44 protein-coding genes, 6 tRNA genes and 2 pseudogenes are annotated in these 53,746 nt (G+C 33.0%); 22 read left to right on the top strand and 30 right to left on the bottom strand.

The window, feature by feature from the left end:
• A pseudogene (locus CF599_RS19930) lies at nt 1–91 on the top strand (transposase); the annotation flags it as partial.
• A gap of 27 nt (nt 92–118) precedes the next feature.
• Here the strand turns inward: CF599_RS19930 and CF599_RS14385 are convergent.
• From CF599_RS14385 to CF599_RS14350, 8 genes are all read right to left on the bottom strand, one after another.
• Nucleotides 119–207 (bottom strand) — tRNA-Leu (locus CF599_RS14385).
• A gap of 148 nt (nt 208–355) precedes the next feature.
• Nucleotides 356–727, bottom strand: a complete 372-nt coding sequence (locus tag CF599_RS14380) for a hypothetical protein (RefSeq protein ID WP_121966701.1) — start codon at nt 725–727, stop codon at nt 356–358.
• A gap of 616 nt (nt 728–1,343) precedes the next feature.
• Complete coding sequence (locus CF599_RS14375) at nt 1,344–1,817, bottom strand: hypothetical protein (RefSeq protein ID WP_121966700.1); 474 nt, start codon at nt 1,815–1,817, stop codon at nt 1,344–1,346.
• Complete coding sequence (locus tag CF599_RS14370; RefSeq protein ID WP_121966699.1) at nt 1,817–6,250, bottom strand: DUF6443 domain-containing protein; 4,434 nt, start codon at nt 6,248–6,250, stop codon at nt 1,817–1,819. The genes CF599_RS14375 and CF599_RS14370 overlap by 1 nt, the downstream gene beginning before the upstream one ends.
• 11 nt (nt 6,251–6,261) lie before the next feature.
• Entirely contained in the window at nt 6,262–9,489 is a 3,228-nt protein-coding gene (locus CF599_RS14365) for an RHS repeat domain-containing protein (protein ID WP_121966698.1), read from the bottom strand.
• 3 nt (nt 9,490–9,492) lie between these two features.
• Nucleotides 9,493–11,082: a T9SS type A sorting domain-containing protein gene (locus CF599_RS14360; RefSeq protein ID WP_121966697.1), complete on the bottom strand. Its 1,590-nt coding sequence runs from the start codon at nt 11,080–11,082 to the stop codon at nt 9,493–9,495.
• Nucleotides 11,083–11,356: 274 nt separating this feature from the next.
• Nucleotides 11,357–12,307, bottom strand: a complete 951-nt coding sequence (locus tag CF599_RS14355; protein WP_121966696.1) for a DUF5712 family protein — start codon at nt 12,305–12,307, stop codon at nt 11,357–11,359.
• A gap of 2 nt (nt 12,308–12,309) precedes the next feature.
• On the bottom strand, nt 12,310–12,858 hold the full coding sequence (locus CF599_RS14350) for a BfmA/BtgA family mobilization protein (RefSeq protein WP_121966695.1): 549 nt from the start codon (nt 12,856–12,858) through the stop codon (nt 12,310–12,312).
• 485 nt (nt 12,859–13,343) lie between these two features.
• Between CF599_RS14350 and CF599_RS14345 the strand changes: the two genes are divergently transcribed.
• On the top strand, nt 13,344–13,778 hold the full coding sequence (locus CF599_RS14345; RefSeq protein ID WP_121966694.1) for a DUF3408 domain-containing protein: 435 nt from the start codon (nt 13,344–13,346) through the stop codon (nt 13,776–13,778).
• An 80-nt stretch (nt 13,779–13,858) separates the two neighbouring features.
• Here the strand turns inward: CF599_RS14345 and CF599_RS14340 are convergent, their stop codons facing one another.
• Together CF599_RS14340 and CF599_RS14335 are read right to left on the bottom strand one after the other, a co-directional pair.
• Nucleotides 13,859–14,329: a RadC family protein gene (locus CF599_RS14340; RefSeq protein ID WP_121966693.1), complete on the bottom strand. Its 471-nt coding sequence runs from the start codon at nt 14,327–14,329 to the stop codon at nt 13,859–13,861.
• Nucleotides 14,330–14,513: 184 nt separating this feature from the next.
• Complete coding sequence (locus CF599_RS14335; protein WP_121966692.1) at nt 14,514–16,184, bottom strand: hypothetical protein; 1,671 nt, start codon at nt 16,182–16,184, stop codon at nt 14,514–14,516.
• Nucleotides 16,185–16,326: 142 nt separating this feature from the next.
• On the opposite strand from CF599_RS14335, the gene CF599_RS14330 reads away from it, so the two are divergent.
• From CF599_RS14330 to CF599_RS14320, 3 genes are all read left to right on the top strand, one after another.
• On the top strand, nt 16,327–16,986 hold the full coding sequence (locus CF599_RS14330; protein ID WP_121966691.1) for a hypothetical protein: 660 nt from the start codon (nt 16,327–16,329) through the stop codon (nt 16,984–16,986).
• A gap of 79 nt (nt 16,987–17,065) precedes the next feature.
• Nucleotides 17,066–17,593 (top strand): hypothetical protein, encoded by a 528-nt coding sequence (locus CF599_RS14325; protein ID WP_121966690.1) that lies wholly within the window; start codon nt 17,066–17,068, stop codon nt 17,591–17,593.
• Between the two features lie 2 nt (nt 17,594–17,595).
• Complete coding sequence (locus tag CF599_RS14320) at nt 17,596–18,138, top strand: hypothetical protein (RefSeq protein ID WP_121966689.1); 543 nt, start codon at nt 17,596–17,598, stop codon at nt 18,136–18,138.
• A 62-nt stretch (nt 18,139–18,200) separates the two neighbouring features.
• Here the strand turns inward: CF599_RS14320 and CF599_RS14315 are convergent, their stop codons facing one another.
• A complete protein-coding gene (locus tag CF599_RS14315) occupies nt 18,201–18,518 on the bottom strand; it encodes a hypothetical protein (protein WP_121966688.1) in 318 nt (105 codons plus the stop codon).
• 84 nt (nt 18,519–18,602) lie between these two features.
• On the bottom strand, nt 18,603–19,019 hold the full coding sequence (locus tag CF599_RS14310) for a helix-turn-helix domain-containing protein (protein ID WP_121966687.1): 417 nt from the start codon (nt 19,017–19,019) through the stop codon (nt 18,603–18,605).
• A gap of 206 nt (nt 19,020–19,225) precedes the next feature.
• Between CF599_RS14310 and CF599_RS19665 the strand changes: the two genes are divergently transcribed.
• Complete coding sequence (locus CF599_RS19665; RefSeq protein ID WP_173835559.1) at nt 19,226–19,387, top strand: hypothetical protein; 162 nt, start codon at nt 19,226–19,228, stop codon at nt 19,385–19,387.
• Nucleotides 19,388–19,448: 61 nt separating this feature from the next.
• Nucleotides 19,449–20,231, top strand: a pseudogene (locus tag CF599_RS19925) (recombinase family protein); the annotation flags it as partial.
• A gap of 742 nt (nt 20,232–20,973) precedes the next feature.
• Here CF599_RS19925 and CF599_RS14300 read toward each other — a convergent pair.
• The 5 genes from CF599_RS14300 to CF599_RS14280 all read right to left on the bottom strand — a co-directional run bounded on the left by CF599_RS14300 (nt 20,974) and on the right by CF599_RS14280 (nt 24,934).
• Nucleotides 20,974–21,059, bottom strand: a tRNA-Leu gene (locus CF599_RS14300).
• A 9-nt stretch (nt 21,060–21,068) separates the two neighbouring features.
• Nucleotides 21,069–21,141, bottom strand: a tRNA-Gly gene (locus CF599_RS14295).
• A 208-nt stretch (nt 21,142–21,349) separates the two neighbouring features.
• Nucleotides 21,350–23,950, bottom strand: a complete 2,601-nt coding sequence (mutS, locus tag CF599_RS14290) for a DNA mismatch repair protein MutS (RefSeq protein ID WP_121966686.1) — start codon at nt 23,948–23,950, stop codon at nt 21,350–21,352.
• 59 nt (nt 23,951–24,009) lie between these two features.
• Complete coding sequence (locus CF599_RS14285) at nt 24,010–24,528, bottom strand: FUSC family protein (RefSeq protein WP_121966685.1); 519 nt, start codon at nt 24,526–24,528, stop codon at nt 24,010–24,012.
• A 118-nt stretch (nt 24,529–24,646) separates the two neighbouring features.
• Nucleotides 24,647–24,934, bottom strand: a complete 288-nt coding sequence (locus CF599_RS14280) for a hypothetical protein (RefSeq protein ID WP_121966684.1) — start codon at nt 24,932–24,934, stop codon at nt 24,647–24,649.
• Nucleotides 24,935–25,156: 222 nt separating this feature from the next.
• Between CF599_RS14280 and CF599_RS14275 the strand changes: the two genes are divergently transcribed.
• The 5 genes from CF599_RS14275 to CF599_RS14255 all read left to right on the top strand — a co-directional run bounded on the left by CF599_RS14275 (nt 25,157) and on the right by CF599_RS14255 (nt 29,120).
• Nucleotides 25,157–25,681, top strand: a complete 525-nt coding sequence (locus CF599_RS14275; RefSeq protein ID WP_121966683.1) for an RNA methyltransferase — start codon at nt 25,157–25,159, stop codon at nt 25,679–25,681.
• A 336-nt stretch (nt 25,682–26,017) separates the two neighbouring features.
• The gene (locus CF599_RS14270) at nt 26,018–26,896 is read left to right on the top strand and encodes a DUF3806 domain-containing protein (RefSeq protein ID WP_121966682.1); all 879 of its coding nucleotides are present in this window, start codon (nt 26,018–26,020) and stop codon (nt 26,894–26,896) included.
• An 81-nt stretch (nt 26,897–26,977) separates the two neighbouring features.
• The gene (locus tag CF599_RS14265) at nt 26,978–27,478 is read left to right on the top strand and encodes a hypothetical protein (protein WP_121966681.1); all 501 of its coding nucleotides are present in this window, start codon (nt 26,978–26,980) and stop codon (nt 27,476–27,478) included.
• Nucleotides 27,479–27,598: 120 nt separating this feature from the next.
• A complete protein-coding gene (locus CF599_RS14260; protein ID WP_121966680.1) occupies nt 27,599–28,450 on the top strand; it encodes a DUF3806 domain-containing protein in 852 nt (283 codons plus the stop codon).
• A gap of 139 nt (nt 28,451–28,589) precedes the next feature.
• A complete protein-coding gene (locus tag CF599_RS14255; protein ID WP_121966679.1) occupies nt 28,590–29,120 on the top strand; it encodes a YceI family protein in 531 nt (176 codons plus the stop codon).
• 71 nt (nt 29,121–29,191) lie between these two features.
• On the opposite strand, the gene CF599_RS14250 is transcribed toward CF599_RS14255, so the two are convergent.
• Together CF599_RS14250 and folK are read right to left on the bottom strand one after the other, a co-directional pair.
• Complete coding sequence (locus CF599_RS14250; protein WP_121966678.1) at nt 29,192–29,749, bottom strand: DUF1543 domain-containing protein; 558 nt, start codon at nt 29,747–29,749, stop codon at nt 29,192–29,194.
• A gap of 2 nt (nt 29,750–29,751) precedes the next feature.
• A complete protein-coding gene (gene folK, locus CF599_RS14245) occupies nt 29,752–30,891 on the bottom strand; it encodes a 2-amino-4-hydroxy-6-hydroxymethyldihydropteridine diphosphokinase (protein ID WP_121966677.1) in 1,140 nt (379 codons plus the stop codon).
• A gap of 127 nt (nt 30,892–31,018) precedes the next feature.
• On the opposite strand from folK, the gene sppA reads away from it, so the two are divergent.
• Nucleotides 31,019–32,785 (top strand): signal peptide peptidase SppA, encoded by a 1,767-nt coding sequence (sppA, locus tag CF599_RS14240; protein ID WP_121966676.1) that lies wholly within the window; start codon nt 31,019–31,021, stop codon nt 32,783–32,785.
• Nucleotides 32,786–32,920: 135 nt separating this feature from the next.
• Nucleotides 32,921–35,536, top strand: coding sequence for an AsmA-like C-terminal region-containing protein (locus CF599_RS14235; RefSeq protein WP_121966675.1), 2,616 nt, complete (start codon nt 32,921–32,923; stop codon nt 35,534–35,536).
• 72 nt (nt 35,537–35,608) lie between these two features.
• Here CF599_RS14235 and CF599_RS14230 read toward each other — a convergent pair whose 3' ends face one another.
• Nucleotides 35,609–36,406 carry a DUF2797 domain-containing protein gene (locus CF599_RS14230; protein WP_121966674.1) on the bottom strand — a complete coding sequence of 266 codons (798 nt, stop codon included), beginning with the start codon at nt 36,404–36,406 and terminating at the stop codon, nt 35,609–35,611.
• A gap of 110 nt (nt 36,407–36,516) precedes the next feature.
• On the opposite strand from CF599_RS14230, the gene CF599_RS14225 reads away from it, so the two are divergent.
• A complete protein-coding gene (locus CF599_RS14225) occupies nt 36,517–38,040 on the top strand; it encodes a GH3 auxin-responsive promoter family protein (RefSeq protein ID WP_121966673.1) in 1,524 nt (507 codons plus the stop codon).
• A gap of 256 nt (nt 38,041–38,296) precedes the next feature.
• Here the strand turns inward: CF599_RS14225 and CF599_RS14220 are convergent, their stop codons facing one another.
• Both CF599_RS14220 and CF599_RS14215 read right to left on the bottom strand, forming a co-directional pair.
• Nucleotides 38,297–38,530 (bottom strand): hypothetical protein, encoded by a 234-nt coding sequence (locus CF599_RS14220; RefSeq protein ID WP_121966672.1) that lies wholly within the window; start codon nt 38,528–38,530, stop codon nt 38,297–38,299.
• Nucleotides 38,531–38,650: 120 nt separating this feature from the next.
• Nucleotides 38,651–40,804 carry a S46 family peptidase gene (locus tag CF599_RS14215; RefSeq protein ID WP_121966671.1) on the bottom strand — a complete coding sequence of 718 codons (2,154 nt, stop codon included), beginning with the start codon at nt 40,802–40,804 and terminating at the stop codon, nt 38,651–38,653.
• A 439-nt stretch (nt 40,805–41,243) separates the two neighbouring features.
• Here CF599_RS14215 and CF599_RS14210 point away from each other — a divergent pair, with 439 nt between their 5' ends.
• Nucleotides 41,244–42,083, top strand: coding sequence for an aldo/keto reductase (locus tag CF599_RS14210; protein WP_121966670.1), 840 nt, complete (start codon nt 41,244–41,246; stop codon nt 42,081–42,083).
• Nucleotides 42,084–42,163: 80 nt separating this feature from the next.
• Here CF599_RS14210 and CF599_RS14205 read toward each other — a convergent pair whose 3' ends face one another.
• Nucleotides 42,164–43,399: a 3-deoxy-D-manno-octulosonic acid transferase gene (locus tag CF599_RS14205; RefSeq protein WP_121966669.1), complete on the bottom strand. Its 1,236-nt coding sequence runs from the start codon at nt 43,397–43,399 to the stop codon at nt 42,164–42,166.
• 170 nt (nt 43,400–43,569) lie between these two features.
• On the opposite strand from CF599_RS14205, the gene CF599_RS14200 reads away from it, so the two are divergent.
• The 3 genes from CF599_RS14200 to CF599_RS14190 all read left to right on the top strand — a co-directional run bounded on the left by CF599_RS14200 (nt 43,570) and on the right by CF599_RS14190 (nt 45,621).
• Nucleotides 43,570–44,700, top strand: coding sequence for a DegT/DnrJ/EryC1/StrS aminotransferase family protein (locus CF599_RS14200; RefSeq protein ID WP_121966668.1), 1,131 nt, complete (start codon nt 43,570–43,572; stop codon nt 44,698–44,700).
• A 218-nt stretch (nt 44,701–44,918) separates the two neighbouring features.
• Complete coding sequence (locus tag CF599_RS14195; protein ID WP_121966667.1) at nt 44,919–45,245, top strand: type II toxin-antitoxin system RelE/ParE family toxin; 327 nt, start codon at nt 44,919–44,921, stop codon at nt 45,243–45,245.
• A gap of 67 nt (nt 45,246–45,312) precedes the next feature.
• On the top strand, nt 45,313–45,621 hold the full coding sequence (locus tag CF599_RS14190; RefSeq protein ID WP_216821876.1) for a helix-turn-helix domain-containing protein: 309 nt from the start codon (nt 45,313–45,315) through the stop codon (nt 45,619–45,621).
• An 84-nt stretch (nt 45,622–45,705) separates the two neighbouring features.
• Here the strand turns inward: CF599_RS14190 and CF599_RS14185 are convergent, their stop codons facing one another.
• From CF599_RS14185 to CF599_RS14155, 7 genes are all read right to left on the bottom strand, one after another.
• A complete protein-coding gene (locus CF599_RS14185) occupies nt 45,706–46,884 on the bottom strand; it encodes a multidrug effflux MFS transporter (protein WP_121966666.1) in 1,179 nt (392 codons plus the stop codon).
• 77 nt (nt 46,885–46,961) lie between these two features.
• Entirely contained in the window at nt 46,962–47,834 is an 873-nt protein-coding gene (gene fabD / locus CF599_RS14180) for an ACP S-malonyltransferase (RefSeq protein WP_121966665.1), read from the bottom strand.
• A 116-nt stretch (nt 47,835–47,950) separates the two neighbouring features.
• Nucleotides 47,951–50,053 carry a peptidylprolyl isomerase gene (locus CF599_RS14175; protein WP_121966664.1) on the bottom strand — a complete coding sequence of 701 codons (2,103 nt, stop codon included), beginning with the start codon at nt 50,051–50,053 and terminating at the stop codon, nt 47,951–47,953.
• Nucleotides 50,054–50,282: 229 nt separating this feature from the next.
• Nucleotides 50,283–50,483 carry a hypothetical protein gene (locus CF599_RS14170; protein ID WP_121966663.1) on the bottom strand — a complete coding sequence of 67 codons (201 nt, stop codon included), beginning with the start codon at nt 50,481–50,483 and terminating at the stop codon, nt 50,283–50,285.
• Between the two features lie 3 nt (nt 50,484–50,486).
• Entirely contained in the window at nt 50,487–51,044 is a 558-nt protein-coding gene (gene lptC / locus CF599_RS14165; RefSeq protein ID WP_121966662.1) for an LPS export ABC transporter periplasmic protein LptC, read from the bottom strand.
• 23 nt (nt 51,045–51,067) lie between these two features.
• Nucleotides 51,068–52,333: a hypothetical protein gene (locus CF599_RS14160; protein WP_121966661.1), complete on the bottom strand. Its 1,266-nt coding sequence runs from the start codon at nt 52,331–52,333 to the stop codon at nt 51,068–51,070.
• Complete coding sequence (locus CF599_RS14155; RefSeq protein ID WP_121966660.1) at nt 52,311–53,060, bottom strand: type III pantothenate kinase; 750 nt, start codon at nt 53,058–53,060, stop codon at nt 52,311–52,313. The genes CF599_RS14160 and CF599_RS14155 overlap by 23 nt, the downstream gene beginning before the upstream one ends.
• Nucleotides 53,061–53,188: 128 nt before the next feature.
• Between CF599_RS14155 and CF599_RS14150 the strand changes: the two genes are divergently transcribed.
• From CF599_RS14150 to CF599_RS14140, 3 genes are all read left to right on the top strand, one after another.
• Nucleotides 53,189–53,261, top strand: a tRNA-Phe gene (locus CF599_RS14150).
• Between the two features lie 33 nt (nt 53,262–53,294).
• A tRNA-Phe gene (locus CF599_RS14145) sits at nt 53,295–53,367 on the top strand.
• A gap of 30 nt (nt 53,368–53,397) precedes the next feature.
• Nucleotides 53,398–53,470 (top strand) — tRNA-Phe (locus CF599_RS14140).
• Nucleotides 53,471–53,746: the final 276 nt, after the last annotated feature.

Below are 53,746 nucleotides of genomic sequence, written 5' to 3'. Positions count from 1 at the left end.
TAATGCCAAAATTAAAGCATTCAGGGCTCAATTTAGAGGAGTAAGAGATATTGACTTCTTCTTATACAGATTGACTAAACTTTATGCATAAACACAACTTTTGAGATTGATCCCTTTTTGGTACTCGAGGCGGGACTTGAACCCGCACGGGCATTACTACCCACTGGATTTTAAGTCCAGCGTGTCTACCACTTCCACCACTCGAGCTCAATTGGCATTGACCGCACACTTATCGTGATTGCGTGTGCAAATATAGCGTCTTTTTTATTTATTAGGCAAGTGTTTTGTTGCTTTTTTTTGAATAAAAATGACTAGCTGTTGTTAATCAGTTTCTTAGTGTTTATAAGACTTAGACCTATTCTGCGTTAAAGATATCATCTGAGGGAAAATCCCCGAATATATCAAACGAAAGATCTAGTATTTCGGCATTAGAAAAGTTAGAAGAAATCTCTCCTATGGCTTTTTCAAATCTTAATTCAGTAGTGAATCTTCTGCTGTTAGCATATATTTTTTTATCTATAGCTAATCTAAAGAAATGTTTGCCTGCAGGTGTTTTAAATTTGATGAAGTTTAAAGAATCGAAGTTGGTTCTGAGGAATTGAATATTTGCTTGTACAGCTTCTACACTAGGGTATTCTACACTAGTCATAAGAGTCTTACCTCTTCTGTGCTCAAAAGTGTACTTATACTTTCCGTTATCTTTTAAACTAATTACGAATGCACTCATATCATTTAAGAAACAAAAATTACACTCGAACTGCGCAATAGACATATAAGTATGTTAAACCATGTGATGTGTGCACTATGTGAACCTAAAACAGATTTAAATTACGCTATATGACTAATGCGTTTTCCGAGTTAAAGAAATTTACTTGTAACAGAACTATCTAAGGGGGGGATAGTTCTATAGGGGCAAAAAAAAATCCCAAGAGTTAACTTAGGATTTTCTGTACTCCCAAAGAGACAAATATCGAACAATTTTATTAAAGATGTTGAATGTTTTCAAGAATTATTTCAGGAATAAGTTTAAATGTAAAACCTACATCTAAATTAAGGTGTAGGTTTTTCTTTTTTAAAGAGGGTTAGCCACTTTTATTCCGTATGCTTTATAAATAGGGATGTTCGCTTTTTTTAAATTGAAATGAGTACCTAATTACGAAATCTTTAAACTATGATTAGAATCGTTTTAATATAATGAATATACAAATTTACTCCTGTATCTAGTTAAAAGTATCATGATAAATTTTCATCAGTCTTAGGAGATGACTCGCTCCACATAATACAAAACAGTATCTCTATACTATTCTTAGGTATAATACCTCCCTTTTGACTATCTTTAAGAATTACATTAAAAAATCAAAATTTAGTTCTTCGCTTTTACCTATCAAAATAGTATCTTCTTCTATTCCTTTAAATAACACATATGATTTATAACGCTCTGTAATTTCATACCAACTATTTCTTTTTAAATTAATTTCATTTATATCATCTAGTAAGAAACAAATCATCACATGCTCATATGCAAACCAAAATCTCCATAAAACAGATATTAACTCACTGTTTATATTAACTCCACTTATTATAGTTTCAAAATCAGAATATTGTAATATTTTTCCATTTTTTAGAGTTTTTTCTATTTGACATTTTATCACACTAGTGTCATATTCATACGTCTCTCTACTTCCTTCTATATAAAAAGCTCCATGAGCTTCTTTATGAAAAAGCTCTAAGATCTCAATAAAAGTACTACTATTAAGTAAAATATTATCCGATTTTACTGATAATAAATTTTCTTTATGCATTTTAATATATTTCATTATTTTAAGGTTTTAAAAAAAGGAGCTTGAAAAGAAGAAGGGTACCATGTTCTTTGGGCTGTATTACCATATTTAACACCTCCCCAATAAAATCTAATTGTTGAATGTAGCCCCATATTACTTGTATTATGCAATATACCATAATCTAAACGAAATAATGCTCCTCCATTCTTCATTTGCTTTAATGAAAATATAGTTCCTGATCCAAATCCAGCAGAAGGATTAGAATACATTAATTCCATTTTGTAGTTTCCAATTTTTAACCCCTTTTTCCCAAATAATCCATACCCTCCTCGAGATCCAAAATAATTTATAGACCCCATCTTAGCTGTAGTATGTTTTATAACTAAAGCTTCTAGTATTTTTTCAGATGTGTATCCAACTCCATATCCCCAATCATATGCAGTAAATTGGTCTAAATTATTAAACGTCTCTTTTGCTGAGTTATATATTTGTTTTCTTTCTTCTTTTAAATATGAATCCCCATTAGAATTTGTTGCAGGGCTAAACATTAATTCTTGAGATCTAACAAGATTTAGCCATCCATCTTCAGTCCCTAAACTCCTAACAAAATTTTTTGTACTATTCCAACCTCCTTTGAATCCATCACTTGCCCCATTAGTAAATTCAGAAACTTTACCTACAACATTTATTACAATCTCATTTAAAGTTCCTCCATCAACTGCTACTTCACTTTTCCCTTCTGGTGGATCTTGAGGGCCTTGCGCACTCATCCCTGTCGGGTCAACCAAATTAATCGGATTGTTGTGTACATAATGATATGGTGTCCATTCATCAAATTCCTCCGCCAGCGGGTCCACATTCATCCATCTACCGATAGCAGCATCATAGTTACGAGCTCCATAGTCATAGAAGTTTAGCCCTAATTCCTCTTGTTTCTCTTTGCCATTGTATTGATACTTATAATCCTTCATCAGAGCATCATTCTTCTGATTATAGCCCGTATGAGCAAGTCCAAAAGGATAATAGTTCGTCTCTTCTATAATTTCATTAGACTGTATCGCATTATCCCCATCTTTATCACTATAAGACAGTCTTACGTTACCTAGGTGGTCTTTATAGTGATACACATAAGCATTAGTCTCTGCATTAAAGAATCCTTCTGCTGTAGGCAAAAAACTAAGTTTACTATTTACATACTGAAATCCTCCTAAGTAATCCGTTAGTGTAACTACTCCTCTCTCAGTTACTTTCTTCTGTGTTTTCTCTCCTGATGCTGTATAAAGATACTCTATTTTATCTGTTCCAAAGTTAATCTCTACAGGTAAATTTAAGTGATTATACTTGATCTTAGTTATTTTCTTGTGTTTATCACTAGTAAGATTTCCTAGATCATCATAAGCGTAATCCACCCCAGTAGTATTCCCTTGTTTAAATCCTTCTAGGTTACCACTGGCATCCCTTACTGTAGATAACCTATTACTATCTGCTTCATACCCATAGCTAAGTTTATCGATAGCTGTTGTTACTCCTGCTAGAGAAGCTCCATTTCTGTCTAGTTTTAAAATGTTCCCATTTTTGTCATATTCTAGTTTTTCATCATATAGATTAGCTTTAGAGACTGTGTTTAAATCAGGATCTTTAAAAGAACCCAAGATTAATCTATTTACACCATCATACACATAACCATAACCTCTTTTTTTATTGTCTATACCACTTGTCCAGATTTGCTCTGAGATATTACCATTGTAAAGCGGTTTTATTCCTGTAAGACCTTGCTCTGGTTTATTATAATTAAGCTTTAAAGCAAACAAAGAGCTTTTACCATTGTTTACTTGATTTATATTACTGGCGTTATTGACCTCTGTAAGCCATCCTCTTATGTTATATTTATACTGCAATTCTTGTAAGAATGTACTCGCTGTTGGAGTGGTATTAGAGCGTTTTCCTCCAATGCGTTTTTTCTCTAAAGCTCCTAGTTCATCATACACATTTTCAAAAACAACTACTTCAGCTAGACTATTAACTTTATGAGTTTGATATAGTAGTCTTTCTGCATGATCATAAACATACTCTTCTAATACAGTAACTAAAGGAGTTGAATTATCTTTTTGATGTTTAGTAGTAACCTTTAAAGGCAGACCTGTAAAAGAATATTTAGTGTCTACTTCTGTGTACCCTGTTAAGTAATTCTTTGTATAACTTTTAAGGGGTCTACTGTTGTAATCATATAAGATATAACTTAAATCACCTAAACGCTCTGATGCTTTTGTAATTACTCTTGTCCAAACTCCTGTAGGTAGTCCTTTAACATTTTGTATAACAGCTTGCTCCTCTACAGTTGTAACGCGAGTAGATGGAGCACCTGGATAAGAGTAATCATCATAATAATTCACAGATAATAACGTTAAACCATCTTTTGGAAATACTGTATTTGTGTAAGCTATAGAAACTCCATCAACAGAAGTAGCTCCAGCTCTTTTCTCAAAAGATACAGTGCTCGTATTTACATTGTCCTGAAAAGTCTTTCGTCCAGTTTCATTAACAGCTGTAGCAGAGTAAAAACCACTGTAAACTACTCTAGAAAGCGCATCATATTTAGTTATTATCCAACCTTTAGTTTCTGTTCCAAATGGATCATACACAGGTCCAGAGGCCACAAGTTTATCGCCTTTATCATAGACCATATACTCCCATGATTTTCCTGGTAATTTTTTAGCAACTAGTCGATTCTTTGTATCGTATTTATATTGATAACCTAGTTTTTCTACATTCGCTAAAGTAACATCACCGTTTAACAGCGGAGAAGTGACTACAGATAAATTCCCATACTGATCGTAGATGTAGTAAGTGTCTAGTGTCTCTTCTGTACCTGTGGTTGCACCAGAAGATTTAAAAGTGTTATTAGGTAAGTTCTTAGCTGTATCTGTTGCCTTATTAATTTCCTTATCAGCATTCTTCTCTAGGTTATCAACAATTTTATCAAGGTTATCTATGACATCTTGTACTGACTTTCCTTTTAATTCATCACCAAGTATATTACTTACACTAGGAAGTGGATTTGACACAGGAGTATTAGAGCCTGCATTAAAGAGTTTTGGAAGTCCTTGAATATTGTTATAGACTCTTTTTAAGACTACTTTTCCTTCTTGATCTTTAAACTCCTCTGTTACATTGCCGTTTTCATCAGATACAGAGGTTACATAAAGAGAGTTTGCGGGGTAAAAACCATTACCAACATTACTTACAGTATTGTAATCATAAAATCCTTTACTTGTATTAAAAGAAGCATTTACACTTCTGTATTTTACTTCATTTTCTGTGTTAAAACGATACGAAAAATCAACTGTATGCTTACCACTTATCTTCCAATCTTCTCCAGGAGCACCTGTTTTTAATACTCTTTTAAGTGGTGACTTCTCATATAGCGTCTCACTGTAAGGATTAGTTGTGTTCTGATACTTAGGAGTCTTATAGTAGTCAATAGTTTTATTTTCTGCATTTTGTAAAAAATGACCTGAGTTTCTATTTAATCTTTCTAAAATATCAGGTGGTAAAGTAATAGGAGGTAATTTTGAAAAGCCATCATAGAAACCAAGAATTAATTGCGAGGGATCTGAAATCATTTCAGTTTCTTCATCTCCTAATTGTGCAAAAGAACTACTTAGATCAATATTATAAATTTTACCAAAAAGTAGTGCTTTATTAATGTCTAAAACGTAATTACTATTATTCTTATAAATTACATCCCCATCTTTATTTTCTTTATCAAATGGTCCTAAGATTGGATTTAATAATACACCACGAAGGCTAGCATTATAAATTGTAATATTAAAAATGTTATCAACTTTTTGTTGTATCCATCTATTTGAGACAACACTTTCTATTACACCATCTTTTAAATGGGCATTAGTTATTTTTGCATTAATTACTGTATAAGTATTTACTACATAATAACGTTCCGTAATTAATCCTACATCTTTATATATTCTAGCTGTACCATCAACAATTTTTTCGTCATAGCTTATTATTGTACCAGAAGTAATATCGCCACTATAAACTTTGTAACTTGTATCATTAGTTGGTTTTGTTATTCCATTACTATCTCTTTTAATATAATATTGATCACTTCCTAATTTAGGTTCAGTTAGAGTTGTATTACTATTATCAATTCCTGGTTCTTTTGAAATAGACATGAATTGCTTAGATTCTAAGTTATTTAAATTATACTCTAAATGTTGGACAATATCGTTTCTATTATTACTTTGATGTGCTGCAACTTTTTGTATTGGTCTGCCTAATCCATCATAATAAGTTACAAACGCATTTAATTGTGTATCAAATTCATTTTCCTTTACAGGTTCAAGATATTTGATAGACTTGATATAGTTTTTTGAGGTTGTTTGAGCTAGTCCTATGCTACTAATCAAGAAACTGCATAGAAATATTATTATGTTCTTTAATGCTTTCATATTTTATTATTTTAATAAATAACATTATAATCATAATCAGATATAATAAACCCTTTCCCGTCAGTAACACGAGTAAGTCTATTAAATGTATCATATGTATAAGTAAAAACTAAACTTCCATTAGAGTATCTGCTCTTTAATAAACCTTTATCATTATAGAAAACCGTCTCAAACAAAATATCTGTGCCAAGAGATAATAACTTAGTATTAAACTCAATTTCTTGAGCCTCTGTCCAAGAGATTCTATTTGAGATGTTTATTAAATATTGTTCGCCTAATCGACTAACTAAAGAATTGTAATCAATATTTTTTAATTCAGCTACTATTTTATTTTTATTATAACTCCATAAATACAGAATATTAGTACCATCATTATTAGTTTGACTTAAGATATTACCAATATTGTCATATTTATCATAGTAAAAAGTATTATCTAAAGTATTGTTTTTTCCATATTCTTCAACTTGTATTGGAACGTACATCTTATTATTTGAAGAATTGATAGTATAAGAATTAATGGTTCTGTTAAATAGAAAATCATTAATAAAACTTTCTTTCTCAATAACTGGAGATATGTAATTTTTTTGAATCATATTCTTATAGCTAACTTCGTTATAATCAAAAGGATACTTGTATTTTTCCCTTAGTTTTATATCATTAAATAATACTGTTCTCTGAGTTATTAGATTATATTTATAATGATATTCTAAGCTTTCTAACTTTTTCTGAGCACTATTGTTGTCATACACTATCTCTTCTTTATTTGCTAATAAAGGAGTTCCAACATAAATTTTTGAGGCAATAAACAACCATCCTTCAAGATCTCCTGACGCTGAGTTATATAATTTTTCATTCCTTTTTGTTATTTTTCGAATGAAATTAGATTCATCATATTTATACTTGTAATTTATTTCCTTAACTAATTTGGAAGAGGTATCATACATTTTTGTATTAATTAGCAATCCCCTTAAAATAGCTTTTGATATAACATCATAATTTTTCCAACTACTGTTTTGATTATTATTTTCATCACGTAAATATTGATTAAAAGTAGATACATAGTTTATTATTGGTAAATCGTGTACACCATTATCAAAATTGGAATAGTTATAAATTGTATAGCTATTGTCAAAATCATCAATTTCTACTATTTCACTATACGTTAAATGATTTCCTCTTAAATAATTGGCAGGAAAAATATCTTTGCTTGACCAATTCCAATAATCCAGATTATTAATAGTTGGCATATTAGTGCAAGAACCATTTAAATTTTGGTTACTCTTAATATATTCAAAATAAGTTGGTTTGTGATTTAAAACACCAGAAGAAACTGTTGTTTGTTTATTACTATTGTAATTGTTAACATATTTATAGCTTATTGAAGTTAGTAAAGTACCATCTGAATCATATTCACTTCTGTTCTTAACTCTTACACCTCCTCCATTGAAGTTTAAACTATAGTTCTTTATATCAAAAGGATAATTTATAGCTTCTTTACTATAATTATTAGCTTCATATGTGAATTCTAAATATCCTTTAGTAGGATAGATTACCTTTTTTAATATTTCTGGATATTTACTAATATTTTCAGGTTCCCTATTTTTAATATATTCATTTCTCTTGTTAATATCATTTTTAAATTCAAAATTCATATTAGAATTACGAGAAATGGTTTCTTCATCATCAGAATTTGAAAATACATTTCCTCTTATAATTGAAGGGTTAGAGTTTAGTTTAGCATAACCATAATAGTCTTCTTTAAAACTATCATAATTTGGTAACATGGTTTTTTCATATTCAAATTGATAATTTTGGTTGTTGTTTTGTCTGTTTACAGATAGAAGTTTTAGCCTTTCGATATTGTTTTTTGTATATTCGAAACTTATTTTGTCTGTAATGATATTATTATTCGATATTTTTATAGTACTTAATTGAAGTGGATTTAAATCAACATTTCTAAAATCAGTACCTCGTATATCATTATAGAGAAAGAAAAAAATACTTTTGTTATGACTTACTTTTTTATCAATTAATGTACTTAAATTTCTCAATAACTGCTTACTTTTTGAATATTCAAATTGTATATTATAATCTTTATAGTTTATAGAATTTAAATAAGATGGATTTATAATAGAGCCATTAATAGAAACTCCTTGAAAATATCTGTGACCATGTATTAGTGTTGATGCATTATTTACATAATAATGTCCTTCTTTAAAATCAATAAAACTTTCTGATTTATAAATAACATCCCCTCTATTATAACTATAATTAATTTGTTCTCCATTACTTAATATAACTTTGGTGAGATTCCATTTAATTGGTTTAACGGATATTTTATGAATAGTTAACTCATTTGTCATTAAATTATGACCGCGCCTACTTAATTCTATTGAATTTGCTGTTCCTCCAAAAATAAATTGATTTCCTTGGCAATCATAGAAAGTAATGCGTCCTACTTCAATATCTTTTACCTTTACAAAATCATCTGCTAGTTCAGGGTAATGACCTATGTTATAGTGTTTTGAATAAAGATCATTGTTTTTATACCCCTTTAGACTGTTAATTTTAAACTTTATTTTGTTGTAGTCTACTTTTTCTCCTATTTGATTTTCTGGTAAATCAGAAATAAATTCAAATTTTACATCTAAGCATTGATTATTATTAGATTGAAGTTTCGGAACGTTATTTTCATCAAAAAAAATATTTCCTGAATAACCAAAGAAATTAAATGAAAAAACATTACTTATCAAAGACTTTGAGTCATTATATAAACTTTTAGAATTTTTTATAGCGCAAGGATTGCTAGATGGTGTAAAATTTAAAAGTGATGATAAATAATCTACGGTACTCCAATTTGCAGGTTGTAGATAATCCAAAATTGGGTATAATACTTGTGTTTCTTCACTTTCACTAGGCATATAATAACCTTCAGTTAACTGAACATATCCTGCTGAATTAATCGACCATCCAAGTCCCACTTCTGAAGGAGAATCTTCCACCTTACTTCCATTTCCATTAATATACTGTAAATCGATACTGAAATTCATATTATGAAATTTGTTATTAACTAAATTAAGGCTAAAAGAGTTACTCCCTAAGTTAGTTTGCATACTAGAATTTACTGATCCACTACTAAATAATGTTAATTCAGGATTTGTTTTTTTTATTTGTCCGTGGGTATTTAGAGTCACTAAATTTAAGGTAATTAAGGCACCTAAAAGTATTTTTTTTATCATAATCTATTCTTTTACAACATTAACACCACCTTCTATAGCATCTGTCTTTACAGATATAATGTAGGTTCCTTTTGGATAACCACTTAGATTAAGTGGTTCTGTTTGATTTTTAATCGTCTTGTGATACAGCATTCTACCTGTTATATCATAGAGTTTTAAAACACCTGCTTTGTATTCTATAGGAATAACCACATTAGTATAAGTAACAACAGGATTAGGAAAGGCCTCTATCTTTAATTTTTCTTTGTTTGTTTCCTTATTTGTTTCTTCTGTATCCTTATCCTTATCAGAAGTTTTTCCCTTAACTTTAACAAGCCAAAAATCATTCATTCCTCTTTGAGTACTTTTTTCTCTATCTGGTTTTGAATCTGAGGTTCCTGCAAATACATAAGCACCATCTCTAGTCTCTATCAGTTTAGACAGCACATTCTCTCCCTTACCAGAAATACTTTTCTCCCAGATAACATCTCCTTCTTTATTAAGAAGCGTCCCTAAAAAGTTTACTTTAGTTCCTTGCTTTGTTTTTTCTAGTGTTGTTCCTCCAAGTAAGATTGTACCATTGTCTTTAACTAGACCATTACTTATAAAATTGCGAGAACCATAACCATAAGCGAGCTCTTGTTTAGCCTCTCCTTGACCATCTATATCTAATGACCAATAATCTACCTCTGATTGCAATCCGCTATTTTTAGCTGTTCCTACACCTGAATCTGATATTCCATAAAGTCTGTAACTATCTTCTGAGACTTCTTGTAGTTGCTTTAATTGATCATTTCCTTCTGCTCCATATGACTTTTGCCATAGTTCCTTTCCATCAGCACTAATTTTAATCACCCAATAGTCATTATTACCAAATGCTTCACTTGTCTTATTACCACTAATACCAGAGTTGCTATATCCTCCAATTAAAAAACCTTTATCACTTGTCTGTATTACATCTGAGGCGATATCGTCATATTCTCCTCCAAAACTCATCTGCCATTTGATAGTCCCTTCTGAGTTTATTCGAACAACCCAGATATCTTCACCTCCGTAATAAGAAACAGACTTATTTCCTCCAGTTGAAGAATTACTATTAATAAGAAGTAAGTAATCTCCACCAACAATCGGAAGGACTTTTATTAAATCTTCTTTTTCTACGCCTCCAAAGCTCTTTTGCCATAAAACATTACGAGCTGCATCTAGTTTTATAATCCAAGCATCGCTTTGACCAATTAACTCTTCTGTTTTATATAGGTCTTTTGTGCTACTTGAGGTAAGACCTAAGATAAAACCTCCATCTTTAAAAGTATGAGCAATGCTTTTAAGATAGTTATCTCCGTTGCCTCCTATGCGCAGATCCCATTCTTTCTTGCCTTTAGAATTCATTTTCCAAAGCCAAGCGTCATAATTGCTACTGCGGTCTTTACTCAAATCGCCTCCTTTATGAGATTGAGTTGCTCCTGCAAGTAAAAAACCGTTATCAGCTGTTGGAATCATATCGAGTAGATATTCAGAGTTGTTTCCTCCTAGTGTTTGTTCCCATAATATTTTCTGGGAGTAACTAGCTATAGAAACACTTAATAAAAAAGTATAGAGTAATTGTTTTTTCATGTTATTTATGTAAGGTTAATTATGTTAAATTTAATATAACATTAACTTTAAATTACATGATTAAAGAAATCTATTAAAAAATAATATTTTTGTGTTTATTATAATAAATAAATAGGAATTGATGTGTTTTAATTTGTACTGTATTTGTTTATTTGTGAAATAATAAGAATTATTTTTTGTGCCTAAAAACAGCAATATTATTAGACTATAGATAAAAAATACAATAAGTGAAGATTACAAGTAAGGTCTAATAATAAGAACTTTTAAAAAGGCCTTAGCGCTTTCTTCTTTTTAACTTGTTCTTATACAGTGGTATATTTTGATAGTGCTGATTGTAATCTGTTAGTAATAGACTTGTAAATAATCCCAATCCTTTGAATTCCATTGTATTAATAAAGCTTTCAAAATCGAATGAAGAATCTAGTGAAATATTATTTACAATTTGAAAGTATTCTTCTTTACTAGATTCATCCAAATTACCTTCGATATTTTCTAATACATTAAGTACTTTTTTGTCATTAATACCTCCCTTATCCATGGTAAGAGAATACACAAGTTTCTCTTTAATTTCTCTTTGATACCCAAACATCTGATCAAAAAGCTTCTCACTACTTTCTTTAAAAGCAAGGTTGTCAAACTGACCAAACTTAGCGGAGTGTTCTTGGTTTTTACCCCTTGAATTATTCTTAGGGCTTAGCTTTATCTTATTGGTTATATCCTTGCGACTTACAATAATCTGTAAGTGAATTTGTTCACCTTCTTTTATATCTCCAACACTCACTTCTGTATTTTTTACCTTTTCATCCGTATTGGCGTAATATCTAAAGTGTTCAAGCTTTCCAAACCAAAGAAGGTCTTTATTACTTTTGATACCATCCTTCTTAAAATTTAAAGCATAAGCATCCATAACAGCAGTAGCGTACTCTTTTAGCTTCTGCTGTAACAAATCCTCTCCATACTTTTGTTTTAAAAAGAGAATCTCTTTCTCACTGGGATTAATATTTACTAAGAAGAACTTATCATCTGTTTTACAAAGCTTGGCTACATTATTGTCCAATTTTACTCTGACTTCTTGATGGGTTACATCAAATCTATCACTGGTAAACCAAAGCTTTTTCTCTGTGTTATCAGCCTTTAGTTTGTTTTCCTTTTCTAAATACCTAACAAGTCTTGCGGAGCTGCCTTTGTTGTTCCCCGTTTCTGAATCTGTGATATTAATAAACATAGCTACATATTATTTAAAGATTGCCTTACATGCTCTACAAGTTGTTCTTTTTTTACATTAGTAGTTGTCCAACCCATTTCCTCACGAGAGAGGATATAATACTCTAAAAGCTCACTAAACTGCTTTTTAAGTTCTTCTTTTTGTTTTTGATAACCTATTAGCATTTTAATAGCTGTTAGCAGGTTTTGACTATTCTTTAGGTTAGTAGAGCTTATCTCAGTCTCTTTCACTAAATGACTATCAATCTTACTAAGCTTATCATTATTATGAGCGATAGCAACTTTTATAAGACCCACATCAGTAAAGCTTGGCAATAGGAAATCTTTCTCTTGTTGCCTTATAAAAGAGATGATCCTACTTATACCTGAGGATAATTCTCTTTTTAAAACTTCGTCACCAAAGTCTGATGGATCCTTCTTGCTTCGATAGAAGTAATCAACCATCTGGGTAAACAACTCTTTCTTACTTCGCTTAAATCCAAAAGCGAGCTTATCAAGCTTTTCATTGACTGCCTTAGAAAAGCGAATACTATTTGTGTCTACTTGTTTCATACTAAATCTTTTTTAGTTCATTAATCTTAAAAAGAGTATACCCCTAAGTATACCCAAATTACATCTCTAACAAGGCTGAAAGCCCCAGAGTATACCCTAAGTATACTCTAACCCTTTGCAACGTCAGTAAAAAGGCAAGCGACTAGGGCTCTGCCCAAGTCCCGCTTGCTTTTTTCAAAACATATTGATAGAGTTGTAAAATTCAATAATAATATCTGAATAACAGCTATTTATAAGCAAGGCAATGAACGCCAAGTACATCGCTTAAATACCTTTAATAAGACTGATAGTCTATATCTCTGGTTATTTGTCTAATCAATGTTTTGGTTGGACAAACGCAATATCGTAGCTATGACTTTACATAGCTCCCAACGATTAAACACATAAATAGACTATTGATAAAACCTTTATACAGTTTGATGTCTGATACAAAGGAGTTATAACTAAAAGGACAGAATTATAAACAGATATAAAAACAAGAAATTATGGAAGAAGAATTCAAAAAGAAACCTAGAATTGATGAGGAAGCCATGATGGCACTAATGGTGGATGGACTGAGACCTAATGGATTTACAGAGGCTGAACTCAATGCTCCTGGTATAAGAGATGAAGAGGAAAATACTGTGGATGAACCAAAGAAACAAAGACGTGTAAAAAAAGAACAGAACTCTACTAAAGAATTCGAATCAACGAATTATGAAGAACTCTTTTTTAAAGATGTTAAAAGCACAGCACGTCATGGAAAATCGGTGTATATAGATCCTGAGCATCATAAGATACTTTCTCGTATTGTTCTGGTCATCGCAGAAGATAAACTTACTATCTATGCTTATTTATATAATCTATTAGAGCATCATTTCAATGAGTTCGAACAGCAGATAACTACAAGCTTTAATGAAAAGAACAAACCTATCTTTTAAGCATTTCACTAAAAAAAATAAAGAAGTAAAACTGTAAAGGTGCATTTACAGTTTTACATCTTTAAAAAAACAAAGGCACCTTATAAGATGCCTTCATCTGCAAAAGAATAGTAACTCTCTGCTGTTATAATTAAATGATCTAAAAGATTAATATCAAGTATTTTACTTGCTTCTTTAATCTTTCTTGTGATTTGTCTATCAGCATCACTTGGAGCTAATTTTCCTGACGGATGGTTGTGTATAATCAAAAATCCCACTGCATGCGCTTTTAAAAGAGCGGAGAAAATGATTCTTAAATCTACTATTGTACCTGTTATTCCACCTGAGGAAACTTCTAATACTCCAAGTACTTTATTGTTGTTTGAAAGCATAAGTACCTTAAACTGTTCTAATAATTCAATCTTATTACTATCCCAAGCTTTTAATGCTATTTGATAGGCACTGTAAGAAGATGTAATCTGAGGTCTCTGTGAAGCCTTTACTTTTGATTTGTAAATCAATTCTACTTCTGCGGCGATAAGCCATTCTTCGTTTAAAACTGTAGTTTCCATAATATTAAATTTTTAAATTAATTATGGAGCCACAATTGGTAATGACTTAGCGAGCGCAAGAAGCAACGCAATAAAGCGAAGACTTTAGTCAAGCATTTATGGGGGAATTTCTTGTTAGCGAACCGCTAGGCATTGCCTAACTTTGTGCAATTATTAATAAAAATAAAACTATAATCAATGTATTTCAATCCTTAATCTGATAACATTCTTTAGTAAAATCATAAAGCTTACCAATGAAATAATAAACTCTGTTCATCTGTTCATCTGTGTATTTAACCGTTGGGTATTTGATATTAGGATAATTTCTAAGACATGTATAATTCTCAAATAACATTTCTTTTATCTCCTTATTACAGTCAATTACAAGACCTAATTCAGGAGCATACCATTGAATTAAACGCCATAAATAACTTGTAGTGTGTACTTGTGGCATATAATCCATTTTAGCAAAGAGTATAGCCATTAAAAGTTGTTGTAAGGTATACTTATAAAAAATCACATCTGCATCGCTCTGACAGCCTTCTATTTGGTAACTAAGTCTTTTCACAATAGGTTTAAGCATTGATTTGCACTCTGCCCAAAACTTTAGTTTAAGTTCACTTAGTGGAAACGTTTCTAAATCTGGATTCTCAGCTATTAAAGGCTTTCCAATCCAAAGTTTCTCCTTTGTGAGATTCTGTTTAAAGAAAGAATGATAAACAGGTATATGCAAATACCAATTTGATTTTTTAATCAGGATTACGGTTACATCAACTAAATCCTCAGTATGAAAAGAAACGTATTGTCTTATATTACCCTCTTCATTAATATGCAACGTCTCAATATTTGCTAGTAATAGTAAATGTAACTTATGAGAAGTAGAATCATCAGAGTTTAAGAGTACCTGATCGTTAGTTCGTCTTTTTATTAGATAAAATGACTCTACCTTCTTATACTTCAAAAGTATTTTTCTTGTCCGCTCTTCAAGTTCTTCTTGTATTTCCGTTATCTGTTTGGGATTATTTAAAGAGAGTAGCTTTTGCTTGTTTACCATGAGCTTATATTTAGTGAGGATTCTATGTGGTATTTCTACGTACATCGCTTCTAAAAAATCCTGAGCTATCTTAAGTAAATATCCTACTAATGGTTTTTCATAGGGTTCTATCTGTTCAGCATTTTTCTTTGGTTTTAGCTCTTCTCTGTATAATGAAGTCATATCTCTCGCATAAAAATCAAAGTCTTGTTTAAAAACATCTTGAACAGTAGAGCAATGGCTAAATACGAAATTTAGAAAAGAAGCAGTATTACACTGAATGCTCCCTGATAATATAGGTTGAACTCTTTCTTTAGTATCTTGAATTACTTGCTTTATACCAAGCATAGCAGATTGTTCATCTATGTGATTAGCTTTCAACTCCTTTTTTAAAGACTTTAAAAACTTAGTGTGTCTTTTGTAATGCTTAGCAAACCATTTAGTAACAAAGCTTTCAAAATCATTTTCTTTCTGTTTAGATTGGTGCAAACTAAATAATGGTTCACTATCGTGTAAAGAACCATAAACGAGATTTTCTTTTTGGCAATTTAATGTTGAATACATTATATTCTGAAAAGAATCAGATTGATAAAAGTCCTTGATACACAAACAGTAAATATTTGCTTGGTAGTGATTAATCCCTTTAGTAATCCATTTGCTTCTACGGATATTATTTAGTTCAACAGTATCATAAAAACAAAGAGTAATAATAGGGTGATTGAGCAAGTTCTTCTGCGAATAAAAAATAAACCCTACTAAATTTTTTTCGATTAAATCTTCAAGTTCATGTCTTAATTCGCTTGAAAGTTTCAAGCTTGAAAGGTTGTTAATGATTGATTTCATAATTACAGTATTTAAGGTTAACTACTGCAAGGTCTTACCTTGATTTACGGTAATCTATTCGAATAAAGGATATTATAGTTCCTAAACGAATAGTTTATCCTGTGTAAAGAGATCAAATTTATGAACCTAAAATTATATTATTATGACTAATAAAGAGAATATTAAAAGGCTTATAATCAATCGAGAGCAAGTTGTTAATGTGGTGACTATTATAAGTGAAGATGAAATGGTTTTATTGCAAATGATAGATAATATCTTACTTGTATTAAATAATCCAATTGTAATGGAGCATTACAATAACTATCCTAAATATATTGAAGAATACGGGATTGAAAAACTCTTAAAACGGGAAGTTGAATTAGAAGATACTGGTAAGTTTGAGTTTGAAGTTGTAAATACACTAATGGCTTTACAATTACTTATATGTTGTGCTTTTGAACTAATCAAAGAGGGTAAGTTAGTTGATTATAAAAAACATGAAAAAGAAGTATTAGAGAAAAATAGCTTTAGAATATATGCCATAGAAAAGATTATAAACATAATGGGTTTCGAGTATTTTATGGATCACATTTACAATCTTGTTATTCTTGTTGTAGGTAAAGAGAATTACAAGACAATAACTGACTTGTTTTCCAGTCAAGATATATCTGTGTTAGAAAAGGAGAATGTACTTGATGATAATCCTACTATGCAATATAATAAGGAAGTTATTATTTGGTTTGGAATGATACGCATATTTATTGATTTAATGACTTGTATTGTTGAATTAAATACAGACCAAGATAATACTCAGGTTGATTAAATGCATATTTTATCCGTGATATAGAATAGTTTACCAACACAAGGGGAGGTATTTTTATATAAACCTTAAAGACTTGATTATGAAAAAAGTACAAATTCCCTTAGAAACGCATTTGTGGACAAAAGATGATATCCAATGTCCATATAGTATTATTGAAGAAATGTTCTCTACCTACAGCTTAGAAAACTATAAGACTTTTTTAAATGAATGTTCATACTATGTGCTAGAAATAAAAAAGCGGTATGAAGGAACTGCTGGAGAAATGGTGTATATATTTTTTATTCTGCATTCTGTATTTAGAGCATGCTATACAATTTTTAAAAAACCTAAAGGGTTTGAAAAACGAAATCTAACAGTCAAAAAAACAGATGATTTTAATGATTTCTATTTAGGTACTCTCACATTAGAAGAATACTTAAATCCTTATATGACCTTCAAGAATATCTTTACAATGGTTAGCTTAGAGGATTTAGATTTTTTGTCGGCTGATTATATACAAGATGCTTTAAAAGAAAAACAAACTTTTTACGTGGAGTACCAAATCCCTCCAATCTATTTATATAAGATACTTGATGCGTGTTGGTTAATATTTAAAAGGCTACAATAAATATGAAAACGTACGATTTTACTTTAGAATCTCATTTATGGACAAAAGAAGATATAGAGTGTCCTTATGAACTATTAGACTGGTTAACTGATCTTGCTGATATAGATTATTTTCAAGAACAGATTCGCAATTACTGTTGGTATTTACTTAGTGATAAAATGTATGATAAGGCAAAGGTGTCGGAAGTTATTTTTGATTTAACCGTTTTACAATCCTTGTTTAAAGCAAGCTACCGAATCTTTTTGAACCCTAATGTGTTTAGAGAGAAAGAACTTACTGTTTCAACAATATCTGAAGAAAAACTGCAAGAAATGAAATATGTAAGTGAACAAGAGTTTAAGAATCCTTACTTAGTCTTTAAAAGTGTTTTTGAGCAGTTCACATTAGATAACATAACGAACTCTTTTTTCAATTTAGTTTTAGCAACAATGGCTAGTAATGCATCTAACAAAGAGTATGATAGTGATGTGTCAATGCTCGTTTTTCACAGATTATTAGAAGCTTGCTTGTTAATACAAGTACGCGACACTGCCAGTTATAGATAAATATCTATCTAAAAAGAAAAAGGTAGAATACCATCCATAGTAATTCTACCTTTTTTTATTGTTTATATCCAATGATAAGATTTGCCTTTTCTGTTTTGATAACAAAGCATCTCTTCTTTTCTAAGTTCAGGAAAAAATCTAATAGCTCTTTCAATAGCGTAATTAGGTAAGAACTTAATCTCCTTACATATTGTAAGAAGTACCTTTTCTCTGCCATACAGCCGAACGATTTCATCTATTTCACTTTGATCTCCACGTTCAATTACACGTGCTATAATTGGAATATATGCTTTCTGATAATTAAGCTTATTAATATCAGTATCCCAAAATAATTGAGTTTTTAAAGATGAAATATCAGTTAGTTTCTGTTCCTTTTTCATACTTTAAATATACTGATTTTAAAGGTAATAAAAGACAAAAACCTAACCATTAGGTTAAGCTTTCGTGGTATAATTAAGTTTTTCCTACTTGCTTTGAATTAACTTTTCTAAACGATTCATCATCTCATCTTTCTCTTTAAGCATACGCTCATACAAGGCAATCTTTTCATTGTGTAGCTGTACAATTGCATCAACTGGATTAATTGTTGCATTATTTATATATAAAGCATGCATTACTGCATTGTCATTATTAGTTATTGTGTTATTAATAATATTAATCGCTTGCTGTTCATCAAAATTCTCAAATGCTTCAACAGGTATTTTAAGCACTTTAGAAATCTGTTGTAACAGTGAATTATCAATTACCTCTTTCTGTTCTAAAACAGATATCTTTTTTTGATTCCAATCTTCTCCTAAGTCAAAAGCAAGAACTTCTTGTTTGATTCCAAGCATTTCTCTAAAACGCTTTACATTTCTTCCTTGATGTATTTTATGTTCCATAATTAATTAGCAGAATTAAGCAGGCTCAAAATAAAGCCAAAGATTAAAAAAGATTGAAAGGTAAAGTTATAAAATATCCTGTAAGAATAGAAATTTAATTCGGCTTCGTGAAATAAGGGTACAGTACAGCACCAAGTACGACCTATGATTGCCAAAGAATCATACTGAGATAATCCACTGGCTATTTTTCAGTAAAAGGCAACATTATGAGAACAAAACTTGAAATTCCAAAAATCCCAATAGAAGAGGGGAGGACTTACTTTGAGAAAGAGGGAATAGATTTAACAGAAGAAGAAACCGCTATTGTATTAGAGTTTATGTACACATTAACACGCTTTGTGTTTAAGGAATACTTTGATATAGAGTAAGTTATTTGTATATTTATACACTTCCAACCAAAACAATTGTGTCAAATTAAATAATTAACTTATGAAAATAGCAGATTTGTATATCCGTGTTTCAACGGATGAACAAGCTGATAAAGGTTATTCTCAAAGAGATCAAGAAGAGCGACTTCGACGCTTTTGCCAATCAAACGATATTCAAGTAGGCAAGGTTATCTTAGAGGATCATTCAGCTAAAAGTTTTAATCGTCCCTCTTGGATTGCATTAATGAAAGAATTGCGTAAGCGAAGCAATAAAACCAACTTGTTGTTATTTACCAAGTGGGATCGGTTTAGTCGTAATGCTGGTGATGCGTATCAAATGCTTAGTGAACTAACCAAATTAGGCATCGAATTACAAGCTATTGAACAACCCTTAGATTTATCAATTCCTGAAAATAAAATAATGCTTGCGATTTACTTAGCGGCTCCAGAGGTAGAGAATGACCGTAGAGCACTTAATGTCTATCACGGTATGAGAAGAGCTAAGAGGGAAGGAAGATTGATGGGTAAAGCTCCCTTTGGATATATAAACAGGAGTAAAGAGGATGGAACAAAGTATATCGCTGTAAAGGAATTAGAAGCTAAAGCGTTAGTCTGGGCTTTTGAAGAAATCGCTAAGGGATTATTAGCAGCTAATCAAATACGCTTAGAGATGAATAAGTTTAGTCCTCGTAGTCTTAGTAAGAGTGCTTTTCACGTAGCGATTCGCAATCCTTTATATTGTGGCAAGATATTTATACCTAAACACAAAGACGAAGAAGCTCACTTTGTCGATGGACTACATGAAGCACTAATTACAACAGAATTGTTTGATAAAGTTCAAGAGGTGTTAGATGGAAAAGTAAGAAAGGAATTACCAAATACAAAAGTACTTTCAGATGAGAATTTACCACTAAGGGGATTTTTAGTTTGTCCTAAGTGTAGTAGAAACTTAACAGGTAGTTTATCAAAGGGTAGAAACAACAGTTATTATTACTATCACTGTATAGGCTCTTGTGGGTTTAGACATAGTGCAAGCAAGGCAAACTTATTATTTGAAGAGGGATTACATCAATTACAATTAAACGAGGCGTTTTTAACCCGTTTAAAGAAACATTTGTTAGATACCTATAACAAGATATTAAAGAATCCAATTGATCAAAAGAAAACACTGCTAAACGAGATAGAAAGACTAAACGCTCAACTTAGTATGGCGCGAACAAAATTATTAAGTGGAACACTTGACGATGAGGATTATCTTGAAATCAAAAAATCGAATAAAGCAGAACTTGAAGTGTTAGAAACACAATTAATGAAAGAGAACAGTAAGGTAAAGATTGACATTAATAAAATATTGAATAAAGCAATAGAAGTAATTGCAAACATAGGTACACTCTACGCTCAGGCAGATATATCAATGAAAAGAAGAATAATAGGTTCAATCTTTCCAGAGAAAGTAGTTTTTGATGGGGAAATTTATCGAACCGATAGAATTAATGTTTTAGTAAGGTCTATCCTATTGATAAATAATGAAATAGCTGAAAATGAAAACGGGAGAAATGAACAAAAAATTCAATTCTCCCGTTTAGTACTCGAGGCGGGACTTGAACCCGCACGGGCATTACTACCCACTGGATTTTAAGTCCAGCGTGTCTACCACTTCCACCACTCGAGCATGGTATTGAGCGAAAAACGGGATTCGAACCCGCGACCTCAACCTTGGCAAGGTTGCGCTCTACCAACTGAGCTATTTTCGCGTATGTTATAAGAACATTGCTTTACTTCCGTATTGCGAGTGCAAATATAGGATGTTTTTTCGTTTCTCCAAATCAAATAGTACAAAAAAAGAAAGATATTTTTTAACTCCTTGATATACAAATGCTGACTTTTTGTATTTTTTTAAGTTTTAGTGCTTGAAACAAAAAAAGGAGACTTTATAAAGTCTCCTTGTATTAATATACGGGCTTATTTTAGTTTCTTTTTTAATTCATTGATCTTCATTATTGCTTCTATAGGTGTAATATTATTCACATCTATAGCTAAGATATCCTCCTTTAATTCTTCTAATAGTGGATCATCTAGGTTGAAGAAGCTAAGTTGAATATCATCTTCTACTGCTTTTAGTGGCTGTTGAGGATCTTTTGAATGACCTTTTTCTAGCTGTTTTAGCATCTTCTCTGCTCTTTTTAATACAGTAGTAGGCATTCCTGCCATCTTCGCTACGTGAATACCAAAGCTGTGTGCGCTACCTCCAGGTACTAGCTTACGTAAGAATAGTACATTGTCTTTAAGCTCTTTTACAGAGACATTATAGTTCTTAATGCCGTCGAAGTTCTGTGACATATCATTTAATTCGTGATAGTGTGTCGCGAATAACGTCTTAGGTTTACCAGGGTGTTGATGTAGGTATTCTGCTATAGCCCATGCGATAGAGATACCATCATAGGTACTTGTTCCTCTACCAATCTCATCAAGTAATACTAAACTTCTATCAGAAATATTGTTTAGGATAGAAGCTGTCTCGTTCATCTCTACCATAAATGTAGACTCTCCCATAGAGATATTATCACTAGCTCCTACACGAGTGAATATCTTATCAACTACTCCCATGCGCAGCGACTTCGCCGGGACAAAACTTCCCATCTGTGCTAATAATACGATAAGCGCTGTCTGTCTTAAGATAGCAGACTTACCAGACATATTAGGACCGGTAATCATAATGATTTGCTGCTCTTTATTGTTTAGATACACATCATTTGAGATGTAAGGGGTATCATAAGCTAACTGTTTTTCGATAACAGGGTGACGTCCGTCTTTGATATCTAATTCGTAAGAATCATCTAAAACAGGGCGTACATAGTTATTCTCAATAGCCTGTTGAGCAAAAGAGCTCAAACAATCTAACTGAGCGACTAGATTGGCGTTGAGTTGTACAGGCTTGATGTATTGTGCACACCATGCTACAAAGGCATCGTATAGTTCATTCTCTAGCTTGTATATTTTCTCCTCTGCACCAAGTATCTTGGTCTCGTATTCTTTTAATTCCTCTGTGATATAGCGTTCTGCATTGACTAAAGTCTGTTTGCGTATCCAGTCAGTAGGAACTTTGTTTTTATGTGTATTACGCACTTCGATATAGTACCCGAACACGTTATTAAATGAGATCTTAAGTGATGGAATACCTGTCTTTTCACTTTCTCTAAGTTCCATTGCCTCTAGTAATTCTTTACCAGAAGTAGAGATTTTTCGAAGTTCATCTAAGTCTTGGTTAACGCCTTCTGCGATAGCATTTCCTTTAGCGATAGCCACAGGAGCATTCTCACTAATCGTAGTTCTTATCTTGTCTCTCAGTAGTTCACAGCCGTGTAGTGTATTCCCCATTTGCTTTAGAGAGTCATTGCTACTCTTCTGCGCTATTTCTTTGATCGGAATAATAGCATCTAGTGAATCCTTTAGATACACTAGTTCACGTGGAGATACTTTAGCTGTTGCTATTTTAGAGATTAATCGTTCTAAGTCTGATATCTTCTTTATTTGTTGTTGGAATAGAACTAACAACTCAGTATCCTCCTTTAAGTTCTCGACGATATTATGTCTATCGATGATCTTCTTTGTGTCTTTAAGTGGTAAGGCTAACCATCGTTTAAGTAGACGCCCTCCCATAGGAGATAATGTCTTGTCTATTACGTCTAGTAGTGTAATAGCATTTAGATTAGCACTGTTATATAACTCTAGGTTTCTTATCGTGAATCTATCCATCCATACATAGGCATCTTCAGCGATACGTTGTATAGAAGAGATATGCTCTAGTTTAGTATGTTGTGTTTCTGATAAGTAGTATAAAATAGCTCCACAGGCGATAGTTCCCTCTTCTAGATCTTCTACACCAAAACCTTTTAATGAATTTGTTTTGAAGTGATTAGTTAGAGATTCGAACGCGAAGTCTGTCTTGAATACCCAGTCGTCTAATAAGAATAGATTATAGGTAGAACCATAGTTCTGTAAGAAATGTGTCTTATTACTCTTCTGAACTAATACTTCACTCGGAGAGAAGTTCTGAAGTAGTTTATCGATATAATCTTGATTACCTTCTGTGGTTAAGAATTCACCTGTAGATACATCTAAGAAAGAGATACCAATGGTTTTTTTAGCGAAGTGTATTGCACATAAAAAGTTGTTAGACTTAGATTGCAGTACTTCATCATTTAATGCTACACCAGGTGTTACTAGTTCTGTTACACCTCTTTTGACAATAGTCTTGGTAGTCTTAGGATCTTCTAACTGATCACAGATAGCAACTCTAAGTCCTGCTTTAACTAATTTAGGTAGATAGACATTAATAGAATGATGAGGGAAACCAGCTAATTCTGTTTCACTTGGTGATCCTGCACTTCTCTTCGTTAGTGTTATTCCTAGTATTTTAGAGGCTCTGACCGCGTCCTCACCGAAAGTTTCATAAAAATCCCCAACGCGAAATAATAGACAAGCATCAGGATACTTAGCCTTTATATCGTTGTATTGCTTCATTAATGGTGTTTCTTTGGGAGCTTTAGCTTTAGAGGTCATAACGTCAATTTGTATTTCAAAATACAAATATAATCCCAAATAATCAGAATCACTACTATCTAATCTCTTGGGATACCATAGTATTTCTTTAATCGACGAATTATCATAGAGGTAGATACTGTTATGGTCAACCCAATAAGACAACCTAAAGTAACTGCTAGACATCTAAATAGTGGTGTTGCCTCTACAGAGCTAGCGGTGTGTGGTTGTACTAAGATAATAATAAGGGCAACTAGAGCTACGCGTGCCATATCGAGAATCTTGAAAAAATAGCAGGTCATAATAGTCAAGAATACACCGAGTAAGCTAATGTAAAGATTTGATTCAGGGTGTATCTCTAGACAGACTAAACCTACTACCGATCCTACTAAATTAGATTTAAAGCGTTCGATAGATAACTTCTTAGAGTTCTTTCCCTCAGGTGAAATGACTAGAATAATAGAAATAAGTGTCCATAATATCTCATAATTAGGATACTTTAAGAATAGAATATAGCCAACATAAAAGCCAATAAAGCATCTAGTAGTATATATTATTACAGCAGAAGTGATTAGTCTAGTTATGAGATTTCGTAGCATACGAGTTTTTTATGAGCCTGCAAAGGTACTAACTCAAAACAAACTATACAATGTAAACCTAGAATCACAATCAACTAATTAGTATAGCAGTTGACTGTGATCCAGGGTTTATATTTAATTATTGTATTCCGGTAAATGCAAAAAATGCTATTGATATAATAGATATACAAATGGCTATTATAGGAAACTTATGTACACTTGCCTTATAGGCTTTTAAGAGTGTGTACATAATAGTTGGCAATAAGATTTGCCCAGTCAAACAAAGTATCCAAACTATCTCAACAATAATAACATACTTCGGATTCTTAATGAATTCTGTGGTAAGCGAGCCTTGTAAGATTACCACAAATACTAGATTGTTCAGTATAGTTAATAAGGCTAACTGATTTAGTGATTTATTAGTCATGGTGTGGTGTTTTGTTCTAACAAATTTAGAAACAGTGTTTTAAATTACGTATAAAGAGCAGGGATATTGTTCTTTATATTTTATAAGAAGAGAAGGAGATGTTTGAATTTGTTTACTTTTTGTTTAGTTGCTAACATAAAGGAATATTCGACAGTTTATTTTGGCAATACTTTAAAATATCCATTTGATAAATAGTACTTTTGCTAAAAAATAAAGTAGACTATGCGCAAATTAGCCAATGAAGAATTAGATCGTAAAAATGTAGAAGAATTTAAGGCTTCTGAGAAGACACCTATTATCGTAGTTTTAGATGATGTTAGAAGTTTACATAATATCGGTTCTGTATTCAGAACTTGTGATGCCTTTTTAGTAGAGAAAGTATATCTATGTGGTATTACTGCGACTCCACCTAATAAAGAGATACACAAGACGGCTTTAGGAGCTACAGAGACTGTAGAATGGGAGTATGCTAAGGATGTGGTAGAAGTGGTAAAATCACTAAAAGAAAGTGGTGTATCTGTACAGTCAGTAGAACAGGTAGAAAATAGTGTGATGCTTAATGACTTTAAGATAACAGAAGGAGTGAAGTATGCTCTAGTTTTTGGAAATGAAGTAAAGGGAGTGAACCAAGAGGTAGTTAACTTTAGTGATGGTGTGATAGAGATTCCGCAGTTAGGAACTAAGCACTCTTTAAATATCTCTGTAAGTGCCGGAATCGTTATTTGGGACTTGTTTCAACAGATGTAAGAATATATTTATTAGTATAATACCTTAAATCTGCACCTACCATTTACTACGAATAAATTCTACTTTACATAGCTTCAATTAGCTCTAAAACCACACTACAGTGTGCTTTAATCACTAATATTGCTCTGTTTTGTACAATTTATTCTCGTTTGAACGTTATCTGCAGATTTAAGGTAATACAGAAAGCTACTCTATAGAAGAGTGGCTTTTTTTGTGCAATGATGTTAAAAATGAGGTGTTTAATTATTGAGGCTAAGTTCATCATAAGATATAACAGGTTAAAGTAGTTAAATGTTTATTAGAAATAATATCTTTGGGTAAAACAGACACAACACAATGAAAATATTCGAAATAGGAGATGGGCAGACCATTATAAAAACACCGAGTCATTACTATGGAGCGAGTGAAAATGAACAAACGATACAGTTGTATAAGGGAGAAAGGGATGATGAACCTGTAATCCGTATTAGTGTTATCTACTTTGAACGTGTGAAAGGAGTAACACAAAAGGATATTATAACTGATTTTAAGGAGAAGGCTACGGAATATAATGTACAGGCTGTCACACATAGTGGTAAGAGTTATTTCTCTTATGACACGGATTCATCGGAGAACTTGTATATGCATATCTATGAAGTGATGTATGGTGAGCACATTATAGCGATATCACTTACAGCCAATAAGGGACAAGGGGATATGGATGAGGTTAATAGCTATAAGAAAGAAATAGTGGAGATGATAAAGAGTATTGATGCCTTATCCTCTTTAGAATTTCCATTGTTAGAGCCGAGGTACGAGGATCTTTATTACTTGACAGAAGAAGTAGCTAAAGTATTGGACTTGCCTACTGAGGAATTAGGAGGGTTATATGAAAGCGGCGAGGTAGTTCATATTTTACAAGATATATTAACGCGAAGAGATTATGAAGCGGATGACAGAGTTTATTATCAAGCCTTAGGAATGTTATTTGGTAGCTGCATAGCGTATCAATATGAGGATTTTCATTGGGTAGTAGTGAGTGATGAGTATGGTAGAGAGATGGCGCTACAGTATAGAGATTACGCAGTGCAGTGTTTTCCCATTAGTATGATCACAAAGCGAATAGAGGATGGGGAAGATATAGATGTTAATTATCTAATGGAAGAAGTAACTAGTCATATCAAATCTGCTGTAGAAAAAGACAAACAGTTTAAGGTATTAGACTATAATTTTTAAAGTATATGAAGCTATCCGAGAGGGTGGCTTTTTTTGTAGGTGTTTAATCTTTATATTTACTAAGAGTGATAAACCGTTAGTATGAAGTGTTTTATTTTTGTTTTTATAGTTTCGATTTGTTTAGTTTCTTGTAAAAAGGAGGGACAGATAGCTAAAAGCTCGTCATTAGCTAAAGGGATAAGTAATGACTATAAACGTATGCAGATTGATAGTAGTTGTGCAATTAACATTAGAGGAGTCATTCTTTATAAAGGGGAAGATAAGGAGGTAGTAGAGGCTAAATTAACTAACGTTATCAAGATGGTTATGGAGGAGGATTATATGCAGGAATATAATATTAGTATTCCTATCTACTATAATTGTGTATATAACACTGTGACGTGTTATTATTCTAAAACGCAACAATTATCTGCTGTTCACAGTATGTTTAGAACTGTTGATACTAAGCCTTTTGAAGAAGTTAGGAGAGATTTTAATACACTTAAAGACGTAGTGCCTAGAGATAATAAATGTATTTCGAATATCGAAGTCGTGGATACTAAAGCTGTAGGGTGGTACAAGATCATTTATAGATGGGAGTAATATTATAAGCTATCCAAGAGGGTGGCTTTTTATATATAACGATGTTAATATGTTGTTGAACAGTATTTTATTAACTAATGATAAAATATTATATTTATAAAGTTTTATAAAATAGATTATATGCAGTTAGTTGATTTAGGGGTGGAAAGAATAGCGATGCTAGCTCTAGATGAATATATTCTAGAGATTCCTGATTATGATGGAGTAATGCTATGTAAAGAGGAGGAAGAATATATGCCTTATATCTATATTTTTACAGGAAAGGTGATACCTGAACAGGAATTTAACTTTGAGACAGAGTTGGATTTGTTGAAAAGGGAAGCGAGCGACTATAATACTTTTGTAGAGGAGGTAGTAGATAAGTGTTATTTTAAACACATATATGATATTGAGGATATGTATATACACGAGTATACTATTCTATTTACAAATGTACAGTTTACATTACAATTGGTTTTTAACTTAGAGCAAGCGGGCACCGAGTTAGAAAAGTCATACGTAGAGGAAGTAGAGAAGATGATAGCGACTATTGGATTTATGTTTGAGGCGAGCCACGAGTGTTTAGTTATCACAGCTGAAGAGGAGAGATATATAGAAGAAAGCATTAGTGATATACTTGGCACAGATAGAGAGGGGGTACAGACGTGTCTGCAATCGGGTAAGGCATTAGATGTGCTACAATGGCTATTTGATGAACAGTGCTTTAATCCTAGAGATAAAGAGTATATAGCCAAGTTAGGATTGATGCTAGGAACGTTACTACAGTATTACTATTTAGACTTTAATTGGGTTGCTGTAGAAGAAGTGGGAGAACGAGAGTTAGCGATGCGATATAAAGATACAGAAGAAGTTGTGTTTCCTATTAGCTTAGTGTCTTCGCGTATTGAGACAGGTGAGGCAATACGTATTCCACGTATGCTTGAGAACTTGTTTTTTACGGTTGAAGAGAGGCATAAGGAAAGGGGAGTGTAGTGAGTCTTTAGACTGATTTTTTAAAGTAATATTACGTTCTTAACTTAGATTAAGTGTGTTAGGGGGTAAGAGGCTATACATTTGTACCATACAAAACGCTACTGATAATAAGTAGTGATAACCTTAAAAAAAAAATATTATGACAAATACAGTTTGGAATATCGACCCTACACATTCAGAGATAGGATTTAAAGTAAAACACATGATGTTTACTAATGTATCAGGAAAGTTTAATGAATTTACTTCTACTGTTATAAATAAAGAAGAAGGATTTGAGACTTCAGAAATTTCTTTTATAGCTAAAGTTGCATCAATAGATACGAATAATGTAGATAGAGATAATCACTTGAGAAGTGCAGATTTCTTTGAAGTTGAAGAGCATGAAGATATTTCTTTTACATCAACAAATGTAGAGAAAAAGTCAGCTAATGATTATGTTATTACAGGGCTGATGACTATTAAGGGAGTGACTAAAGAAGTAGTATTTAATGCAGAATACAGTGGGTTATTAACTGATCCATGGGGAAATACTAAGATAGCTTTATCATTAGAAGGAAAGATTAATCGTAAAGAGTTTGGTCTTGGATGGAATACTGCTCTAGAAACAGGAGGTGTATTAGTAGGTGAGGATATTAAGTTATTCGCTGAAGTACAGTTCGCTAAAGCTTAATTACAAGTTAGTAAACATAAATAATATAAAAAGCTCCAATGAGATTCTTCATTGGAGCTTTTTTATATCTGTTAGAAACTACTTAGTTTCATATAACCTAGTTCTATATGGTCTTCTATTAGGGGTTCTGTAGAAGGTGTTATTTGAAGAGCAAATTGTTGCTTTAGTTCTTCGTTTAAGATATCAGTTATCTCATAGATATCATCTACATCTACACCATATTTATTATCTACGTGACTATAGCCTTTTGGAGGTAAATTATATTCTTCGTAGAAGCTAGTGTTCTTTACATATTGGATAGCATCTTTTTGGCTATTCGCAACGACAAGGCAGGTGTGATGAAACTCGTCAAAGATTCCTGGTTTATATCCACCTAGATTAATAAAGAATAACTTTAAATCATTACTTACATAATCTTCTTTATTGACTACTTCTATCTTATAGTTATGGACAGTGTTTACTTCTCTCCATGCGTCAAGATGTAACCTAGGTCCTGCTTCACTCCAAAAGTTAGTTACTTGCGGGATGAGGTCTTTAATCTCATTACCGATGCCGAAGTAGATATCATGTTGTTCTATATGTCTACCTGGAGGTGTAGCCCCTAGCATAATCATAAAAAGTTTGTTCATATCTATTTGCCTAGTTTGTTTTGTATCTTTTCTAATATCGTTAAATAATCTTCTTGATTAGAGACGAAGTCCATATCTGATATATCGATAACTAATACTTTATCAGCATGCATTGATTTGATATAATTAAAGTACCCTTGATTTACGTCATCTAGGTAAGTACCTGGTATCTCACTCTCATAAGAACGACCACGCTTTTGGATATTCTCTAATAAACGTCCCGTGTTTTGGTATAGATAGACATATAAGTCAGGCTTCGGAGTCTCTTTATACATAATCTCAAAGACTTGTTTATAAAGATTAAACTCATCCTCCTCTAGTGTGATTTGAGCGAAGATAATAGACTTGTATATATAATAATCAGCAATGATAAACTCTTTAAACAAATCGAATTGCGCTAAGTCATCTGACAACTGTGAGTATCTATCTGCTAAGAACGACATTTCTAAAGGGAACGCATATCTAGTAGCATCCTTATAAAACTTAGGTAAGAATGGATTATCTGCGAATCCTTCTAATATATGCTTTGCATTAAAATCTTCTGAGATACGGTTAGTCAATGTCGTTTTACCGGCACCGATATTCCCCTCGATAGCAATAAAGTTGACATTAGTAAAACCATACTGAAGTAAAGGGCTAGCAATGTTACCAACTATCTTAAAAGTTGTTTTATCTTTACAGTTATTCAGTAATTCTTTGAAACTTTGTTTTAAGATAGGATGTTCCCATTCTAAGTTTAGATCTGCTGCAGGTAGAAGTACGAATTGTCTTTCTTGCATTAGGGGATGTGGTACAGATAAGTTATCTGTATTATACACTTCTTGGTTGAAAGAGATTATATCAATATCTATAATACGAGCACTGTAACCCACTTTATCAAGAGGGCGTATTCTACCTAGTATTTGTTCAGTTTCTAATACTTTTAGGATAACCGTTTCTGCGTTAAGTGTACTGTGTATTAAAATAGCACAATTAAAAAAAGGATCACTCTCAAAACCCCAAGCAGGAAATTCGTAAATAGGAGATATTTTTATGACTGTACCAATATGCTTGTTTATCAGTTCGATAGACTTCTCTATATTAGATAATCTATCTCCTTGATTAGAGCCTATTGATAATACTATTTGATTTTGCGTAAACATGGGGCAAAGTAAATAAAAGAAAATTGAATAAACGTTACTTTTGTAACAGTTAATAAATACAAATTTACGGGTATAATCTGTAACTTTTTTTATAATTTGAATACTAATAAGATAAATTGTTTTTAATATGAGGTTTTTAAGAAATGTTTTAGCTACGCTAGTAGGGCTATTTTTATTCTTCGGAATATTATTCTTCGGGCTAATCTTGATAAGTGCAGCGATGGGTAGTAGCTCAGAGAAGATAACTGTAAAAGATAGTTCAGTTATTAATTTAGACTTATCTGGAGTGAAGTATGATTATGCAGGGAAGTTTAATTATAAAGACTTTGGGTTTAGTGATGCAGGTAAAGATGGGGTTTTTGATGTAATCGCTGCGATAGAGTATGCGAAGACTGATGATCGTATCAAGGGAATCTCTATTCTTAATGATGACTCTCAATTAGGAATCGTACAGAAACGCGAGATCAGAAAGAAATTAGAAGAGTTTAAGAAGAGTGGTAAGTTTGTCTTAGCCTATGCGAACACTTATTCTCAAGGGGAATACTACTTAAATTCTGTTGCTGATACGGTATATATAAATCCTGTAGGATCATTAGACTTTAAAGGTTTATCTACTGAGATATTGTATCTAAAAGGACTACAAGATAAGACCGGTGTGCAGATGGAAGTAATGAGACACGGTAAGTATAAAAGTGCGGTAGAACCATATCTTCAAGATAAAATGAGTGATGCTAATAGAGAACAGACGACTGTATTTTTAAAGTCTATCTGGGAGACAATAGTAGGTGATATTGCTACAAGTAGAAAGGTATCTGTAGATAGTTTAAATGCAATAGCGAATAACTTAGAAGCTAGAACACCTAGTCGTGCACTTAAAGTTGGGCTAGTGGATAAGATAGCTTATGAAGATGAGTATCATGCTGCTATTAAAAAAGCGCTTAAGATAGAAGGAACTAAAGATTATAATACTATTGATATCTTAGATTACACGAAAGACGTAATCGCTAAGAGTGAAGCGAATAGTGCTTCTGATCAGATAGCTGTAATCTACGCTCAAGGGCAAATCTTAAATGGAGAAGGTAGTGTTAGTTATATCGGAGAGGGATCTATAAATAGGGCGCTTAAAAAAGCTCGTGAAGACGATGAGGTAAAAGCTGTTGTCTTAAGAGTGAATAGCCCTGGAGGTAGCGCATTAACTTCTGAGTTAATCTGGAGAGAAATAGAGTTAACGAAGAAGGTTAAGCCTGTTATCGTGTCTATGGGAGATCTAGCAGCATCAGGAGGGTATTATATCGCTTGTAATGCAGATCGTATATTCGCGGATCCAAGTACTATTACGGGATCTATCGGAGTATTCGGTATGGTGCCTAACTTTAAGTCTCTAGCGACTAAATATGGTGTAAATGCAGAACAGGTTAAAACACACGATAATGCAGCTAATTATAGCCCATTTAGAGATGTAGATCCTGCTTTTAAAATGGTAGTGACTGAGGGAATCGAAGATATCTATACTACATTCGTACAGAGAGTAGCTGATGGTAGAAAACTAACTGTAGCTCAAGTAGACGAGATTGCTCAAGGAAGAGTTTGGACAGGTAAGGATGCAATTAAAAATAAACTAGTAGATGAGCTAGGTGGATTAGATGCTGCTATCGCTTATGCTGCTAAGAAAGTTGAGATTGATAATTATAAGGTAGTGAAGTTCCCTGAGTATAAAATGAAGTTTGAGGATTTACTTAGAAACTATTTAGGGTCATCAATGATTAAAACAGAAGAACAGTTGATCAAAGAGAAAATAGGGGAGGCGAACTATGAGATGATGGAGAGATTAAACTACTTCAATAATATGAAAGGCGTACAAGCTATTATGCCATTTGAATTGAATATTGAATAAATTAAACAAATCCTATACGTTGTTCTTCTATACTAAGTTAGAAGTAAAGAACGTTTGGTATTTATGATAAAAGAGTCATTCCTTTTGATTGGAATGACTCTTTTTTTTGTTATTTTGTAAGTAAAATTAACTAGTATGAATAAAAAAGTTTTAAAATGGGTAGGTGGTGTTGTATTAGGATTACTTCTATTATTAATGCTTGCGCCTATCTTATTTAAGGGTAAGATAGAGGATTTAGTACTGAAGACTATTAATGATAACCTAAATGCAAAGGTTACATTTGAGAAAGTCGATTTAAGCCTAATCCGAAACTTTCCTAAGGCTACTGTGATTATTAAAGATATTGCTGTGGTAAATAAGGAACCTTTTGCAGGAGATACACTTTTCTATGCAAATAACATCAAACTTAAAATGTCTGTGATGGAACTGTTTAATGGGGAGAAAGAACCAATGAACATAGAAGATATTTTAATCGAAAAAGCAAAAGCGAACATTATCGTTAATGAGCAGGGGGTGGCGAACTACGATATCGCGATTAAAGATGATGAGGATAAGGAAGATGATGATAAAGATAGCAAGCCGTTCTCTCTTGCGTTAAAGCACTATCAGGTAGACAACTTAACGGTGTCATATAAAGACTTAGGTAGTAAGATGGAGTTTGGTATTAAAGAATTATATCACCAAGGAACAGGTAATATGACTGCTGATATATTAGATTTAGATACGGAGTCTAAAGCTAAGGTGTCGTTCTCTATGGATGGGACGAAGTTCTTAAATGAGGTTAACTTATCTCTTAAGGCGTTAATCGGAATGGATATGGGGAATCAAGTGTATTCTTTTAAAAAGAACCAAGCTTTGATTAATCAGTTGCCTCTAGAGTTTGATGGTTCGATCAAGTTATTAGAGAATGGACAAGAGTATGACTTGACTTTCGCAACTCCTGATTCTGACTTCAAGAATTTCTTAGGATTGATACCTGAAGCCTATGCGGGTAACTTAAAAGGAGTGACTACGACAGGTGATTTTAAAGTAGCAGGTAAGGTGAAAGGGGCGATGACTGAAACGACTATACCTACGATGGATATAAAGATGAACGCTACTAATGCGTCATTTAAATATCCTGACTTACCTAAGGCAGTACAAAACATTATGTTAGATGTGAATGTGATGAATCAAACTGGCTTAATGAAGGATATGTATGTCGATATTAACAAGATGTCTTTTAAGATCGATCAGGATGTATTTAATGCTAAAGCAAATATTAAGAATATCAGCGAGAATGCATTAGTTGACGCTAACTTCGACGGGATAATTAACCTATCTAATGTAGCGAAGGCTTATCCTGTGAAAGTAGATATACCACTTACAGGTATCTTACGTGCTAAAGTAGCGACTATCTTTGATATGCAATCTGTAGAGAAAGAACAGTATCAGAATATTAAGAATAGTGGTAGTATGTCATTGACTGGGTTTAATTATAGTACAGAGGCGATGGCTAAACCACTATTAATACAAGAAGCTGCTCTTACGTTTAATACAAGTAATGTCACACTTAATAAACTTGCTCTTAAGACAGGAAGTACAGACTTGAGTGCTGATGGGCGTTTAGATAACTTGTATGGTTTCTTATTTAATAAACAGACACTGAAAGGAAACTTTAACCTTAATTCGAATAACTTTATCTTAGCTGATTTGCTAAAAGAGGACACTGCGAAATCTGAAGAGAAAAAAGAGAAGGCTGCAACAGCGAAAGCTGCGGAACCACTTAAAATACCGGGGTTCTTAGATTGTACCATTAACGCAAATGCCAATACTGTAGTGTATGATAACCTTACGCTGAAGAATGTGAAAGGTCGTTTGATTATTAAAGATGAGGCAGCGCGTCTAGAGAATATGTCTACTAATATTTTTGGCGGTGCGATGGCATTTGCAGGTAAAGTATCAACGAAAGAAGCTATTCCTACATTTAATATGAACTTAGGATTACAGAGCTTAGATATTAAACAAACGTTCACTGACTTAGAATTCTTAAAAGCTATAGCGCCTATCGCTAGTGTGGTATCAGGTAAGGTGAATGCTGTTGTGGATATGCAAGGGAAACTTAAGGCGGATGATCTTTCTCCTGATTTGAATTCATTGTCAGGGGATATAAAAGGAGATTTAGCTAATGCAGTGATAAGTGGACAAAACTCTAAATTACTTTCTTCATTAGATGGGGCTTTGAGCTTTATAGATATGAAGAAGATTGATTTGAGCAATAAGAAAATGCATATTGTGTTTAACAATGGACGAGTACAGTTTAAACCTTTTGATATAAAAACGAAAGAGCTAGCTGTAACCGTATCAGGTGAGCACGGATTTGATCAAACATTAAACTATGCATTAGATTTTAAAGTACCTGCTAAGCTGTTAGGAAGTGATGTGGCTAATGCATTGGCAATGTTAGGACCTAAGTCTAGTGGTAAATTTGATGAGATACCTGTAAAAGTAGGAGTGACAGGTAACTTTGCTAATCCTAAAGTATCAGCTAATATGGCTGATGTAGCAAAGAATATTACTAATCAAATTATTGAGGAACAAAAGAATCAATTAGTTGATAAAGGAAAAGATGCGCTTATAGATATCTTAGGTGGTAAGAAAGATAAGGGAACAAATGAAGATGGAACTACTAAGAAAAGTGATACTGAAGAAACAGTTGATAAATTAAGTGAAGGGTTAAAAGGCCTATTTGGCAAGAAGAAGAAAGAATAATAAGGTATACACTAAATAATCATTAAATAGAGCGAGCTCCCTAGTGGAGCTCGTTTTGTTTATTGGAATCTATTAGATTACTTCTATGTTGACCATATATCCCTCATACGTACGGATATTAAATACAGTACCATCTTCGAATAGTAAGTATTGTCCTTTTACACCTTTAAGTTTACCTTGGTAAGAAGGTGTTTTGTCAAGATTAAGGCTCGCTATCTTAGTAGGAAACTGTAATACAGGATACTCTAGATTGAAAACAGAAGAATTCGTTTGATCGAAGTAAGGCTTCGCTTCTTCAGGTAACTTATCTTTTAGTGTATTTCTTATTTCCTCTAGGTTTGTTTCTAAGACTTCATTTTGAAGCATTTTACGCCAATTTGTCTTATCAGTGAACATATCTTTTAGAGCTACCTCAGTAATCCCTGCTAAGTATCTATTAGGCACTTCTACAATCTCGATAGCCTTAGATGCTCCTTGATCTATCCATCTCGTAGGGACTTGTGTTTTTCTTGTTACCCCTACTTTTACATCACTAGCTACAGCTAGATAGACGATATGAGGTTGTATCTGTACTCTTGTTTCGTATTCTAAATCTCTATCTTCTATCCCTAGATGAGCTTTACTTAATTCGGGACGCATAATCCAATCACCTACTTGAGCGCTAGAGTAAAAACACTCATAACAGAATCCCTGTCTGAAGATCTTTTTATGCTGTCCACAGTTTAAACACTCGTAACCTGTAAAATCAATCTTAATCGTTCTGTCAAGAATTTGATTAATATTAATGAAGTTGTTTTTAAATACTAAATAGTATTCAATAGGGCTGTTAAATTCCGTTTGCATTTTGTTTAAAACTCCTTCGTATTGCATAGATAAAATTGTTATTTTTGGATAAGTGGTAAAAGTACGAAAAACATTGACTACTGTAATTACTATCTTTTCACAATGAAAAGTTTAGAGATTTGACTAATAAACAAGATATGGCATTTACAATTATTAATTCTATTGCTTCGTGGATCCTGAAGAAGAGAATTCACCAAATAGACTTATTTAGGAAGTACCCAAATGAAGTACAGAATGATTTGTTTCTGAATTTGATAAAGACAAATGAGAAAACAGTATTGGGGAAAGAGTTCGGCTATGAAAGCATTAAGAACTACGAGGCTTTCTCAGAAAGAGTGCCCTTGTTTAAATACGAAGAGTTTGAGCCTTATATAGAACGGTCTCGTCAAGGTGAAAGTAATATCTTTTGGCCTGAACCTATTAGATGGTTTGCTAAATCTAGTGGAACGACAAATGCAAAAAGTAAGTTTATTCCTGTTAGTAACGAAGCTTTAGAAAATTGTCATTATAAAGCAGCTAAAGACTTGCTATGTTTATATTTGAATAACAACGAGAATTCTCAATTGTTTACAGGGAAGAGCCTTCGCCTTGGAGGTAGTAAACAGTTGTATGAAGATAAGAATACTTTCTTTGGCGATCTATCTGCTATTTTAATTGATAATATGCCTTTTTGGGCAGAGTTAAGCAGTACTCCTAGTAACAAGACTTCTCTTATGTCTGAATGGGAGAGCAAAATGAAAGCCATAATCACTGAAGTTAGGAATGAAAATGTCACGAGTTTTGCTGGTGTACCTTCGTGGATGCTGGTTTTGTTTAATCGCATTATCCAAGAGACAGGACGTGAGGATTTATTAGAGCTATGGCCTAATGCGGAAGTTTACTTCCACGGTGGAGTTAGTTTCGAACCTTATAAAGATCAATACAAGAAGTTGTTGCCTAGTGGTAACTTTAGATATTACGAGATATACAACGCCTCAGAGGGATTCTTCGCTATCCAAGATCAGAATGATTGCAATGAGTTATTATTGATGTTAGATTATGGTATATTCTATGAGTTTATTCCGATGGATACTTTTGGTCATACTAATCAGAGAATCATTCCACTATCTGAAGTAGAAATAGGGAAGAACTATGCGATAGTCATCACAACCAATGCAGGTCTAGTTCGTTATTTAATAGGAGATACGGTTAGATTCACTAGTTTATTGCCTTATAGAATAAAGATAACAGGCCGTACGAAGCACTTTATTAATGTATTCGGAGAAGAGTTAATGATAGAGAATACCGATAGAGCATTAGCCAAGACTTGTGCAGAGTTTAATGCTGAGGTGGCAGAGTACACAGTAGCACCTATCTTTATGATTGGCAAAGAAAAAGGAGCACACGAATGGATAGTTGAATTCACAAAAGCGCCTGATAATTTACAATTGTTCAGTGAAGTATTAGATAAGAACTTACAAGCTCTTAATTCGGACTACGAAGCTAAACGTACGAATAATATGACATTAAATCCGTTAGTACTTCACAGTGCACGTAAGAATCTATTCTATGATTGGTTAAAGAATAATAATAAGTTAGGAGGACAACATAAAGTGCCTCGTCTATCTAATGAGCGTAGTTTACTAGAAGAATTATTATCTATGCAGACTATATTAGTATAGAACGTATAAGAGTTATAAATAAATAGAAAGCATTCACTTCGTGGATGCTTTTTTTGTAGTCTAAAATATTTAGTTGCTAGTTAGTGAAAGCTAATTATTCTGTATAAGTCTGAACTTGGGATGAGGTAGAAATAAATTACTCTACTTGTGCACCTCTTATTTTTTAAATCCATAAGATTATGGTAAGCAGGCGAAAAGTATAGACATAAAAAAAACCCCGCATAGCGGGGTTCTATTTTTTCTAGCTGTACTAAAATTATTTAGTAGCTGGAGCTTCTGTAGCAGGAGCTTCAGTTGCTGGAGCTTCTGTAGCAGGAGCTTCTTCAGTTGTAGCTTCTGGAGCAACTTCTTCAGTTACTGGAGCTTCTTCTGTTACTACTTCTTCAGTTACTACTGTTTCAGCTTCTGGTTCTTTTGCAGTTTCTTTACAAGAAACGAAAGATACTCCCATCATTGCTACTAAAGCAACGCTTAATGCGATTTTTTTCATCTTACTAAATTATAAAAGTTAATTATTAATTCGTGGACAAATATAGGAATTTTTTGGTTCGCAAAACTTTTTTTGAATATTTTTTTTTATTTTTTAACGTATTGCAAATCAAAGTGTTGTCTACTTGTTTTTCTTAGGTTCAACTAATTTCATCTCTTCAATTAGATGTTTTGCATCGGCGAACTTGTCAATTATGAATAAAATGTATCTAGCATCGACCATAATGTTACGACAAATAGATGGGTCATAATAAATATCACTCATCGTTCCTTCCCAAACTCTGTCAAAATTTAGACCGATTAAATTACCATATGCATCTAAAACTGGGCTACCTGAGTTACCTCCTGTAGTGTGGTTTGTCGCGATGAAATTCACTGGTAATTTTCCGTTGTCTGCATACTGACCATAGTCTTTATTATTATACAGTTCTACTAGCTTAGCAGGCACGTCAAATTCGTAGTCATTTGGTACGTATTTTTCCATTATACCTTCTAAGTGAGTTACTGGTTCATAGTATGTTGCATCCTTAGGGAAGTAACCATCTACTTTACCATATGTAACACGTAATGTACTATTAGCATCAGGGAAGATTCTAGCGTCTGGATATAGCTCTAATTGAGCTTTCATAAACGTACGTTGAAGTGCTGCGATCTCTCTGTCTAATTCTTCATATTTAGGTAATACATTAGACATGTAATTTTCGATAAGAGCCTTAGCGAATACATATCCTTTATCACTGTTAATATTTTTGATTACTTGATCAGCATTTCCTTCTAATAGTTGTTTGAACCCTTCATAAGAAGTCAATTTACTATTCGCATAGATATCTTTAGTAACAGCAGAGATATTCGCATCTTTTAATTCTTTTGGTAAGAACTGTTTTGGAGCATCTTTAGCATACATAGATACAATAGATTCGAATACTTTCTCATCTACAGCTTTACTGTAATTCTTGTAGAACTTGTCTTGTCCTTTAATAAGGTTAGCTTTTCTAGATTCAAAAGACTTCTCATTAGAAGCATAACTTTCTAAAGCATATACTTTATAAGCAGCAGCTAATAACTCAGTATTACGTTGTACTACTTCTGTAAAGTAATCTCTACTTACAGCATAAGGAGTAATGTCCTTATATAGCTTTTCGAACTTAGGTAAGATTTCAGCATATGCTTTCGTGTTTTTACCTTTCTTAGCTCTCTCTATAAATTCTTTTTCGAAGTCTTGTTTTGCTTGTACAGCATTTGTCTTTTTTAAACCAAGACTTTCACCGATCCATTTTTTCCAATAGTTAGCAGTACCTGCATATTTAGAAGCATATTGAATTTTGATACCTTGATCAGCACGCATAAACTCGTCAGTGATCTTAAGCGCTTTATCACGGATACCTATTCTTACAGGGTTTAGATCATTTACGATTTGTTCCACAGCATAAGATGGTAAATATTCTTGTGTTCTACCTGGGTAACCGAATACCATTGTGAAGTCACCTTCTTCTACACCGCTAAGTGAGATAGGGAAGAAGTGCTTAGGACGGTAAGGTACGTTGTCTTTAGAGTATGCAGCAGGTTTGTTATCCTTATCAGCGTAGATTCTGAATAAAGAGAAATCTCCTGTATGGCGTGGCCACACCCAGTTATCCGTATCAGAACCAAATTTTCCGATAGATGATGGTGGAGCACCGACTAGACGTACATCTTTAAACGTCTCTGTAACGAAGATGATATATTGATTTCCTTCATAGAAAGACTTGATCTTGTTGTCTTGCCATTTCTCTTTAGGGAATGAAGCTACCGTTTTAGCTATATTCTCAGATATTTTAGCTTGTTTTTGGATTTCAGTATCCTTGTCTTTGATTCCTGCCATTACTTCCTTAGTCACGTCCTCAATACGAACGATAAAAGTAACTTCTAAGTTTTCGTTTGGCAATTCCTGAGCCATTGACTTAGCCCAGAATCCATTTGCTAAGTAATCATTCTCAACAGATGAGTGAGATTGGATCTGTCCGTATCCACAGTGGTGATTAGTCAATAAAAGACCTTGAGAAGAAATAACCTCAGAAGAGCATCCTCCATTAAAGTGAGGTGCAGCGTCTTTCATACTTGATTTGTTCACATCGTAGATATCACTCACAGACATCTTCATACCAAGGCTTTTCATTTCTGTTTCATTCATCCCTTTTAATAGAGATGGAATCCACATACCGCCTTGTTGTGCGTAGATAGGCAGAGCTATCAGTACTACAAGAGCCTTAAATAGATTTTTAATCTTTTTATTCATAAAAGTGTTAGTTAGAATTGAATTCGCTGGCAAGATACAATTTTACAAGTGAACCCTAAAATCGAAATTGTTAACATCTATAGTACTTCCATGAGTTTAGTATATCTGTATGCGGCTTTAGGTGATGACCTAGTGTTAGGCAATTGATTGGTAGGTGGTTGGCTTTATTATAGTACTTTTCAGCCGACCATATGCCTATCACATGCCGACCACAAGCCGACCACCCCTATTTTAAAACAAAAAACACCACTTATAACTAAGTGGTTTATGAGAGAAGTAGTCAGTTATGGTTTATAGTTAGGTAATTAATAATAGAGATGCTTTTGGTCGTTTATTATAGAGGATTATACAGGATAGGAAATGGGAAAAATCGCTGAATGATGTTTAATACATAAATGATTTTGTACATTGTACACTGATAACTATAAAAAGTGATTAAATGGATACCTATATATTAAGTAATGGAGTAAGAATCCCTAAGGTAGGTTTTGGGACGTGGAAAGCTGCAGAGGGAGAGCAAGCGGAGAATGCTGTGTTATGTGCTATATCTGAAGGGTATAGACATATAGATACAGCTTCATTTTATAAGAATGAGATTAGTATTGGCAAAGCTATAGCTAAGTCTGGTGTCCCTAGAGAGGAGTTGTTTGTGACTACTAAACTTTGGAATGAGAATAGGGGATATGAACAGACATTAAAGGCATTTGATCTATCGTTAGCTAATTTAGGATTAGCGTATTTAGATTTGTATCTGATACACTGGCCGGCTAGTGCTCATCAGTTTGCTAATTGGAAAGAGATAAATGCAGATACTTGGCGTGCATTAGAGCATTTATATAAGGAGGGAAAGGTCAAGGCTATCGGTGTAAGTAACTTTTATGTACATCACTTAGAGGCGCTGTTAGAGACTGCAGAGATTAAGCCGATGGTTAATCAGATCGAGTTTCACCCTGGGTTAACACAGGCAGAGGTAGTGGCGTTCTGTGAGCAACAATCTATATTAATAGAAGCGTGGAGTCCTATCGGTAGAGGAAATATTCTTGATAATGAGATTTTGCTTCATATGGCATTAAAATATGGTGTGACTGTACCCCAACTTGTTCTTAAATGGATAGTTCAAAAAGGGCACCTTCCAATGCCAAAATCAGTAACTCCCGAACGTATTAGGGAGAATATTGACATTAATAAAATCATAATTAGTGAAGAAGATGTTGCGGTAGTGGATAATTTGCCTTATATTGGTGGTTCGGGATTAAATCCTGATCAAGTTGACTTTTAAACCAAAAGTTCACGATAAGTACGATTATTAATTCATATAAAAAAGGTAAGTAAACATCACGTTTACTTACCTTTTTACTTTTATTGAATATGTTTCATTATTTTGTCAGTAGCATTTTTGTTTTTGAGTATAAAATGGTTACTTGTTTCTCCTAATTTGACTCTTTTTGCCTCATCATGTAGCAATTCGTTGAAGATACGGTCTAGGTCAGACTGAGAATTCACTACAACACAACTGCCTAAAGTTATCAAATCCTTAGCTTCTTGGAACTTTTTATAATTTGGACCAATGATAACGGGTACTCCATAAGTAGCTGCCTCAAGAATATTGTGAATACCTGCGCCAAAGCCTCCACCTATATAGGCTATATCTGCATAACTGTATGCTTTAGTAAGGATAGAATACGCATCTATAATATATACGCGATATTGTGTGAGGTCTTTATCCTGATGCTCACTGTGTAATACAGTTGGTACAGTTAGACTCTGTACTAGATTATTGATTTGTTCTTTCTTTATATTATGTGGAGCGAAGATAAACTTGATGTTTTGATTCTCAGCTTTATTAATATAGTTAGCTAGTAACTTCTCGTCTTCTGGCCATGAACTACCGATAACGATGGTTTTGGCTGTTTTATGATTAGTGAACGCTTCTAAAAAAGGAAGAGTATTATCATATTCTAATATCTGAGATACTCTATCAAAGCGTGTATCTCCTACTACTTCTACATTCGTATAATGAAGTTGGTTAAGTAATGATTTAGAAATTTCGTTCTGAACAAAGAAATAAGTAAACGTGTTTAATGCCTTTCTGTAGAAACCACCATACCACTTAAAGAATACTTGATCTGGTCTTAGTATTCCTGAGACTAGATAAGTAGGCGTATTTTGTTTATTTAATTGATTTAAGTAATTAGGCCAATATTCATATTTAACGAAAAAAGCTTTTTCTGGATGACATAGTCGTAGGAATTGTTTAGCGTTCGCTATAGTATCCATAGGAAGATATAATGTTGCATCAGCAATAGTATTGTTTTTCTTTACTTCATACCCTGATGGAGAGAAGAAAGTAAGTACAATCTTATGTGAGGGGAACTTTACCTTTAATTGTTCCATAATAGGAAGCCCTTGTTCATATTCACCTAATGAAGCTACGTGTACCCAAAACACTTTATCTGTGGCAGATATACGTTCTTGAAGTATTTTAAAGGATTGTTTTCTTCCTGATACAAATAGGCTTAGTTTTTTGTTGAACAGCGCGATAATTTGTATGAAAAAGATAGAAATATAGGTCAGTAGATTATATAGAAAAAACATAGGTAAATCTTTATTGAGCGAAATTACGTTTCTTTTGATAAAGTTTAGGCTTTGGGTTAAAGAATTTATTATTTTTGTAGGGATAACTAATATCGAAATAGAATGCTATTTGTATGTGCAACTAGTTGGTTACTATATAAGTAGTTGAAAAGATATAAAAGACAATTAGAATGAGAAAAATTCAAATGGTTGACTTGAAAGGTCAATATGAAGGAATAAAAGAAGAAGTGAATCAATCGATTCAGGAAATATTAGAATCTTCTGCCTATATCAACGGACCACAAGTACATGCATTTCAAGCAAATTTAGAAAAGTATTTAGGTGTTAAGCACGTTATACCATGTGCTAATGGTACTGATGCTCTTCAGATCGCTATGATGGGATTAGGATTAAAACCTGGTGACGAAGTGATCACTGCTGACTTTACTTTTGCAGCTACAGTTGAGGTAATCGCATTATTACAATTGACTCCTGTATTAGTAGATGTTTGTCCTGAGACATTCAATATCTCTATTGAGGCTATCGAGAAGGCAATTACTCCTAAGACTAAAGCTATCGTACCTGTTCACTTATTCGGACAGTCTGCTGATATGGATGCTATTATGAAATTAGCTGAGAAACACAACTTATATGTTATCGAAGACAACGCGCAAGGTATCGGTGCTGACTATACTTACCCTGATGGTAAAGTAGTAAAAACAGGAGCTATCGGACACGTAGCTGCTACTTCATTCTTCCCATCTAAGAACTTAGGTTGTTATGGAGACGGTGGAGCTATTTTTACTAATGATGATGCTTTAGCACATACATTAAGAGGTATCGTGAATCACGGTATGTATGAGCGTTACCACCATGATGTAGTAGGTGTAAACTCTCGTCTAGACAGTATTCAAGCTGCTGTATTAAATGCTAAGTTACCTAACTTAGACGCGTATAATGTAGCTAGACGTACTGCTGCTCAGAAGTATTCTGCTACTTTAGCTAATCACGCTAATATCGTTACTCCTAAAGTAGATGGTAATGAGAACAGTCACGTATTTCACCAATATACACTTCGTATCGTGAATGCTGATCGTGATGGATTATTAGCACACTTACAAGGTAAAGGTATCCCATGTGCTATCTATTACCCAATACCATTACACAATCAAAAAGCATACTTAGATACTCGTTATAACGAGGCTGACTTCCCTATCACTAATCAGTTAGTAAAAGAAGTTCTTTCTTTGCCAATGCATACTGAATTAGATGATGAACAAATCAAAGTAATCACTGATGAGATTAAAGCATTCTTAGGATAATCACTGAGAATTATAAATACGAAAAAGCAGACTATATCAGTCTGCTTTTTTTGTTGGTATAGCTTGTTACTCTTTAGTGTGAAAATAAGTGATAATTGATGTGTATTAAGTTGTTATTTAGTCTATTGTGTAGGGTAATGCTATTTTGTTGGTAATTTAAATGTTTCTATATATGGAACATATTTATTATATTTGCAGAATAATAAGATGTTTGTATTATGAGTAATTTCAACATAGAACTTCTTCCACAAGCTAGAAAGTTCATCTTAGGGATGAATACCTCTGCTCAAGAAAAAGTATTAGAAGACCTGAGAAAAGCTAGGGATAGTAATGATGTGTCTGTGTTTAAAAAGCTAAATAGGAATATATGGGAATTTAGAAGTAGATGGAATGGGATAGAGTATAGATTTTTAGCTTTCTGGTCAATAGATACGAATAGCTTAGTTATCGCAACACACGGTTTTATAAAGAAAACTCAGAAGACACCTCTACAAGAAATTAGGAAGGCAGAGCAGATTAGAAAGATATACTTAGAGATCAGTTAGTGATAGAATGGATCAAGATAGGGGAGCAAATATTTTAAAAAAGTATTAATTTTAATACATTAATCAAATGAATAAGATTAAAACATATACACTAGATAGTGTGGTCGATGAAACGATAGGTGTGATAGGTACTCCTAATAGAGATAGATTTGAAGAAAAAATCAAGATAGAACTTATAGGAAAAAAAATAAAAGAAGTGCGTCAAGAGAAGAAAATGACACAAGAAGAGTTAGGGAAATTAGTAGGGGTACAGAGAGCACAAATATCTAAAATAGAAAATAGTACTTTAAATGTTGGTTTAAGTACCATCTATAAGGTTTTTGAAGCTTTAGGTGCAGATATCTCCTTTTCTGTTGCTTACAACTTCAATAAATAAACACAGCATTAATAGAATAGAGAATGCCCCAAAGAGTAGCATACTTTTTGGGGCATTTTTTATAGGTTATTGCTTTTAATTTGGTTACTCTTTAGTATTTAGAATAATAACGAACGATACTAGAGCACAGCTTAATAATGAGATGGCTACAATGCTCATAGATCCATTATTAAGGCTATTCAGTAATATAGATGTTATAAATGTAAAGGCTAGTTGAGAAGCTCCGAAAAGGGCTGAGGCTGTACCTGACTCTGCTTTAAAAGGCGCTAGTGCTAATGTCGTAGTCGTAGGGAATAATAATCCTAACGGCAGTACGAAAAAGAATAATGGGATTAACTGTATATAGATATTTAGCTCTAACTCTATAAATAACCATAGGAGTAGGGCTGCTATAATTTGTATACTGGTTCCTAGTTTGATTATATTTTGTGGTGATAATCTTTTTCTCAATACAGATGACGTTAAGAAAGATCCTAGCATTAGTCCACAAGAATTACCCATAAAGACAAAGCTAAAGTGTGTACTAGATAATCCTCCTGCCTCCATTACTAATACTGGAGAGTTAGAAATGTAAAGCATCAAGCAACTATAAGCGATACTACCAATGATGGTATAGGTGATAAATATTTTATTCTTAAATAGATTGATGTAGTTAGTCAATATACCTGATACATTTAATGTAGTCAATCTGCTAGAATAATCTTCCTTTAAAAAGGAAACGGTCATACAGATACTCAAGGTAGCAAATAATGCCATGGCAGTAAATACTTGTCTCCAATCAAAATATTTCAGGATAACATTACCTAGTATAGGAGCAATGATAGGTGCTATACCACCGATAACGGCAAGTATGCTAAATATTTTTAAGGTTTGGTCTTTCTCAAAACGCTTGTTAACAATGGCTCTTGCGATAACGACTCCACCACTACTACCAAAGGCTTGTAAAAAACGATACATCCACATCACCTTGATATCTTTAACGAAAATAACAGCTAAAGAAGAAAGTATAAATATAGTAAGACAAATAACAATAGGTTTCTTACTACCATATTTATCAGATATAGGCCCCCAAAATAATTGACCAATGGCTAGTCCTCCTAAGAAAGTGGATAGGGATATCTGTACTAGATTAATTTCTGTATGTAAGTCAGATGCTATTTTAGGAAAAGCAGGTAGATACATATCTATTGCTAAAGGTCCTAAAGCGGTAAGACTTATAAGGGTGAATATAAGGATCCACTCTTGATAGGTTAGTTTTTCCAAAAGGGTAAGGTTAAAAAAATCCTTGGAAGATTACAACCAAGGATTTTAGGTATTATACAATTGTTGTATTTTTTATATTATGCTGAGTGAGTTTCAGCATCTTTATTGATCTTTTTGATTAGTCCAACTAATACTTTACCAGGACCAACTTCTGTAAATAAAGAAGCACCATCAGCAATCATTTGTTCTACAGACTGTGTCCATCTAACAGGAGCAGTTAACTGAAGAATAAGGTTATTTTTTATTTGTTCAGCATCACTTACAGCGTTAGCTGTTACATTTTGGTATACTGGGCAAGATGGAGTATTAAACGTAGTCGCTTCTATAGCAGCTGCTAGTTCTTCACGAGCAGGTTCCATCATAGGAGAGTGGAATGCACCACCTACAGGAAGTAATAAAGCTCTTTTGGCTCCAGCTTCTTTTAAAGCTTCACAAGCTTTCTCTACAGCAGTAGTTTCACCTGAAATTACTAATTGACCAGGGCAGTTATAGTTAGCTGCAACTACAACACCATCAATGTCAGCACATACTTTCTCAACGATACTATCTTCTAATCCTAGAACAGCCGCCATTGTAGAAGGTGTTATTTCACAAGCCTTTTGCATAGCCATAGCTCTTTTAGAAACTAGTTTAAGAGCATCTTCGAAAGCTAGTGTTCCATTAGCCACTAAAGCAGAGAATTCTCCTAAAGAGTGACCTGCTACCATCTCTGGTTTAAAGTCTTCTAATGTTTTAGCTAAGATAACTGAGTGCAAGAATACTGCTGGCTGAGTTACTTTAGTTTCTTTAAGTTCTTCAGCAGTACCTTCGAACATAATATCTGTAATTCTGAAACCAAGGATTTCGTTTGCTTTTTCGAACATCTCTTTAGCTAGTGGTGAGTTTTCGTATAAGTCTTTTCCCATTCCTGTGAATTGAGCTCCTTGACCTGGAAATACGTATGCTTTCATAAGTTTAGTTTTAAATTTTGTTAGGACAAAAATAAGGTATTTTTATCAGTTAACCATATAGGCATAAAAAAAGCCATCTGATTATCAGATGGCTTTTCTTTTATAGTTTTAAAGTCTTATTGAAGAACTCCGATACGATTATCTTTAATCTTAGCGTTGTCTTTTAATACTTTTAGGATTTGCATTTGAGCCATTCCTCTAACACCGTTTTCTACTTTAGCTTTATAAGTAACGTAGTTTGGTAATTCTGGAGCTTTAGCTACATTCTTAGTGTTAACCATATAAACACCTTGTAAACCATCGATTAGTTTAGAATCTTTGTTTACAGCTGTAGCGAATGCTGTACCAACTACTAAAGGTTCATTCCCGATGTTAGTAATAAGTGGAGCAGCAGTAGTTACATCAGTCATTGAAGAGATAGAAGCTTTAGAGCTGTTAGAAACTTCTTGGATAGTATTACCAACCATTTTCTTTCTAAGAATTACTGCTTTTTTCTCATTCATTAAGATAGGTTCTATGATTGATTTCACTTCTTCTACTGGAGCTAAACCAGTGTCGTTTTTAGAAGTGATCTTAACAATGATATGTCCGTCAGCACTGTCAAATCTTTTGATAGCACTATCTTTTGTGTCTTTATTAAAAGCCCAAGAGATAATACTTCTTTGGTTACCAGCACCAGGTAAGAATTCTTCGAATGGACGAATAGTAATATTGTTCTGAGTTGTAAATCCTAAACCTTGAGCAGAAGCAATAAAGTCTTTTGCTGCAGGAGCATCTTGTTCTAATTGAGTTGCTTTTGTGAATAGTTCATCAGCAGTTACATCAGATACTTCAATTTTACGAGCTACAGTAGCTAATTTAGCGCCTTCTTTTTTCTCGTTAACTTGAATAATATGGAAACCAAAGTCAGTTTCTACTAAACCAATAGTACCAGCAGCATTGTTAAAGATGAAGTTGTCAAATGGTTTAACCATTTGTCCTTTTGGGATATCTTCATATTTACCACCGTTGTTTTTAGAACCTGGATCTTCAGAAGCCATCATTGCTTCAGTAGCGAATGTAGCTGGAGCAGCTTTTACTTTAGCTAGAATTTCTTCAGCTTTAGCTTTAGCTTCTTCTTTCGTTCTAGTAGCTCCTTGTGAAGCCGAACCTGCAAAACCTATTAGGATATGAGAAGCATCAACTCTCTGACCTGCTTTTTTATCAATCATTCTAGAGATACAGTAGTAATCTCCCATAATGTAAGGACCAAAAGTTTGACCAGGTTGTAAGTTAAATAACTCTTCTTGATATTCTAAAGGAAGATCTTTCTTCGCATAGTATAAACTGTCAAATTTGATATCTGAATTTGTATTTACAAATGATTCGATGTCTTTAACTGTTTTGAACCCTGGAATAGTATCGTTCTTTTTAGTTGTAGCATTATATTGTACAGTAGGTTTTAGGTAACCTTCTATAGTTTCTTTTACTGTTTCTTTATCTGCAGCAGAAGGAGCACTAGAAAGTACAGCATACTGTAAAACACGAGTAGGTTCAGATTTGAATCTATTACTGTGTTTTTTCATAAACTCTACTATTTCTGTATTTGATACAGGAGCTTCTTCGTTGTTTACTGTAGAGTAAGGAACAGTCACATAGTCAAAAGTAACTTTGTTGTTTTCGCTTGCATAAACAGCTTTAGCTTCAGTTGTAGTAGTATAAATACCTCCTTGAACTAATGAAAAGTACATTTGTTCTAAACCAACTTTCTCTAATTCTTTTTCATAAGCTAACCATTGATTCCATTGTTCCTGTCCAGCATTCTTCATCATAGCAACAAATTGGTTGAATTTGTTGATGTCGAATTGTCCAACAGCATTTTGAAATTCTGGATTGTTAGCGAATGTAGGATTGTTTTTAACAACGTTTACTAACTGTTCTTTACCAATAGCTAAACCTAATTTAGCAAATTCATTAGTAAGTAAAATGTTATTTACTTCGTTGTTCCAAACCATCACTCCTGCTTGAGTATTACTCATTTGGCCTTGTTTCTCGGCTTGAGCTACTTTGTGTAGGAATTCTTGGGTATTAATTTCTTCACCATCTACACTACCAATGTTTCTAGATAGTCCACCTCCCGTGCTTCTTACTACGTCGCCAATAACGAATGCTAATAAAGCAATACCGATTACGGCAATTAACAGAGCGGATTTTTGTCTAATTTTTGATAAAACTGCCATGCTTTTTTATTATGTGTAATTTTTTTCAGTGAGCGAAAATACAATTATCTATTTAATAATAAAAGCAGTAGTGCTTTTATTTTAGTAGTTTTATTAAGTTTTTATTTAGAATTGTGAATATTTTTTTTAAAAGTTATTAATTAGGACTGAAATTCAGTAATTAAGGCTGTTAAGGTTAGATTTGATTATAAAAAAAGGGGTAATCATTTTTGATTACCCCTAGGTATATTTATTGGTTTTTTTGCTTGTAGTGATTTTCCATCTTCTTAGCATATCTTCTTCTGAAGAAGAACATAAAGATGGCAAATACTGTTGCTCCTAAACTTAGCCATATATCATAGTTGTTAACTAATAGCTTTGTAATTATATCATATATAAACAAAGCAGCAATGAATAGGTAGAAGAATGGTATTATATGAAGTGGTTTCATTTTTTAATCTTTATTTTTAACACTTTCTGCGTAACTATCTGTTGCCTTTACTTTAGTCATTTTAGTGTCAAAGTCGACACCTATTCCTCGAGTAAAGTTCTCGCTATCTGTAGAAGCTTTGTATTTTCCTTCTGTAAAGAACCATTCGTTCTTTTGGTCGTAGTATAACTGATCTGAGTTCAATTTCTTTCCATCATGTGTTGTTATTACTACATTTCCTTGTAAATCAATAAGGTCTGTTTTAGTATAGCGTATAGCGTAATCAGCAATTACAGTGTTTTTATTATTGTCTTTATCAAATATCGTTAAGTGAATACCTTTAGGGAATTCTGTAAAAGGGTATTTTACATTACTGTAATCTAGCATTTTAGGGCTTACTAATATTGCTTTAACTCTACCAGAGTCAATATATTGTCCCCTCATGTTTTCTACTTCACTGGCAGGAAAAAAACTGACTTTATTAAAGTTTTGTATTTCTTTAAAGTTACTCTCACAAGAGAATAAGCTAATAGAAATAATAACAATTAATAATGTGCCTAATAGTTTAGATATCAATTTCATCTTATTAACTTAATCTAGTTTGATTAGTCAAAACGTCTTCTTTGGAACCAAAGGTCATTTAATGAGAAACCTACGTAAACACTAAAGTAATTTTCTTTAGTTAGACCATTGTTCTTAGTTCCTCTGCTTCCATATTCAACACCGATATTTAAGTTAGTGAACTTTCTAGGGTCTCCGATAGGAAAACCAAATCCGGCATTAACAGCCATATCGTTGATTGATTTGTCATTTAATACTAAACCAGTATTCTCATATTTGAATCCAGCTCTGTAGACAATACGATCAAAGTAGCTAGTAAAAGAGTTGTACTTAGGAATATAAAAACCTCCAACAGAGAAGCGATTAGAATTCTCATAGTTAGCTATAGAAGTATTGTTCCAAGAATCAGACAATTTACTGTTCTGAGTAAATGTGTATTGACCTCCAACAAACCATTTAAGGTTCTTTCCAAATCCTAATCCCATAGATAGAGCCTGTGGGTTAGTTATATTCTTCGACGCATCAATTATCGTAGTTTGATCTACTATTTGATTAACATTTAAGATTTGAATTTGAGTAAGGTTTTCATTAGTCCATTTTGTTTCTGGGCTATATGTTACATTAGCTTGGACATCATAATCTTTAAATTTACCAAAGTATTGAGCAGAAAGATCAAAAGAGAATCCGCTATAATGTAATTTTCTATATTCTCTAGTAATGTTTTGTAAAGAAGTACCATCGCCTAAGTCAGTGATGTTTGTATAAAGATCATTTTTAGTATTCCCAAAATGATATCCAGCATTAACTCCAACAGAGAAGTTGTTGTTTATTTCATATCCTGCACCTAAGAATGCTTTATTTATTCCTCCATTACCTTCGTATCTAGAGTTTATCTTTTGTCCTTGTGGATTAGTTCCTTCGCCATTTATTTTATAACCAACATTAGAGAATGGAAGTAAACCGAATACTACACCTAATTTTTTAGTAATAGGTAATCCTACTGCAACGTAGTCTATTGTTTGTCTATTTGCTTTGTCAGAGCTCACATCGTTTTTGAAGTTATATGATGTAGCTGTTGCACCTAAAGAGAATGTTGTTCTTTTTAATTTAGCAAAAGAAGCTGGGTTTTTTAAATTTATATGAATACTATCTGCGTAAACATTTGTTCCCCCCATAGCTTTATATTCATTAGTACCATTGTAATTTACATTACCTATACCATAATATGAGTAAGGAGAAGCATTGCCTTGTTGAGCTAAAGCAGCTGTACCGCAAAGTAAGCTCAGGCTAAAGAAGATTTTTTTTATCATTTTCAATTGTGTATTGATATAAATTGTTCAAACTTTCTAATAGGAAGTTTGAATTAGCAAATATGACGTTTTTTAATCTTTTGACCAAAAAAAGTGTGTCTCCTCCAGTTAAAATTATTTTTAGATCAGGATAGAGTAATTTATATTGAGCAATAATCCCTTCTATTTCTTGGGTTATTCCGTTGATAACACCAGAATGAATGGATCTGTCTGTTTGATCTCCGATGAGATAATCGATGTCTTCAGGAGCTAATAAAGGCAGTTTAGCAGTGTAATGATTTAGTGCTTTATATCTTAAAAGTAATCCAGGAGAGATAGCTCCTCCTAGATATTCGTCTTTTTCAGTAACAAATTCATAAGTGATACAAGTACCCGCATCGATTATTAATCTGTTGCTTTTTGGAAATTGAAGTACAGCTCCTGCAGCTAGTACCATTCTATCTATACCTAAAGTTGTAGGTGTAGCATAAAGATTTTTAAAAGGAAAGTTACTTTCGTGTGTTATTTCTATAACTTCAGTGTTTTGCTGTAGCCATAAAAGTGTTTCATTATGGAGTTTTCCTACTGAAGAAAGGATGGTTTTAGGTTTTATTGATTTTTTTTTAAAAATATTTTCAAGTATTTTTTCAATATTTTTCAGCTCTATAAAAAGTACGTCTTTAAGCGTATCTTTTTCAAAGATAGCTATTTTGGTTCTTGTGTTTCCAATATCGATGGCTAGAATCATAGTGTTTCCCTTATGTTCGACAAAGGTAGTAAATGATTTTTTTTATAAAAAGTTTTGGAAGAATGAAAATCTGTTATATATTTGCAACCGCTTAACAGAACAAGATTGTTCTCTTCTAAAAGCCAATTGGTGCCTTAGCTCAGTTGGTAGAGCAATGGACTGAAAATCCATGTGTCCCTGGTTCGATTCCTGGAGGCACCACTAAATTTGCTTTTAGATATTAGTTTTTAAAAAGGTGCCTTAGCTCAGTTGGTAGAGCAATGGACTGAAAATCCATGTGTCCCTGGTTCGATTCCTGGAGGCACCACAATTTAAACATTAAGCATACCTTTAAAAAGGTGCCTTAGCTCAGTTGGTAGAGCAATGGACTGAAAATCCATGTGTCCCTGGTTCGATTCCTGGAGGCACCACAAAAAAACCACTACTTTAGTAGTGGTTTTTTTATTTTTATTATATCTCAATAAGAGGTGTCTCGTGTTAATTTAATTGTTGGATAAACACAGAATGTGTTTATCTTTTGTCATTAAAACCTATATTGACATGTGTTGCATCACAAAACGGTTTATTTCGGATCAATCTCAAAAGTTGTGTGTGAATTAAAAACTACAGATCTTTGTAATGATAAATAATAAACGTGGAAAACTATATTGAGTTTATAAAAATGATTTTACCTGAGTTTTTAGTAG

It is taken from the genome of Myroides sp. N17-2 (assembly GCF_002286775.1).
Taxonomy (GTDB): domain Bacteria; phylum Bacteroidota; class Bacteroidia; order Flavobacteriales; family Flavobacteriaceae; genus Flavobacterium.
This window is presented reverse-complemented; position numbering and strand designations above follow the sequence as displayed.

Excerpts from the sequence above, each read along its gene's own strand:
- CF599_RS14380 (WP_121966701.1), bottom strand. The coding sequence starts at position 727 with ATGAGTGCATTCGTAATTAGTTTAAAAGATAACGGAAAGTATAAGTAC.
- CF599_RS14375 (WP_121966700.1), bottom strand. The coding sequence starts at position 1,817 with ATGAAATATATTAAAATGCATAAAGAAAATTTATTATCAGTAAAATCG.
- CF599_RS14370 (WP_121966699.1), bottom strand. The coding sequence starts at position 6,250 with ATGAAAGCATTAAAGAACATAATAATATTTCTATGCAGTTTCTTGATT.
- CF599_RS14365 (WP_121966698.1), bottom strand. The coding sequence starts at position 9,489 with ATGATAAAAAAAATACTTTTAGGTGCCTTAATTACCTTAAATTTAGTG.
- CF599_RS14360 (WP_121966697.1), bottom strand. The coding sequence starts at position 11,082 with ATGAAAAAACAATTACTCTATACTTTTTTATTAAGTGTTTCTATAGCT.
- CF599_RS14355 (WP_121966696.1), bottom strand. The coding sequence starts at position 12,307 with ATGTTTATTAATATCACAGATTCAGAAACGGGGAACAACAAAGGCAGC.
- CF599_RS14350 (WP_121966695.1), bottom strand. The coding sequence starts at position 12,858 with ATGAAACAAGTAGACACAAATAGTATTCGCTTTTCTAAGGCAGTCAAT.
- CF599_RS14345 (WP_121966694.1), top strand. The coding sequence starts at position 13,344 with ATGGAAGAAGAATTCAAAAAGAAACCTAGAATTGATGAGGAAGCCATG.
- CF599_RS14340 (WP_121966693.1), bottom strand. The coding sequence starts at position 14,329 with ATGGAAACTACAGTTTTAAACGAAGAATGGCTTATCGCCGCAGAAGTA.
- CF599_RS14335 (WP_121966692.1), bottom strand. The coding sequence starts at position 16,184 with ATGAAATCAATCATTAACAACCTTTCAAGCTTGAAACTTTCAAGCGAA.
- CF599_RS14330 (WP_121966691.1), top strand. The coding sequence starts at position 16,327 with ATGACTAATAAAGAGAATATTAAAAGGCTTATAATCAATCGAGAGCAA.
- CF599_RS14325 (WP_121966690.1), top strand. The coding sequence starts at position 17,066 with ATGAAAAAAGTACAAATTCCCTTAGAAACGCATTTGTGGACAAAAGAT.
- CF599_RS14320 (WP_121966689.1), top strand. The coding sequence starts at position 17,596 with ATGAAAACGTACGATTTTACTTTAGAATCTCATTTATGGACAAAAGAA.
- CF599_RS14315 (WP_121966688.1), bottom strand. The coding sequence starts at position 18,518 with ATGAAAAAGGAACAGAAACTAACTGATATTTCATCTTTAAAAACTCAA.
- CF599_RS14310 (WP_121966687.1), bottom strand. The coding sequence starts at position 19,019 with ATGGAACATAAAATACATCAAGGAAGAAATGTAAAGCGTTTTAGAGAA.
- CF599_RS19665 (WP_173835559.1), top strand. The coding sequence starts at position 19,226 with ATGAGAACAAAACTTGAAATTCCAAAAATCCCAATAGAAGAGGGGAGG.
- mutS (WP_121966686.1), bottom strand. The coding sequence starts at position 23,950 with ATGACCTCTAAAGCTAAAGCTCCCAAAGAAACACCATTAATGAAGCAA.
- CF599_RS14285 (WP_121966685.1), bottom strand. The coding sequence starts at position 24,528 with ATGCTACGAAATCTCATAACTAGACTAATCACTTCTGCTGTAATAATA.
- CF599_RS14280 (WP_121966684.1), bottom strand. The coding sequence starts at position 24,934 with ATGACTAATAAATCACTAAATCAGTTAGCCTTATTAACTATACTGAAC.
- CF599_RS14275 (WP_121966683.1), top strand. The coding sequence starts at position 25,157 with ATGCGCAAATTAGCCAATGAAGAATTAGATCGTAAAAATGTAGAAGAA.
- CF599_RS14270 (WP_121966682.1), top strand. The coding sequence starts at position 26,018 with ATGAAAATATTCGAAATAGGAGATGGGCAGACCATTATAAAAACACCG.
- CF599_RS14265 (WP_121966681.1), top strand. The coding sequence starts at position 26,978 with ATGAAGTGTTTTATTTTTGTTTTTATAGTTTCGATTTGTTTAGTTTCT.
- CF599_RS14260 (WP_121966680.1), top strand. The coding sequence starts at position 27,599 with ATGCAGTTAGTTGATTTAGGGGTGGAAAGAATAGCGATGCTAGCTCTA.
- CF599_RS14255 (WP_121966679.1), top strand. The coding sequence starts at position 28,590 with ATGACAAATACAGTTTGGAATATCGACCCTACACATTCAGAGATAGGA.
- CF599_RS14250 (WP_121966678.1), bottom strand. The coding sequence starts at position 29,749 with ATGAACAAACTTTTTATGATTATGCTAGGGGCTACACCTCCAGGTAGA.
- folK (WP_121966677.1), bottom strand. The coding sequence starts at position 30,891 with ATGTTTACGCAAAATCAAATAGTATTATCAATAGGCTCTAATCAAGGA.
- sppA (WP_121966676.1), top strand. The coding sequence starts at position 31,019 with ATGAGGTTTTTAAGAAATGTTTTAGCTACGCTAGTAGGGCTATTTTTA.
- CF599_RS14235 (WP_121966675.1), top strand. The coding sequence starts at position 32,921 with ATGAATAAAAAAGTTTTAAAATGGGTAGGTGGTGTTGTATTAGGATTA.
- CF599_RS14230 (WP_121966674.1), bottom strand. The coding sequence starts at position 36,406 with ATGCAATACGAAGGAGTTTTAAACAAAATGCAAACGGAATTTAACAGC.
- CF599_RS14225 (WP_121966673.1), top strand. The coding sequence starts at position 36,517 with ATGGCATTTACAATTATTAATTCTATTGCTTCGTGGATCCTGAAGAAG.
- CF599_RS14220 (WP_121966672.1), bottom strand. The coding sequence starts at position 38,530 with ATGAAAAAAATCGCATTAAGCGTTGCTTTAGTAGCAATGATGGGAGTA.
- CF599_RS14215 (WP_121966671.1), bottom strand. The coding sequence starts at position 40,804 with ATGAATAAAAAGATTAAAAATCTATTTAAGGCTCTTGTAGTACTGATA.
- CF599_RS14210 (WP_121966670.1), top strand. The coding sequence starts at position 41,244 with ATGGATACCTATATATTAAGTAATGGAGTAAGAATCCCTAAGGTAGGT.
- CF599_RS14205 (WP_121966669.1), bottom strand. The coding sequence starts at position 43,399 with ATGTTTTTTCTATATAATCTACTGACCTATATTTCTATCTTTTTCATA.
- CF599_RS14200 (WP_121966668.1), top strand. The coding sequence starts at position 43,570 with ATGAGAAAAATTCAAATGGTTGACTTGAAAGGTCAATATGAAGGAATA.
- CF599_RS14195 (WP_121966667.1), top strand. The coding sequence starts at position 44,919 with ATGAGTAATTTCAACATAGAACTTCTTCCACAAGCTAGAAAGTTCATC.
- CF599_RS14190 (WP_216821876.1), top strand. The coding sequence starts at position 45,313 with ATGAATAAGATTAAAACATATACACTAGATAGTGTGGTCGATGAAACG.
- fabD (WP_121966665.1), bottom strand. The coding sequence starts at position 47,834 with ATGAAAGCATACGTATTTCCAGGTCAAGGAGCTCAATTCACAGGAATG.
- CF599_RS14175 (WP_121966664.1), bottom strand. The coding sequence starts at position 50,053 with ATGGCAGTTTTATCAAAAATTAGACAAAAATCCGCTCTGTTAATTGCC.
- CF599_RS14170 (WP_121966663.1), bottom strand. The coding sequence starts at position 50,483 with ATGAAACCACTTCATATAATACCATTCTTCTACCTATTCATTGCTGCT.
- lptC (WP_121966662.1), bottom strand. The coding sequence starts at position 51,044 with ATGAAATTGATATCTAAACTATTAGGCACATTATTAATTGTTATTATT.
- CF599_RS14160 (WP_121966661.1), bottom strand. The coding sequence starts at position 52,333 with ATGATAAAAAAAATCTTCTTTAGCCTGAGCTTACTTTGCGGTACAGCT.
- CF599_RS14155 (WP_121966660.1), bottom strand. The coding sequence starts at position 53,060 with ATGATTCTAGCCATCGATATTGGAAACACAAGAACCAAAATAGCTATC.